Below are 57,671 nucleotides of genomic sequence, written 5' to 3' on the forward strand. Positions count from 1 at the left end.
TCCCTGGTGACGGGAAGTGCGGTCGCCAGGCGGCGCGCGATCGTCATGTCCTTACTCGCCGTAGACGCAGAGATGCCTTCACGGACGCGGAGCCAGGACGTGAACGTACGAGCCATACCACCGGACCGCCAGGAACCTTCATTCTCGATGCGGGGTAGCAGGTGTAGCGGACACCGTCCAGGCGGCCCGTGACCCGCCGGATCCGCGTGTGTGCCTCGACCAACCGGCCGATGCTCGGGGCGTCCCACCCGGTCAGCGTCTCGGGATCGGTCAGAACAGTCAGTTGCGCGGTCGCAGCCTCGAGCAGGGCCACCACGTCCTCGATCGACGTAGCACCGGGCAGTCCGTCGGCGGGTCCGTCGTTCGTCGTCCGCTCCACCATGCCCACCCCCGCCCATCTCGATCGCTCGCCTCTAGTACTCACTCCCTCAGTGCATCTATTATCTCGAACACTCGTACGCTCTGCATGGCGGATTCCAAATCTGTGGATAACCCTACGAAGGCCACGGCAGACCTCGGCCGCCCTGCCGAACATTCATAAGCGCCCACCCCCAGCGCGCCCTCGCGCGCCGCCGTCCTTCCGGCGAGGCTGTGCTCATGGACGAGTTCACCGACTACATCGCGAGCCTCGACGGCTCGGTCCGGGGCGCCGTCGAGCGCGTGCGGGCGAGGGCGCTGGAGCTCGTGCCCGACGCCGAGGAGGGCATGAGCTACGGCATGGCTGCGCTGCGCTATCGGGGCAGTCCGCTCGTGTCGGCCCGGGCCACGGCGAAGCACATCGGGCTGTACCCGTTCAGCCCTCCCGCGATCGAGGCACTCGAAACCGACCTGGCGGGCTTCTCGACGTCGAAGGGGACCATCCGGTTCACGTCCGACCGCCCCTTGCCCGACGACGTTCTGGACCGGCTGATCCTGTTCCGCCGCGACGAGATAGACGCGATGCATTCCCGCTGACGACCGGCCCTGCCGCGGTGGCCGGCGGAACGCCTCGCACCCCACCGGTCAGTGTGTCTGTCACCCAACCGGTCAGCGCGCCCTCCCGCCCGTCTCCAGGACGCTCGGCGTGCCCGCGGTCAGCGCCAGCACCACGCGATGGAGCACCCACACGGCCGCGAGCGCCGCCCCGATGGTCGGTACCCCTGCCTGCCAGAGCAGGTAGCTGATGCCGGCGAAGAGGAGTGCTTCGAGTGTGATGCGGGCCGACGGCGGAATGGTGACCCGGGCCTTGGGCGAGAGGAACGTGCCCCAGATCGCGATGACGGTAGCCGGGGCGAGGATGACGAAGAGGATCCGCCATCCGCCGTCGGACAGGGTCCAGCCCGCATAGGCGGCGCCGGCGAACAGGGCGAACTCGAGGAGGAGGCGAACGAGGAGCGCGGTTGTTCTCACGGGCGCAGAGTATGGGGTTCGATGAGTGCGGCCCAGCGCATAGTGCCTGGCGCGCGATCGGTCCGTGAGGCACAGGCGGTCCGTGCGGCTACGTGAGGTCCCGTGTCACGCTCCGCGGGGTCCGCTTGGGCGGCGCTGTCACGTCTGGCGCTCGTCTCTCGTCGTAGGGGGTATGACGCGAGAGCATGTGCTCATGACGGACCCGGATGCCTCCCAGGACGGCCACACGCAGGACAGCCACGCACGGGAAGCCACACAGCCGCCCGGTACGCGGCTCGACGGCGCCGCCCTGGACCGGCTGCGCCCCCTGGCGTTCAGCGTGGCCTACCGGATGCTCGGCAGCGTGGCCGAGGCAGAGGACGTGGTCCAGGAGGCGTTGCTGCGTCTGTCGCAGGCCGAGGGTGTGCGTAACCCGGACGCGTTCGTGACCACGGTGACGACGCGGATCGCCATCGATGTGCTGCGTTCGGCCCGGGTGCGACGTGAGTCGTACGTGGGTGAGTGGCTGCCGGAGCCTCTGGTGGGTCCTGTGCAGTCGAACCTGCCGGTCGCCATGGCATCCGCGCCGCCGGACGCCGCTGCGCACGCCGAGCTGGCCGACGATCTCTCGACGGCGTTCCTCGTACTGCTGGAGAGGCTCACCCCTACGGAGCGCGCGGCGTTCCTGCTGCATGACGTGCTGGGCTTCTCGCACGGTGAGGCGGCCGGCGTCATCGGCACGAGCGAGGTCGCTGCGCGTCAGCTGGCTTCGCGCGCCCGGCGGCGGATCGCACGGGAGCGCGACGACGCCGCGCGTTCCGCACCCGCCCGTACAGCACCTGCCCGTGCAACACCCGGGCGCACGGCACCCGCACGGTCAGCACCCGGCCGCGCCGACCGGGTGCGCGCGGAGGAGCTCGTCACGCGGTTCCTGGCCGCGTGCGAGGACGGGGCCGTGGACCCGTTCCTCGAGCTGCTCGCCGAGGACGTCGTATTCACCGGCGACGGCAGGGGGAAGGTGCCGCGGGGCTTCTCGATCGCCCGGCCGGTCTCGGGGCGGGACACGGTGGCGCGGCTGCTGGCGGGCTTCGTACGCCGTGGGGCGCCCGTCCACTTCGAGCGTGCTCTGGTGGGTGGGGAGCCTGGCCTGCTCATCATGGCGGACGACGTCATCGGCGGCGGTCTGATCGGCACCTGGTCGCTCGAGGTGGTCGACGGGCAGCTCGCGGGTATCCGGGGCGTGATCAACCCGGAGAAGCTGCGGCACGTGGGGCCGCAGGCGGACCTGGAGCGGCTCCGGGAGTGGCTGCGGAACGACCGGCCGCGCGGGGGTGCTCGCTAGGCCTCCCAGGTACGTCTCCCAGGTGCGTGCGCGTCACCCGCGCACGCACCTGCACTCTCATGCGCCGGTGTGCGTCCCGGGTCGTGCTTCGGACCGGCTCCCGGCCACTGGCGCGTCCTGCACGAACCACATGAGCACCAGGCCGACGAGGACGACGGCGACGATCCCGAGGGTGCCCCAGATGGTCGCGCCGGTCACGGCGATGGTGATGGTCCACAGGGCGCTCGACATCCAGGACGCGGCGCGGCCGGTGGTCGCGTAGAGGCCGAAGATCTCCGACTCCTTGCCCGCCGGCGTGACCCGGGCGAGGTAGGACCGAGACGCGGCCTGCGCGGGCCCGACGCAGGCCGACAGGATCAGGCCGCCGACCCAGTAGACGACGGGGCCGAGGTCGCGCAGGATGACGACGGCGAGGCCGGCCACCACGATGATGCTGAGCGTGCTGAGGATGACGGAACGGGGTCCGAAGCGGTCGTCGGCGCGGCCGAGGATGACGGTGCTGATGCCGGCCACGAGGTTGGCGGCGATCCCGAAGATGATGACCTCGCTGGTGCTGAAGCCGAACGACACCTTGCCGATGATCGCGCCGAACGCGAAGACGCCGCTCAGGCCGTCCCGGAACACTGCGCTGGCCAGGAGGAACCAGAACGTGCGGCGCGAGGTGCGCCACAGGCCCTGCACGTCGCGGAACAGGACCACGTAGCTGGCGAAGAACCCGACCTTGGCGTGGCCCTTGGTGGGCGGCAGCTCCGGCACGAAGGCCAGGACCGGCCAGGCGAAGGCGAGCGTCCAGAGGGCGCAGCCGACGGCGATCACCCGGAACGCGAGACCGTTGTCGGTGGGCATGCCCCACCACTCCGCGCCGTTGGCGATGACCACGAACAGGAGCACGAGGATGCCGCCGACGTAACCGAGGCCCCAGCCGAGACCGGACACCTTGCCGACGGTGCGCGGCGTGGCGACCGAGACCATCATGGCGTTGTAGTTCACGCCCGCGATCTCGTTGAGCACGCTGCCCAGACCGATCAGAGCGGCGCCGAGCACGAAGTACATCGGGTCGGCCTCGACGAACCACAGCGCGAGCATGCACAGGACCATGCCGGCCGTACCTCCGGCCAGCCACACCTTGCGGCGGCCGGTGGCGTCGGCGCGCTGTCCGAGCACGGGGGCGAGCACCAGGATGAGCAGGCCCGCGAGCGTGTTCCACAGGCCCACGCCGCTGGTGAGCTCGGCGAGGCCGCGCTGGTAGGCGGGGTCGTTCTCGCCGAGGGCCGCGACGGCCGGGTCCAGGAAGGAATCCGTGGTCAGATACAGCGCCGTGAACACGAACGTCAGGATCACCGTGTTGAACGGTTGCGTGCCCCAGTCCCACAGCGCCCACGAGAACACCTGACGGCGCGGGACCCGCACGCCCTCCTGCAGCTCCAGGCCCGTTCTCGGGGGCGGAGGGGCATCAGTGGTGGGATCCGGTGTCTCGGGTCCGCGGGTGGCGTCGGTCATGGCGGCAGTCTGCCCGGATCCGGTGAACGGCGGGTGCTGAAGGCGGTCACGATCTGATACCGACGACCGGGCCGGAGCCGCAGGTGGTGGGCGCGTATTGGTTGCTCACGCACCGGGTGCCGTCTAGCATCGAGCGCCTGGGCGTACAGGGGGTCTGGTGCCAGGTCATGACGTGTTTCTGTGCTACGACTCTGCGACGGACGAGCCGTTCGCCCGGAAGTTCGGCGCGCTCCTCGCCACGTTCGGCAGGCGACGGCTGCGGCACCGCAGGTCCGTCCTTCGGCTGGTGCCCCGCCGCACAGACGCCCTGGCCGACAGCACCTGGCTCGTCCTGCTCGCCTCGCCGGAGGCAGCCCGCTCACCGCGGAACTTCTGGGAGCTGCAGGGTGCCGTGGCGGCCGACGCCGCGGCCTTCGCGGACGAGAACCGTGTGGTGACGGCCCAGGGCAGGGTGCTGACGTCGTGGGACACCACGCTGCCGCTTCCCCGTACGACGATCCGGGAGACCGAGCTCGCCGCGCTCGACCGACAGTCTGTCGCACCCGGCGGGCGGTACCTCGTCGCGGCCGGTGACGGGCCCGGGGACGACGCCGTCAACTTCGCCGTCACCTACGACCTCGACGCCGGGCCGGACGCCGACGTCCAGATCCCTGCGCAGATCGGCGCGTTCGTCGAGCGCCACGGGAGGGAGGACACCTGGCTGCCGGTCGTGACCGACGACGGCACGACGCTGGTGGTGGAGACGGCCGACGGCACGGTGCGGGAGGTTCGCGCGACGGCGTCGCCCAGCGAGCTGTCCGCCGCCGCGGACGCGCTCACCGGACCCGAGCTCGAGGATGCCTACACACCCCCTGTTCGCTACGAGACCGGGCTGCGGGACGTGCTCGGCGCGCGGATCACCTCGGGCGGACAGCTGGTGCTCGCCGCCGCGGACGGCTCCGTCCACGTCCTGGACCTGCGCACCGGGCGCGCGAGCGTCGAGACGCGGCTCTCCGGCGGTCCGTGGACGGCGGCGGAGATCGCGCCCGACGGGCGGCACGTGGCCTTCGGTACCGGTGCGACGGTCGCCGTCGTCGACCCGGCCACCGGTCGGTCCGCGGTCCAGCTGCTCGGGCTCGGCGCGGACGGCACCACCGAGGGGGACCCCGTGCTCGGCTTCGGCGAGGACGAGCTCGTGGTAACACGCTCGGACGGGGTGGTCGTGCTTGAGGCGGATGGCAGCGCGGTCCGGGCGACGGCGGACGCCCCGCTACCCCACGGGATGCGTTCGATCGCGGTCCTGCCGGGCACCGGGATCGCCGTCCTGGTCGGCGACTCCTCGCTGGCGTTCCTGGTCTCGGTGGCGACCGGCGAGCACATCGGAGAGCTGAATACCCAGGTCAGCCGCTCGTCGCTCACCGCGGAGGCCAACTGGCTGCTCGCGGTCGGCAGCGACGCGGGCAACCGGCGGGTGGCCCGCCGGGACACCAGCGTGAGCGGCCTGCTCACGACGGCCTGCGCGGTGGCCGGACGAGACCTGTCGGCCGAGGAGTGGTCGCAGACCGTCGCGGCGCGGCCGCCGTCGGACCTGTCCTGCGATCGCGCCCGGCAAGGGCGCGATCCAGCGGGCCAATCGAAGCACCCACCAATAGGCTGACGGAGTTCCCCGTCGCAAGAGAGGTCACCTGCCCATGCCCTCGTCTACAACCGCACCGGACACCTCCGCTTCGACCGCGGCAAAGACCCCCGCGCCGAAGCAGACGAAGGCGCGGATCTCTCACGAGCTCTGGATCGCGATCATCACGGCGGTGGGGACCATCACCGCGGCGGCCATCGGAACCGTCGTCGCGGTCGATGCGGGGACCATCGAGCTTCGCGTCGTCGGCGACGGTCTCAACAGCACGGAACTTCAGACCGCGGTAGACCGGCTGGAGGCAGAGAATGCCGAGCTCAGGTCCGTCAATGACGACATCCAGGCCCAGATCGACGACCTTCAGCTACAGGCGGAGCCCGCCGCTGAGGATCCGGACAGGGCCGCCTCACCGAGCGCAACGCCCGAGGACAGCACCGTCCGGCGCGCGACGAGAGAACCGATCGGGCTAGCCTCCGAGGGTTGTCTCGACCTCGACTCAGACGCCCCGAACTGGGACGTCGCTGGCGAAGGCGACATCTGCATCTGGTACTACCAGAGGGATCTCGTCGGCACCAATCTCACAGTGCTGGACGAGGAGCCGACGTTGGCGGACTGCGAGGCGCAGACGGACGTGCGCGACAGCGTTGGAGCCATCGGGTCGCTCGTCGGAAAGTACATCTGCGGGTGGACCGATAACGGCCGCCTCGCGCGGATCGGAATCGTTGACACAAGTCAAGGCAAGAACGGCCGGACCGAATCGGCGATGTTGCAGATCACAGTCTGGGAGCAACAGCACTGACCGTTCCGGTCAAGCCCGTGACCGGCAGGGTGCGCATGTTCTCCATCCTGACGAGGACCGACCACGGAGGAGCTTTGGCGATGGATAACACGTAGGGGCGAGGCTCGCTGTTCCAGGTCGTGACCTCGTCGGTCACCGACCACAGGGCCGGTGTCGGGTGGGTTGCAGTACGTTTCGGGCATGGTGAGGTGGTTCCGGCGTCGCAGTGGTCGGTCTCGTGCGTCCGGCGTGTTCCTGGGTGTGCTCGTCGCTGTCGGGTCCGCGGCGGGACTCGACGCGCTCAGGGGCGCGATGCTGCCCAGCGAGCACAACCTGTGGGCGGGGATCGTGGCTCTGCTGGTCGGTGCCGGGCTCGGTGTCCTGGTCGACCGGGTGACGGCTGCGTGGATCGAGACCCATCTCGGTGCCGGCCGCGCGGTCGTGGATACCAGGGCAGACGTCGATCGGCACTTTGACCCGCGCGGTCGCGGCGTGATGCTGGCCTCACAGGTGGAACACCTGTTCACCGGGCGCCGAACCGCGTTGCTGGAGATCAACCAGTGGCTCCGGTCCCGGACCGACCCGCCCCTGTTCGTGGTCACCGGCGATCCCGGGTCGGGCAAGTCAGCGGTGCTGGGTCGTGTGGTGACGACCGCTGACCCGCAGCGTCGTCGCCGGTTGCCACGTCGTGACCGGGGTGTGCGGGCTCCGTTGTGGTCGGTCGCCTGCGAGGTGCACGCCAAAGGCAAGAGCGTCGCGGATATCTCCGGTGAGATCGGTTCCGCTCTGGGCGCGTCCGGCATGGCGGGGCCGCTGGAGCTGCATGTGGTCCTGGCGAAGGCCTTGAAGGGGCGACGGCGACGGTTCGTGCTGGTGCTGGACGCGCTGGACGAGGCGGACGCTCCCCGTGCGGTGGTCAAGGAGATCCTGAACCCTCTGCTGCGAGCCAGCCCGTCTCTGGGGGTTCGAGTGCTCGTGGGGACACGCCGCACCGACGAGATCGGAAGCCTGCCTGCGACCTTGGAGGGCAGGCAGGTGACGGTTGACCTAGACAACGATCAGTACTTCTCGCGGGACGACCTTCGGGCCTACGCCAAGGCCTGGTTGCAGATCCGACCCGACGGCCCTTACACCCACGAGCCGCAGGCAGATCTCCTCGCGACCGAGATCGCTCACCGGGCCGGTCATAACTTCCTGGTCGCAGGCCTGGTCGCCGCCCACCACGGCCGCGACGACCAGCAACCCGTCCGCCCACAAGAGCTCACCGGCGGAACAAGCCTGGCCGAGGCCCTCAACGACTTCCTGACCCGCGTGCCCGACGTCAACGGCGTCTCGGCGCGCCTGCTCCTGGTCCCGCTCGCCTACGCACAAGCCCCGGGCCTGCCGGTCGATCTGTGGGCTGAGTTGGTCCAGGCCCTCACCGACGTGAACGTCACCATCGGATCGCTGGAGGCATTCGCGCGCAGCGGCGCGACGAACCTGCTCGTAACGACCGGCGGCACCGGCACGAGCCCGGTGTACCGGCTGTTCCACCAGGCGCTGAACGACACGCTCGTCACCGAACGCGACCAGCGAGCACTTGGCGACCAGGACCGTGCCACGATCGCCGACGCCCTTCGGCAGATGATCCCTGCGGAAGGCTGGTACGCCGCGCCCGCCTACCTGGCGCGCTCGCTCGGCGGCCACCTGGTCGCCGCAGGGCAGCTCGCCGAGATCGAGAGCCTCCTGACCAGCTCTGATTATCTGCTCTATGCAGATCTGTTGCGGCTGAGCACGGCGATCACGGGACTGGGCTCACCGACTCTCCGCGGCTACCGGCGGCTCATCGGCATCACACCGCATGCCGCTCTTGCTGGTCCGGAAGACCGAGCCGGCGCCTTCTCGGTCTCCACGCTCCAGATCGCCAGTCCACAGCTCACCGACGCGGTAACCGGGATGCTCACGCACGCTCGTTCCGCGGTTCGCCCACGTTGGGGGGCCCTGCCACCCACAGATCGACTCCTCCAGATCGTGACCGACAGCACCGACAGCGTGGGCGCGGTCGCGGTGACTCCGGACGGCACCCGCGCCATCACAGGCAGCGGCGGCCACTTCACCGGCTCGGTGCGCGTCTGGGACCTGGCCACAGGGACCGAGCAGGCCGTTCTGACCGGTCACACAGAAAGGGTCACCGCGGTCGCTGTGACCCCGGACGGCACCCGCGCCATCACAGGCAGCAACGACAGAACAGTGCGGGTATGGAACCTCACGACGGGGACCGAGGAGGCGGTCATGACCGGCCACAGCGACAGGGTGACCGCCGTGGCTGTGACGCCGAGCGGCAGCCACGTCGTCACCGGCAGCAACGACGGGACAGTGCAGGAGTGGTGCCTGACCACCAAGACCGAACAGGCCGTCCGGACCAGCCATCTCGGCCTCGGCAAGGTGGTGGCGGTGACGCCGGACGGCACCCACGCCGTCACCAGCGACCACGGGACGGTGCGGGTGTGGGACCTGACCACCGGCACCGAGCAGGCCTTCATGGACGCCGACTTGACAGCCGTGGCAATGACGCCGGACGGCACCCGCGTCGTCACCGGCAGCGGCAGCGGACGCGGCTTCAGTGAAGCCGATGTCACGGCGCGGGTGTGGTACCTGAGATCCGGGAAGCAGCGGACCATCCGGACCGGCCACACCGGGAAGGTGAACGCGATTGCGGTGACCCCGGACGGCACCCGGGCCGTCACCGGCGGCGACGACAGGACAGTGCGGATATGGAACCTGAAGACCGGCACCGAGGAAGCTGTCATGACCGACCATACCGGCGCGGTGAGCGCGGTCGCCGTGACACGGGACGGCACCCGCGCCATCACCGGCAGCACATCCGGATCGGTGCGTGTCTGGGACCTGGACAGCGGAACCAGGCGCGCCTCTCAGCCCGGCCACGCCGGCCATGTGATGGCGGTGGCGGTGACCCCGGACGGCACCCGGGCCGTCACCGGCGGCGACGACAGGACAGTGCGGATATGGAACCTGAAGACCGGCACCGAGGAAGCTGTCATGACCGACCATACCGGCGCGGTGAGCGCGGTCGCCGTGACACGGGACGGCACCCGCGCCATCACCGGCAGCAGCGGCGACCACTTCACCGGCTCGGTGTGCGTCTGGGACCTGGCCACAGGGACCGAGCAGGCCGTCCTGGCCGGTCACACGAGCTGGGTGACCGCGGTGGCCGTTACCTCGGACGGCACCCGCGCCATCAGTCGCGACAGCAACAGGACGGTGCGGGTCTGGGACTTGACGACCGGTTCCGAGGAAGCCGTCCTCACAGACTTCACCGAGGAGGCCGTCCTCACAAGAGTTCCCAGTTACTCGGACATTGATTCCTTCGTCGCCGACATGATCAACCTGGTCGGGGTCGCAGCGATGCCAGACGGCAATCGCGCAGTCACCTGCGATTCGAGCGGCACGCTCCTGGTATGGGACGACGACCTCAAGGTCCAGCAAGCTCTCAGGACGGGCCAACTCGTCAGGACCCCTCCCTTCGACTGGACGTCTACCTTGACAGTGGCGCCGGATGGCATTCACCTCGTCACCGGCGGCAGCTCCGGCTCGGTGCGAGTGTGGGACCTGGTCGCCGGAGTCGAGAGGGCCACCCTGAACGGCCACACCCGAGGAGTGAACACCGTGGTGGTGACTCCCGACGGGGCTCACGTCGTGACCGGCAGCGACGACGAGACGGTGCGGGTGTGGGACTTAGCCAGTGGTACCCATCAGGCTGTCCTGCCCGTGCCCGGGTCGGTCTCGAGTCTCGCGGTCTCCGGGTCCACCCTCGTGATCGCACTGACGACAGGCTTCCTGGCTCTCGACGTAGCCTGGGACCGGCTCATCTCGCGGAAATAGCCCGGTCCCGATGCGGCTGACGCACCAGGGCAGTCCCCGAGCTTGGGGCCCGGGTTCGGAGGCTGCGAGGTGACGCATGCACGTGCATCGCTCTACAGTTCTGGCATGGGGGGATCGGAGACGGCGCATGGGGATGAGGGCTACCCACCGAGCGCCCCAACGTCGGCATCGTCGCAGGTAGTGCTCGACTGGCGGACCGACCACCTGCTCGGCAAACCGTTCCAGGAGGCCCCGCTCGGGCCCGCCACGCTGGTGCGCTACCCGCACCCGGACGACGCTCCCCCGCCCCACGCCGCCGTCATCCACGTGCACGGCTACAACGACTACTTCTTCCAGGAGCACCTGGCCCGCACCTTCGCCGCGGCCGGCTACGCGTTCTACGCCGTCGACCTGCGGGCGGCCGGGCGGTCCCTGCAGCCCGACCAGATCCCGCACTTCGTGATGGACCTGCGCGAACAGGCCACCGACATCTCGGCCGCCGCCCGGACCGTGCGCGCGCTGGAGCCGGGGCTGCCGCTCGTGCTGCACGCCCACTCCACCGGCGGGCTCACCGGGGCGCTGTGGGCCCACGCGCACCGCAACGCCGTGGGCGCCGACGCCGGACCCGACGTCCTGGTGCTCGACTCCCCGTTCCTCGACCTGTGGGCGTCCGAGTTCCAGCGCGGTGTCGGCACGCGGCTGCTGGACACCGTGGGCCGCCTCGCGGCCACCGCGATCGTGAAGGACAGCCCCTCGCGGTACGCGGAGCACCTGCTGGCTGCCAACGGCGGGCGCTGGGAGTTCGACACGACGCTGAAGCGGCCCCACGGGCTGCCCAGCCGGGTCGGGTGGTTCGTCGCGGTCCGGCGCGGCCAGGCGCGCGTCGCCGCGGGACTGGAGATCGCGTGCCCGGTGCTGCTTGCGCGGTCCGACTCCTCCGGCCCGGACGCGCTCGACAACCCGCTCATCGACGCGCAGGACACGGTGCTCGACGTCGAGCAGATGACCGCGCTCGTGCCGTCCCTGGGGCACGACGTCACGGAGCTCGTCGTCCCCGGCGCGGTACACGACCTGACGCTGTCGGCCGACGGGCCGCGCGAGGCATACCTCGACGGCATGTTGAAATGGACGAACAGCCGGGTGGGCGCCGTCGTCGGCGCCCGGGACGCGACCTGAGGCCCAGCACGCGGGACCGCATGCACGACCATCCGCACCACGATCCGCACGACCACCCGCACGACCACTCAGTACCGACACACGAGGGACAGCCAGTGACCTATTTCGAGGGGCCGTTCCAAGCCCTCGCCCATCGCGGATTCGCACACGCCTCGGTCGGTACCGAGGGCCTGGAGAACTCGCTGGCGGCGTTCGGCGCCGCCGTCGACCTCGGCTTCCGGTACGTGGAGACGGACGCGCACGGCACCGCCGACGGCGTAGCGGTAGCGCTGCACGACGAGTCCCTCGACCGCACCACCGACGGCGCCGGCCTCGTGGCCGAGCTGCCGTGGTCCGACGTCAGCGAGGCCCGCATCGGCGGCGTCGAACCCGTCCCGCTGCTCGAGGACGTCCTGGGCGGCTGGCCGGAGCTGCGCGTGAACATCGACGTCAAGCACGCCTCCGGCGTAGGCCCCGTGGCCCGCGCCGTCGAGAAGACGTCGTCCTGGGACCGCGTGTGCGTCACCTCCTTCGACGCCGCCCGGCGCCGGGCCACGCTCGCCAAGCTGTCCCGCCCGGTCGCCACATCCGCCGGACGCAACGAGATCAGGGCCTTCCTCACCGGGGTGCGCCTGCGGACGCGCCCGCTGGCCCGCCGCTCCCTGCGCGACGTCGACGCGCTGCAGGTCCCCGTGCGCGAGAAGTCCGTCACGGTCGTCGACGCCGCGTCGGTCGAGGTCGCGCACGCACTCGGCAAGAAGGTGCACGTCTGGACCATCAACGACCGCGAAGAGATGGAGCAGCTGATCGACCTGGGCGTTGACGGCCTGGTGACGGACCGCGCGGACCTGCTCAAGGACCTCCTGATCGAGCGGGGTCTCTGGGCGTAGGCACGGAGCAGCGCGGCCCCGCCCGTCAGGAACGGCTTCTCACTCGCAGCCGACGCCGTCCCCGTCCCGGTCCAGGTGCGAGCCGTACCCGGGGTCTCCGGTGTGCACCGGAGCGGCGCCGTCCGCGCGGGCGGCGTCGCAGTTCTCGTAGTACACCGCGCCGCCCGTGTCCTCGGGCTCCTCGACCGCGGGTTCCTCCTCCGCGGTGCCTGCGGCTTCCGCTGACTCGACCGCCGCCTCGCGGCCCTCGACGTCGGACTCTCTCGCCTCCAGGTCCGTCTCGGCAGACTTGACCGCCGCCTCTCGTGACTTGACCTTCTCCACCTTCTGCTTGAGACCGGCCGTCTGCGTGGTGAAGCTCTTCTGGTCGGTGGCCAGCTGCGCCTCGTCCGCCGCGAGCAGCTCCTGCGCCCCGGCGAGCGCCTCCGTCTGGGTCTGCACTTCCGCGCGCTCAACGGCTGCGGCGGACGACGCCGCGGAGGCGGACGCCTCGGCGTCCGCCGCCGCGGCCGCACCCGATCCTCCGCCCGTGCCTACACCGAGGAGGAAGACGACTACTGTCGCCGCCACCCCACCGAGAATCAGCAGCGACTTGCGCCCGGACTGCTTGCGCGCCTCCTCGTCCGGTACGTCCACGACGACGGCGCCCTCGCCGATCAGCGCCGTGTCGGGTACGTCGACCCAGAGCTGCCAGCCATCAGGCTTCGACCACTCGGGATTGGGTTCCCACCGCAGATCTGGCGTCCACTCCGAGGTGGGAGCGGGCCAGCCTGGCGGCAAGTTGTAAACCTTACGCACGATGGCGCCTTCCGGTCGGCGTGCGACCGGAGCCGCACGCGGGTTGCCCCTGTGCGTCGGACCGTAGGCCTGTTGACCTGGCATTGCGCAGTGAGGAGACAAGATCACCCGCGGCGTCTCCTCGTCCAGCGTGGTCACCGACCGACCCTCACCCCGGTGGCGGGTGCCGGGTGGGCTGAAGTTCGTTCAGCCCGGTCCAGCCGGGCTCAACCCAGCGTCAGCGTGACCGGCGTGCCAGGACCCGGCGTCGGCGGCTCCTTCGAGACCTCCGCGTACGCGGCGGCCAGCAGCGTCGGGTCGGGGCCCTCCAGGCGGACGGGCTTGGCGACGTCGTCCAGCACCACGAACCGCAGCAGGTCGCCGCGGGTCTTCTTGTCGCGCCGCATGGCAGCCAGCAGCTGGTCCCAGCGGTCACCCCGGTAGTGCACGGGGAGCCCGAGCGAGGAAAGGATGGCGCGGTGCCGGTCGGCGACGTCGTCGGGCAGCTTGCCGGCCATGCGCGCGAGCTCGGCGGCGAAGACCATGCCGACGCTCACCGCGGCGCCGTGACGCCACTGGTACCGCTCCGCCAGCTCGATCGCGTGCCCCAGGGTGTGCCCGTAGTTCAGGATCTCCCGCAGACCCGCCTCCTTGAGGTCTTCGCCGACGACCTGCGCCTTGACCCGGACCGAACGCTCGACGAGCTCGGCGACGACCGCCCAGGTCTCGTCGGTGGCTTCGGTGCCCGCCCAGTTCCGCAGCTCGTCGACGTGCGCCTCGACCAGCTCCAGGATGGCCGGGTCGGCGATGAAGCCGGTCTTGACGACCTCCGCGAGGCCCGCGACCAGGTCCCACTTGTCGAGCGAGCCGAGGGCCGCCAGGTCGCACAGCACGCCCGCCGGCGGGTGGAACGCGCCAACGAGGTTCTTGCCCTCCGACGTGTTGATGCCCGTCTTGCCGCCCACCGCGGCGTCGACCATCGCGAGCAGCGTGGTCGGCACGTGCACCACGCGGATCCCGCGCAGCCAGGTGGCGGCGACGAACCCCGCGAGGTCGGTCGTGGCTCCGCCGCCGACCCCGATGATCGCGTCCGACCGCGTGAAGTCCAGCTGGCCCAGCAGCCCCCACAGGAACGCCGCGACCTGGGGCGTCTTGGCCTCCTCGGCGTCCGGCACCTCCGCCACGAACGCCTCGTACCCGCCGGCCTTCAGATCCTCCGCTATCGCGTCGGCGGTCGCGGACAGCGCGGCCGGGTGGATCACCATCACCTTGCGGGCCGGGCCGACCAGCGAGGGCAGCTCACCCAGCAGGTGGCGGCCGATGACGACGTCGTAGGGGGCGTCTCCCCGCACGGTGACCCGCGTGGGGGCAGTCTCGCCAGGGGCACTCATGGTGGTCACGTGGTGCTCTCCTCGTTCTTCTTGGGGTCCATCAGCTCGCCTGCCGTTGCCTCCAGGCCCAGCGCCTCGATGATCTCGGCAGCCACCTGCTCGCCCGGCCGCTCGCTCGAGACGACCGTCAGGGTCGCGAGCCGCTCGTACGTGGGGCGCCGCTCGGTCATCAGCTTCTGCCACTGCGCGCGCGGGTTGCCCAGCAGCAGCGGCCGGGCCTGGTTCATGCCCACCCGCTGGGCGGCGATCGCCAGCGGCACGTCCAGGAAGACGACCTGCCCGCCGTCTGCCGTGTACTTCTCGAGCGCCTCCTGGGTGGCGGGGTTCATGACCGCTCCACCCCCGAGGGACAGGACGCCGTCGTGCTCCGCGAGGGCGGTGAGCACCGCCGCGCGCTCCAGCTCGCGGAAGCGGGGCTCGCCGTCGTCCACGAAGATCTCGCTGACGGGCTTGCCCGCGCTCTTCTCGATGTCCGCGTCGGTGTCACGGACCGTGGCGCCGAGGCCCGCGGCGAGGATGCGGCCGACCTTGGACTTGCCGGAGCCGGGCGGGCCGATCATCACGACGACGGGGCCGCTCACTGCAGCAGCTCCGGGATGGCCGCGACGTAGGACTCCATGTTGCGGCGCACCTCGGCCACGGAGTCGCCGCCGAACTTCTCGACCGCGGCCTCGGCAAGGGTGAGCGCGACCATCGCCTCGGCGACGACGGCGGCGGGCGGCACCGCGCACACGTCGGACCGCTGGTGGTGCGCCGTGACGGGCTCACCGGTGGCGGTGTCCACGGTCGGCAGCGCGCGCGGCACTGTCGAGATGGGCTTCATCGCCGCACGGACGCGTACGACCTCGCCGTTCGACATGCCGCCCTCGATCCCGCCGGCGCGGTTGGTCGTGCGGCGGATCCGCCCGATCGCGCCGCCGTCCGACCCAGCGGCGGCACCGTCAGGTCCGGCCACGGCCTCGCGCACGATCTCGTCGTGGGCCGCGGTGCCGCGGCGGCGCGCGGTGCGGAAGCCGTCGCCGACCTCGACGCCCTTGATCGCCTGGATCCCCATGAGGGCTGCGGCGAGGCGCGCGTCGAGCCGGCGGTCGCCCTGCACGTAGGTGCCCAGGCCGGACGGCACGCCGTAGGCGAGCACCTCGACGACGCCGCCGAGCGTGTCGCCGTCCTTCTTGGCCAGGTCGATCTCCTCGACCATGAGCTTCGAGGAGGAGGCGTCGAGGCAGCGCACCGGGTCGGCGTCGAGCGCGGCGAGGTCGTCGGGGGTCGGGAGCGCCGAGTCGTCGGGCACCGCGGCACCGCCGATGGCGACCACGTGCGAGACCAGGCGGATGCCGAGGGCCTGCTCCAGGAACTTCGCGGCCGCGACGCCGAGCGCCACGCGGGCCGCCGTCTCGCGGGCGGAAGCGCGCTCCAGGACCGGCCGGGCGTCCTCGAAGCCGTACTTGCGCATGCCGATCAGGTCGGCGTGGCCGGGGCGCGGACGCGTCAGCGGCCGGTTGCGGGCCACCTCGCGCTCGTCGCCGGTGCCTGCATCGACCATGAGCGCCTCCGGTGGCACCGGGTCGGCCGACATGACGTCGGTCCACTTGGGCCACTCGGTGTTGGCGATCTCGATGGCGAGCGGACCGCCCTGCGTGATCCCGTGGCGCAGCCCGCCGAGCACCCGCACCTCGTCCTGCTCGAACTTCATGCGCGCGCCCCGGCCATAACCGAGGCGGCGGCGCGCGAGCGCACCCTGGATGTCCTCCGTGGTCAGCTCCACCCCGGCGGGCAGACCCTCCATCACGCCCACGAGAGCAGGACCGTGCGACTCACCCGATGTCAACCAACGCAGCATGGCGCGATTGTTTCACGCGCGTCACGCAGTCGGCGCCCGCTGTCCACAGGCCGTCAGCCCAGCGCCGCCCGGAGCGCGTCGTCCATCGCGGCGAGCGGCGCGGGGCGGCCGGTCATCAGGCGCACCTGCTCGGCGGCCTGGTGCAGGAGCATGCGCTCGCCGCCCACGGTGTCGGCCCCCAGCGCGGCCCAGGCGGACTGCAGGGCAGTGGGGCGGGGGTCGTAGACGACGTCGAGGAGCACGCCACGGGGCTTCTCCCCCGCGCCGGTCAGCAGCCCGGTCAGCAGCGGAGCCCAGTGGTCGGCGGCGTACTTGGGCGTCGTCGAGACGACGGCGTCCGCGACCGCAAGGGCCGACGTCGTCGCCCGCTCGTCGAACACCTCGAACGACGGGTTCACGCCCATCCGCGCGACGGCCGCGCGCAGCGGGCCGATCCGCTCCAGGGAGCGCACGAAGACCCGCGGCGAGACGCAGCCGAGCTCCGCCACGGCCGCGAGGGCCGACGCCGCCGTCGCACCGCCGCCGAGGATCACCGCGTCGGCGACGCCGCGGGCACCCAGGCCCTCGCGCAGCGCAGCGACGATGCCGTGCACGTCGGTGTTCGTGCCGGTGGTGGTGACGGCGCCGCCAGCCGCGGAGCCCCCCGCCGCGGAGAACAACACCGTGTTGACGGCGCCCACCGCCTCGGCGAGCGGGTCCACGTGGTCCAGGAGCGGGATCACCACCTGTTTGAGCGGCATGGTCAGGCTCAGGCCCGCCCAGCCGGCGTCGACGTCCCGCAGGAAGCCCTCCAGGGCGCCCTCCGTGACGTCGTGCACGCCGTACTGCCAGCCGTCCAGGCCCAGGGCCCGGTAGGCCGCGCCGTGCAGCACCGGGGACAGGGAGTGCGCCACGGGATGACCGAGCACGGCGGCCCGGCGGGTGGTCGTGGTGCTCATGCTCAGTACCCGTTCTCCGCGGCCCAGACCTGGTACTCGTCCTTGAAGGCCAGGAACTCGTCGTAGTTGTCCGTGAACTTCGTCTCCTGCGTGTCCAGGTTCACCGTGACGTACCACCGCCACGGCCCCTCGGGCGCCTTGAGGACCGCTTCGATCGACGCCTTGCTCGGTGCACCGATGGCGGTCGGGGGCAGCCCCTTGACCACGCGCGAGGCGTACGGGAACGACTTGTCCTGGAACTCCGCCGACGTGATCTCGTGCGACGGCTTCTTGCGGCCGTAGGAGTCGATGGCGTCCAGGCCGAGCGCCTCGTTCGCCGCAAGCCGGTTCTCGATCACCCGGGCGACCTGGCCCCGGTAGTCGTCCGGCGCTTCCCGCTCGACCAGCGACGCCTTGATGACCAGGTCGTTGCGCTGGGCGGCCGGCACGGCGAGCTCGTTCAGCTCCTGCACGGTCAGGGCCACCATCTGCTTGAGCACGTCCGCCGCGCTGGTGCTGTCCGGCTTGACCTCGTAGGTGTTGGCCGCCAGCCAGCCCTCCAGGTGTCCGCCTGCCTCGGCGGGCAGACCAAGGGCCGCCGGGTCAGCCAGGGCCGCCTTGACGTCCGCCTCGGGCCAGCCCGTCTGGATCATCATCTGCTCGATCTGCGCGACCGTGCTGCCCTCGACGACGGTCAGGCCGGCCCGGTCCACGTTGTTCTGCGCCAGCAGCGCCACTGCCGACGCCGCGCTCATCCGCAGCTTCATCTCACGGGTACCGGGCTGGATCGACCCGGCGTCCGGGTTGGCGTTGAACGCCCGCACGAACGCCTCGGCGCTGGCGACCACGTCCTGCGCCACGAGCTCCGCGCCGATCGTGTAGCCGTTGCCCTGGGGCACCTCGACCACTACCGCCTCGCCGCCCGCGCCCTCGTAGTCCGGGGCGGCCAGCGGGGTGCGGATACCGAAGAGGTAGCCGTCGTTCATCACCGTCCACGCGCCCAGGGCGCCGACCACCAGCAGGACGGCGACCACGGCGACGATCAGCGGTCGCCTGGACCGCTTCTGCCGCCTGTCCCGCCTGCCGCCGCGCCGGTCACCCCCGGCGGCCCTGTCGCGCCTGCCTCCGGACATGTCCCGATCCCCTCGTCGGCCGCGAGAGCCGCTGGCGTGCCGCGGTGGCCCCTGATAACTCACTCCGGGAAGGGCCTCGGTCACGCTCGCTCCATCCTCTGCGCTGCCTGGATCTGTGTCGATCCATGGTTGATCCATGCCTTGGTCACACCCGGGCGCGCGACATCGCGATCGCATGTCACGATCGCATCACAGCCCGGGTGCCGCGAACGCTACCCCGATCGGCACGTCCGCGGCCAACTCCCGAATTCCCTGCACCGGACCCTCAAGAACGCCCGCGACCTGGGAATTCACCCGTTCGCGGCCTCCCAGTCACGCAGCTCCTGGACGTTCCGCTGGTGCTCCTCGAAGTCCTCGGCGAACTTCGTCTCGCCGGTGTCGAGGTTGACCGTCACCCAGAACTTCCAGTCCCCGGGCGTCGGGTCGAGGACCGCATCGACGGACACCTCGCCGGGGCTGGCGATCGGGCCCGGCGGCAGGCCTGAGTGCCGATAGGTGTTGTACCGGTTCTTCGTGTTGTCGCGGTCGGCCTTCGTCAGCTCGGTGCCCGGCTTCCCCGCGCCGTACGCGAGCGACGCGTCGATCTCGAGCCGCATGTCGTCGTCCAGCCGGTTCTCGATGGCACGCGCGATCTTGGGCTTGTCGTCGCTGTGCAGGCCCTCGCGCTCGACGAGGGACGCCTTGGTCAGCACCGTCTGCCACTGCTTCGAGGGGACGCCCTTCTCCTGCAGCTCGCCCTTGGTGCGCTCGACCATCTGCGAGAGCAGCCCCGCGGCCGTGTCGTCCGGCGCCAGCACGTAGGTGTCCGGGTACAGCCAGCCCTCGACCTTGCCGCGGGCCTCCTTGGGCAGCCCGATCTCCGCCGGGTCCTCCAGCGCTGCCTGGAAGTCCTTGGTGGGCAGCCCGCTGACCTGCACCGCACGCTCCACCACCTGGTCCGCCGTGTAGCCCTCCGGGATCGTGAGCTGCAGGTCGACCGTGTCGTTCTTGACGAGCAGCGCCACCGCGTCGCTCGCGGGCATCTCCTCGAGCATGGTGTGGGTGCCCGGGCGGATCATCACGGAGTCCGGGTTCGCCTCGAACGCGGCGGTGAACGCGGCGACGCTCGCCACGACACCGGCGTCGTAGAGCGCCTCGCCCATGGCGGTGCCGCTGGCACCCTCGGGGATCACGACGTCGATCTGGTCGCCGCCGGGTCCGGGGAAGTCCTTGGACTCGAGCGGGTTCGACAGGCCGATCAGGGACTCGAAGTTCAGCCAGACGGCGTAGCCTGCCCCGCCGACCAGGACGAGGGCGATCAGGAGCACGACGAGGGAACGGCCGTGCCGGTTCCGCCGTCGGCGGCGCTGCGCCCTTCTGCTCGATCGCGGTTCAGAGAACGAGGGGTCGTCGTGGTTACGCGGGGGCGCCGTGAAGAGATCCGTCACCGGAGACTCACTGTCCTTCGTTGGGGGGCGACTAGGTCATACGTGCGTGGTCATTCATGCGTGTCAGACATAGTCCGCGCCTCGACGAGCTCGCCGGCGCGCTCCCCCTTCGCCCGCTCCGCGTCGAGTGCAGATTGCAGAATGATAACGGCTGCGGCCTGATCGATCACAGACCTGTGCCGCTTGGTCTTTCGACCGGCCGCGTGGAGCGCCTGGTGCGCCGAGACCGTGGTCATCCGTTCGTCCACGAGACGGACCTCCGCGGCCTCCCCGGCCGCGGCGAGCGCGACGACCAGGCGGGCCGCGAAGGCCCGCGCGTCGGCCGTCGCGGCGCCCTCCTTGCCGGAGAGGTGCCTGGGCAGTCCGACATAGACGACGGCGGCGAAGCGTTCCTCCGCCTCGGCGACGATCCGGACGACGTCGGCGGTGGTGCCGCGGGCGCTCTTGCCGCTGCCGCCCTTGCCACCCTTACCGCTGCTGCCGCCCTTGCCTCCGGTCGCCAGCACCCGCTGCACCGTCTCCACCGGGGTGGCGACGAGGCCGTCGGGGTCGCTCGCGGCGAGCCCGATCCGCGCCATGCCGACGTCGACCCCGAGCCGGGCCCCGCGCGGGAGGCCGGGCTCGGGGGTCTCGACAGGCTCGGCCACCGGAGGCACGGGCTCGACCGACGAAGACACGGGCGTCAGGCGCCGACGGCGGCCAGGCGGACGCTCTCGGCGATACCCGCCAGCGCCTCGCCCAGCTTGGCCGGGTCGGTGCCGCCGCCCTGGGCCATGTCCGGCTTGCCGCCGCCACCGCCACCGAGCGTCTGGGCCGCCGTGCGGACCAGGTCGCCGGCCTTGAAACCAGCGGCGCGAGCCGCGGCGTTGGTCACGACCACCACGACGGGCCGGCCACCGGAGACGCCGCCCGCGGCGGCCACGACGGGCTCGGCCTCGCCGAGGCGTCCGCGCACGTCGAGCACGAGGGCGCGCAGGTCGTCGGCCTGGGCCTCACCGGCATCGTGCGCGATGACGCGGACGTCGCCCACCCGAGGTGCCTCGGCGGCGAGCTTGCCCGCCGTGGCCAGGAGCTGGCCCTGCCGCAGCCCGGCGAGCTCCTTCTCTGCCTCCTTGAGGCGGGACATGAGCGAGCCCACGCGGTCGGGGAGCTCCTCGGCGCGGATGTTGAGCAGCCCGGTGAGCTGGCCCACCAGGGCGTGCTCCTTGGCCTGGAATCCGTACGCGCCGTCGCCCACGAGGGCGTCGACCCGGCGCACACCGGAGCCGATGGACGACTCACCCAGCAGGGTCACGCGGCCCAGCTGGCCCGTCTGCTTGACGTGCGTACCGGCGCACAGCTCGCGCGACCAGTCGTCGCCGATGGAGACGACGCGCACGACGTCGCCGTACTTCTCGCCGAACAGCGCCATGGCGCCGGCCTCGCGGGCCTGGGCGATCGGCATGAGCTGGTCGGTGATCTCGAGGTTGTCGGCGAGGCGCACGTTGACGCGCTCCTCGATCTCCGACAGCGCCGAGGACGGCACGGCCGACGGCGAGCGGAAGTCGAACCGGATGCGGCTCGGGGCGTTCTCGGAGCCGGCCTGTGTACGGTCCTGACCCACGAGCTCGTGCAGCGCCTTGTGGATCATGTGCGTGGCCGAGTGGGCACGGCTGATGGCCTTGCGGCGCTCCGTGTCGATCTGCGCGGTGCCGGGGTCGCCCAGCGCCACGGTGCCCTCGATGAGGCGCCCGCGGTGCACGCTCAGGCCCTTGATGGGGCGCTGCACGTCGTCGACCTCGATGGTGGCGCCGGCGTCGAGCACGATGGTGCCGTGGTCGGCGAGCTGGCCACCGGCCTCGGCGTAGAACGGGGTGCGGTCCAGGATGACCTCTACCTCGGCCGGGGCGGTGACGGCCGGGGCGGGCACGCCGCCCGACAGCAGGCCCGTCACGCGTACGGAGGCGTCCGTCTGCGTGTAGCCGAGGAACTCGACGGGGGCCGACAGCTCCTTCTCCAGGGCCTCGTACGCGGCGACGTCGGCCCCGCCAGTGCGCTTGGCGAGGGCGTCGGCGCGGGCGCGGGTGCGCTGCTCCTGCATGAGGGAGCGGAATGCCTGCTCGTCGACCTGGACGCCCTGCTCGGCGGCCATCTCGAGGGTCAGGTCGATCGGGAAGCCGTAGGTGTCGTGCAGCTGGAAGGCGGCCTCGCCCGGCAGCACGCCGCCCTCGCCGCCCGAGCTCTTCTTCAGGTTGGCCACTGCCGTGTCCAGGATCGTGGTGCCGGAGGCCAGCGTGCGCCGGAAGGCCTCCTCCTCGGCGTAGGCCACGGCGGAGATCTGGTCGAAGTTGGTGGCGAGCTCCGGGTAGGAGGCGGCCATCGCGTCCTTGGAGACGGGCAGCAGCGACGGCAGGGCGAGGCCGTCGACGCCGAGCAGGCGCATGGCGCGCACCGAGCGGCGCAGCAGCCGGCGCAGCACGTAGCCGCGGCCCTCGTTGGAGGGGCGCACACCGTCGCCGATGATCATCAGGGCCGAGCGGACGTGGTCGGCCACGACGCGCATGCGGACGTCGTCGTCGCGGTTGTCGCCGTACGTCTTGCCGCTGAGCTTCTCGGCGGCCTCGATGACGGGGAAGACCTCGTCGATCTCGTACATGTTGTCCTTGCCCTGCAGCAGGAAGGCAACACGCTCGAGACCCATGCCGGTGTCGATGTTCTTGTTGGCGAGCTCCCCGAGGATGCGGAACTCCTCCTTGGACTTCACCTCGTCGATCTCGTACTGCATGAACACGAGGTTCCAGATCTCGACGAAGCGGTCACCGCCCTCGTCGATCAGCGGACCACCGTCGGGCCCGTACTGGGCGCCGCGGTCGTAGAAGATCTCCGAGCACGGGCCGGCCGGGCCGGGCTGGCCGGTGGACCAGTAGTTGTCCTTCTTGCCGAGTCCCTGGATGCGCTCGTCGGGCAGGCCGACGATGTCCTTCCAGAGCTGGCGGGCCTCGTCGTCCTCGTAGTAGACGGTGACCCAGAGCTTGTCGGGGTCGATGCCCAGCTTGCCGTCGTCCAGGGAGCCGGTCAGGAATTCCCAGGCCATGCGGATGGCGTCGGCCTTGAAGTAGTCGCCGAACGAGAAGTTGCCGTTCATCTGGAAGAACGTGCCGTGGCGCGTCGTCTTGCCGACGTCCTCGATGTCGAGGGTGCGCACGCACTTCTGCACGCTCGTGGCGCGCTTCCACGGCGGCGTCTGCTGCGCCGTCATGTACGGGATGAACGGCACCATGCCCGCGATCGTGAACAGCGTCGACGGGTCCGGCGAGATCAGCGACGCAGACGGCACCACCGCGTGACCCTGAGCTTCGAAGTAGTCGAGCCAACGCTTGCGGATCTCGGCGGTGCGCATGAGGTCAGTGATCTTTCTTCTCGGTCGTGCGGAAATTGGTCGTGCGAGATGTCTGGTGCTTGCGACAGCTGGTGCATCGCGGCTGGGACGCGCGAGTCGCGTCCGGATCCGGACGCGACTCCATTCTGCCGCCGGTAGTGCCGCGGACGGAAACTGAATGCTGCTGTACGGCTGACGGACCGGGGACGGGCTAGCGCTGGTGGCTCGGCAGCTCGCCCCGGAGGGAAGCCATGAGCTCGGCCTCGCGCTCGGCGCGCGCCGTGGCGAAGTCCGACCGGAAGCTGTGCGCCATCCGGTTCAGCCGGACGCCTGCCTCGTCCACGGCGGCCGCGGCGCGCTCGCTCACCGCTTCGGGCGTGTAGCGCGCGACGACCTGGCGGCCCTTGCGGATGACGACGACCGTGACGGCCACCCCGACACCCACCCAGAACAGCCGGCGGATCATGCTTCGGTCCCGGTGTGCTTGCCGGACCGGCCCTTGGCCTGGCCGAAGGCCTGGCGCACGCCGTAGGAGAACGCGGCGACCTTGACGAGCGGCTTGCCGAGCGTCGCCGCGTACAGCCCCGTCAGCGCGGACACGTTCTCGCTGACCGACGCCGCCGACGTCGTGATCGTGTCGACCTTGACGAGCTGGGTGTTCGCGGACGCGACGGTGGCCGCGGCTTCGTCGAGGATCGGCACCGAGTGCTCCGTGACGTCACGGACGCTGGAGCGCGCCTCGTCGAGGAGCTTGCCCAGCTTCCACAGGGGAACGGCGAGAAAGCCCACGAGGAGCACGAACGCGATGGCCGCGATCAGTCCCGCCACGTCTCCGAGGTCGCCGAAGGTCATGCGCAAACTCCTACCTGAAGGTCCGCTGGTGGTCAGCTGGTGCCCGGCCTGTTCTGCCTGCCTGAACGGTCAGCCTGAACTGTCCACCGGAACCGTTCGTCACCCTATCCCGGACGCCGCCGCTCGCGCCCCGCGACGGCAGCGCGCCGCGAGAACGACCGTGAGAACGGCTGCGAGAACGGCTGCGAGAACGACAGAACGCCCCGCCTGCGCCGAAGCGCGGACGGGGCGTCCTGGACTGCTACTTCTTGAACTACGACCGAGCAGGCCGGATCAGCGAGCGTAGAACTCGACGACCATCTGCACGTCGCAGGTCACGGGGACCTCGGCGCGCTTCGGCTTGCGGGTCATCGTGGCCGAGAGCTTCTCGAGCGCGACGTCCAGGTAGCCCGGCAGGGCCGGCAGCACGTCGCGGTGCGCGCCCGCGGCGGCGACCTGGAACGGCACGGTGGCCTGGCTCTTCGGCTTGACCTGGATGGTCTGGCCCGGCTTCACGCGGAACGAGGGGCGGTCGACGATCTTGCCGTCCACGAGGATGTGGCGGTGCGTCACGTGCTGACGCGCCTGCAGGATCGTGCGGCCGAAACCGGCACGCAGCACGACGGCGTCCAGGCGGGTCTCGAGGTCCTCGACCATGACCTCACCGGTCAGGCCGGCCTGCTTGCGGGCGTTCTCGTACACCTTGAGCAGCTGCTTCTCGCGGAGCATGTACTGCGCACGCAGACGCTGCTTCTCGCGCAGACGCACCGCGTAGTCCGACTCGGTGCGGCGACGGGCGCGGCCGTGCTCACCGGGCGGGTAGGGACGCTTCTCGAAGTGCTTGACGGCCTTGGGCGTGAGCGCGAGGCCCAGCTTGCGGCTCAGGCGCACCTGACGGCGCGCACGGGTCACAGAAGTCACTGTGAATTCCTGTCCTGTAGTGAATGAAGGTCACACCCGCGCACAGCTCTCCCGCGAAGGGGAACCACACCGGGTGCGGGACCAGCCGATGGAACGGGCGGCGGATCAGTGATCCGACCATCTCGTTCGCGGGGCCGAGGTCCCAGGGAGTCGCCATAGGCAACCTGGATATCTTACCGCACGTCAGGCGATCGGCCCGCCGTGGGGCCGGTCACTCGTGCTGGTCACTCCTGTGCCCACTCCCAGCGGTCACTTCTTGGTGCCCTCGCTGCCGAGGATCCCCCTGACACGTTCCAGCCGCTCCGACACCTGCCGCTCGTAGCCCCGGTCGCTCGGGTCGTAGTAGCGCGAGCCGGCCAGGACGTCGGGCAGGTACTGCTGCGGCGCGACGCCGTGCGGCCAGTCGTGCGCGTAGCGGTAGCCGTCGCCGTGCCCCATCTGCTTCGCGCCCGAGTAGTGCGCGTCGCGCAGGTGCGCGGGCACCGTGCCGATCCGCCCGGCGCGTACGTCCGCGAGCGCCGCGTTGATGCCCAGGTAGGCGGCGTTCGACTTCGGTGCGGTGGCCAGGTGCACGACGGCCTCCGCCAGCACGAGCTGTCCCTCGGGCATCCCGATGAGCTGTACCGCCTGTGCGGCGGCGACGGCGGTCTGCAGGGCGGAGGGGTCGGCCATGCCGACGTCCTCGGCGGCGGAGATGACCAGGCGCCGGGCGATGAAGCGCGGGTCCTCCCCTGCGGCGACCATGCGGGCGAGGTAGTGCAGGGCGGCGTCGACGTCGGACCCGCGGATGGACTTGATGAAGGCGGAGATGACGTCGTAGTGCTGGTCGCCGTCGCGGTCGTAGCGGACGGCGGCGACGTCGACGGCGCGCTCGACGTCGGGCAGGCCGATGCGGGGCACGGTGTCGCCGCCGTCCGCGGTTGCCTGGACCTCGTCCGACAGCACGGCGCCCGCCGCGGCCTCCAGGATGGTGAGCGCCTTGCGGGCGTCGCCGCCGGCCAGGCGCAGGAGGTGGTCGGTCGCTTCGTCGTCGAGCTCTACCGACCCGCCGAGGCCGCGTTCGTCGGTGACCGCCCGCAGGACCAGCTCGCGGATGTGCTCGGTCTCCAGGGGGCGGAGCGTGAGCAGGAGCGAGCGGGACAGCAGTGGCGAGTTCACGGAGAAGCTGGGGTTCTCGGTCGTCGCGGCGACGAGCGTGACCCACCGGTTCTCGACGCTGGGCAGCAGGGCGTCCTGCTGGGACTTGGAGAAGCGGTGCACCTCGTCGACGAACAGCACGGTCTCGTCGCCGCCCGTGGCGAGGCGGCGCCGGGCGTCCTCCACCACCTGGCGCACGTCCTTGACGCCCGCGGTGACGGCGCTCAGCTCGACGAAGCGGCGCCCGGACACGGTGGCGACGAGGTAGGCGAGCGTGGTCTTGCCGGTACCGGGCGGACCCCACAGGATGACCGACGACGGCGCCGCACGACCGCCCGCCCCTGGCTCGATGAGCCGGCGCAGCGGGGACCCGGGCTCCAGCAGGTGCTGCTGCCCGGCGATCTCGTCGACGGTGGCCGGGCGCATGCGCACGGCGAGGGGTGACGACGTCCGGGTGGCCGGGGTGCCGGCCGTGTCGGTTGTCGCGGCATCGAAGAGATCGACCATGCCCCCAGCCTACGGACGCTCACCGACATGCCCGGCCATGCCCGGCACAGCCGGCACAGTCCTACGTCGCCGGCGACTCGTGGGGCGGGTCGACGTCGCCGGGCGGGTCGGCCTCGTCGTCGTGCAGGCCTCCGTCCGGGTCCTTGCGGAGCGTGCTGTACACGGACCAGGCGACCGCGATGAGCGGGACGGCGATGATCGCGCCGAGGATGCCGCCCACCACGGTGCCGCAGGTGACGCCCAGCGCGACCACCACCGGGTGCAGCGAGACCTGCTTGCCCATGATCAGCGGCTGCAGCACGTGCCCCTCGAGCTGGCCGATGCCCGCGATGCCGAGGGTGACGATGAGCGCTGTCAGGAGCCCGTCGGCCGCGAGCGCCACGACCGCCGCGATGATCATGGCCACCGGCGCGCCGATCAGCGGGATGAACGTACCGATGAAGACCAGCACGGCCAGGGGCGCCGCGAGCGGCACCCCGAGGATCGACAGGAAGATCCCGGCCAGGATGCCGTTGCTGATCGCGACGAGCACTATGCCGCGGGTGTAGCCGGAGAACGTGTACCAGCCGGCGCCGGCGACGGCGTGCCATCTGCTCCGGGTGCGGGCGGGCACCTGGGTCATGAACCAGCGCCACATCGCGGCGCCGGACGCGAGGAAGAAGATCGTGCAGAAGATCGCCAGCACGAGGACGGCGACGCCCTCGACGATCGATCCGGCGCTCTCGGCCGCCCGGCTCACGAGCGTCTGGGAGTTCTCCTGGATCCAGTCGGCGGCGTCGTCGATCCACTGGTCGCGCGTGTCCACCTCGACGTTGACCGGGAACGGGTTGTTCTCGATCAGGTCGACTATCTGGTCGATGCCGGTGTTGAACTCTCCCGCGAGGCGTTCCCACTGGCCGGCGACCGAGACGACGACGTACGTCAGCAGCCCGCCGATGACGAGCACGCCGGACAGGATGGCGGCGGCGGTGGCCAGGGCGCGGGGCATCACCCGGTGGTAGAGGTCGGTCAGCGGGTTGAGCACCGCGGTGATGACGAGTGCCAGGAACACGGCGACGAAGACGATCAGGACCTGCGTGACGGCCCAGAAGACCAGGGCGATGCCCGCGACGAGCACGATGAGGCGCCACGACCAGCCGGCGGAGGTGCGCAACCAGGGTGGTGGTGCGTTCTCGGCCGGCGCCGGGTCGCTGGGCTCGCTGCGTGGTGGGACGGGGTCAGGCACCGAGTCAGTCTGCCCCATCGCCGGGCACTGTGCCCGGCGCCGTCCCCGGGGCTCCCACCAGCGCCGGAGTCTTGCGCAGCGTGCTGATCACTGCCCACGTCACCGCGGTGAGCGGCACCGCGACGACGGCGCCGAGCAGGCCGCCCACCACCGAGCCACCGGCGACGACGAGCGCCATCACCACGGGGTGCAGCGAGACCTGCTTGCCGGTGATCAGCGGCTGGAGCACGTTGGCGTCGATCTGGGCGATCACGACCATGCCGATCAGCACCACGAGCGCCAGCACCGGACCCTTGGCGGCCAGTGCGACGAGCGCGGCGACGACGATGGCGGCGACCGGGCCGATCATGGGCACGAACGCCCCGAGGAACACCACAACAGACAGCGGGAGCGCGAGCGGCACGCCCACGACGGAGAGGAAGACGCCGGCCAGCACGCCGTCGGCCAGGGCGACGAAGAACATGCCGCGCGTGAACCCGGAGAACGCGTTCCAGCCCGCGCCCGCGGCGCTCTCCCAGCGGTCGTGCCGGTCGGCGGGGACCAGGGACAGCACCCAGCGCCACATGCGGCCGCCCTGGGTCAGGAAGAACACCGTGCAGAAGATCGCGAGCACGACGGCGGTCGCGCCCTCGCCGATGATCCCGGCGCTCTGGGCGGCGGTACCCGCGTACGAGCCGGCGTTGTCCTGGAGCCAGGCGCCGCCCTCCTTCAGCCAGTCGCCGGGCGCGCCAAGGCTCGCCACGAGCGGGATGTCGGTGACCAGCGCCGCGAGGTCCTTGAGGCCTGTGCCGAACTCCACGGCCAGTTCCTCCCACCGGCTCACCACGGAGGAGACCACGTAGGTCACGAGCCCGCCGACGGCGAGCACCGCGGTCAGCAGGGACGCGGCCATCGCCAGCCCGCGGGGCATCACGCGGTCGTACAGGTCCCCGAGCGGGAGCAGCACCGAGGTGAAGACCAGGGCGAGGAACAGCGCGACGAACACGAGCTGGACCAGGCTCACCACGTAGAACACCAGAGCCACCGCGAGCCCTATGCCGATCAGCTTCCATGCCAGGTCGCCGGTGGAGCGGATCCAGGGTGCCCCGAACCCTGCCCCTGCCGGAGGCTGCACTGTCAGAGGCTGCCCTGTCACAGGCTGCGGGGTGGTCGGCGACTCCGCCGCTGTCGTCGGCGCTACCGTCGGCGCGTCAACCGTCATCGCCATGCTCCCACTATTGTTTTTGGGCGAAATGTCCAAGCGGACGTTAGCGGCAGGTCGCGTCCCCCGACAACTGGCTCGGGAGTTGGCACGGCACCTGCACGCGAGCGGAGCATACGGGCACGAACCGGGCTACGGGTCCCGGCGCGGCACGGCCGTACCGGATGTGTGCTCGCGCGCGAGCATCGCGTAGTTCAGCTCGGTGGCCCACGCGCCGTCGTCGGGCCGGATGTCGCTCTCCACCAGGCGGGCCTCCAGCCGCATGCCGAGGCGCTCGCACACCCGTGCCGACGGCGTGTTCTCCTCGTCGATGCGTGCGAAGACCCGGTGGAAGCCGTACACCTCGAACGCGAGCCCGAGCGCCGCGCGGACGGACTCGGTGGCATAACCGGACCCCGCCACGTCCGGGCGGAACCCGTAGCCCACCTCCACCTGCCCACTGCCGGGCGCCCATTTCAGGAGCACCTCGCCGATGACGTCCCGGCTCGCGCGGTGGGTCACCGCCATCACCAGCACGTCACCCGGCATGGTGAACGGGGCTCCGGACCAGTCGACGAGCTTGCGCGCGGCGAGCTCGGGAGTCCACGGAGGCTGGAACATGTAACGCGCCACCTCCGGCAGCGAGCGCCACGCGTAGAACGCGTCCGCGTCCGCGGGGGTGACAGGGCGCAGCTCGAGCCGTTCGGTGGTCAGAGGCCAGTGCGGGGTAGTCACGTCTCGCGAGTCTGCCAGCCGCTGGCGGGTGCTCGCACGTACGGCGACTCGCACGCGACCCAGGTCACACGCTTTTCGATTCGGAACCCACCCGACCTGCGTGCTATGTTTTTCCACGCACCGAGAAGGCGGAAACGCCGGGAACGGTCCACCTGTCCGGGTGGCGGAATGGCAGACGCGCTAGCTTGAGGTGCTAGTGCCCTTTATCGGGCGTGGGGGTTCAAGTCCCCCTCCGGACACTCGTTGAGACAGCGACTCAGAAGGCCCCCGACCTCCACGTCGGGGGCCTTCTGTGTTGTCCGGCCGCTAGCCCCTGGACCCGGCCGACCGGCCCCGGGCGGCCCGACGCCGGCCGGTCAGGGATTCGCGTACATCTGCACGACGACCCGGTCGAAGCGCAGTGCCTCGAGGTCCAGGCGGTTGATGGTCCAGTACAGGATTCCCATCGGTACCCCCACCCACTGCGCGAGCACCACCCAGTCCTCCGGGCGGGAGTAGTTCTCGCCGGGTTCCTGGTCCGCCGACTCACGGGCCGGGTCGCCCATGCCGTCGAAGTCGTAGGCGTGGCCGCCGAGCTGCCACTCGCCGCCCTCGTCGGACTGCTCGGACTGCTCGGACCACACGTGCTGCAGCGTCTCCGCGTGGGGGTGTGCGGTACGGGTCTCGGCGTCGAGCGGGCACGACGGCAGTGACACGCCGGGGACCAGGCGGAGATCAGGGCTGTGCCGCAGGGACCCGTCCAGCTGCTCGGGAGAGTCGTAACCGTAGGGTTCGTAGTCGAGCGTGACCTCCCGCTCCTCGACGGGCGCTCCCGCGGGGACGTGCACGGCACCGCCCGACAGGGGCTCGTCCTCCAGCTCGACGTTCGCGAACAGGAGCACCTGGCCGTCGCGCGGCAGCGGCAGATCGGTGGCACCAGGCGGGACCGCCGCCAGGTCGAGCGTCACGATGAGCTGGTGCTCGGCGCGGTAGTCGGGCTCGAACACCGTGGCCGGGGTGGGCACGTCCGCCGGCAGCAGCAGCGGGCTGCCGAGCCGGCCCACGACGGGGCCGCCGCCGTCGGGCGCGGTGCGCAGTGCCGGGCGGGCGAGCCCGAGCCACCGGTCGACGTCGTCCGCCGGGACGCCCTGCTCGCGCGCCTGCTCCCGGAACCGGTCCAGCCACGACAGCGTCGTCGCGGGCAGGTTGCGAACCGACGCGGGCAGCACCCCCTCCCCGAACTCCCAGCCGGGCTCCGGTGCGACCGCGCCCGGCTCCCCCAGCTCCGCGAGCCACTCCGCGGCGGACGCGCGCGTGCGCGCGTCGCCGTCAGTGAGCGCGGTCCGCGCGGCGGCCCGGGCACCCGGGTGGTCACCGAGCACCCGCCGGGCCCGCAGGCGATGGCGGTCCGCACCCAGGGCGAACGAGGCGAGCCGCGGGACCAGCGCCTCGGGGGCCGCGGGAAACCGTTCGAGGATCGTCAGGATCATCGTCCTCGTGTCGACGGCGTACTGGTCCGGGTTCCGCTTCCCGTCGCCGCCGTCGAGGTGCTCGTCCGCGAGGTCGAGGCGTTCGGCGAACAGCGGCCACCAGCGCTCGGCGTCCTCGGGTGAGAGGGTGGCGCCGATCTTCCGGCCCCAGCCGTCCACGCGGGTGATGAGCAGCTCGGTGGTCCAGCGGTCCGCATCGGCCGCTCCGGCGGCGCGCCGTGCGTCCCGCAGGGCGCGCACGTCGGGCAGCAGCGCGAGCCTGCTCTCGACGACCTGCCAGGCTCGGTCCGCGTCCTGCCCGCTCCCTGGCTGCCGGGTGCGCAGGGCGCGCAGCTCCTCCGCGACGCCCTTGCCCTCGGGCGCGACAACGGGGGGCACGGAGACCGCCGCCTCCGCCGAACGCAGCACTCGCACGCGGAAGACGGCACGGCGCAGCAACCGGTCGCGATCCGGGTCCAGCAGCCCGGCACCTGCATCGGCATCAGCGGCCGTCAGTGCCTCCTCGAGCGCCACCACACCGTCGTCGAGGTCGCCCAGGCGGGCGAGGACGTCCGGCAGAAGCTCCGGCGGCGCGGTCCGCAGATGCGGCCGCAGCACGTCGACCTGCCTGGCTCCGTCAAGCCCGGACAGCGCGGAGAGCGCCTGCGCGCGGACGCCGCCGTCCGCGTCGACAGCCAGCTCGGCGGCCAGGTTCGCGTGCGCTTCCGGGCTGCGCACGCACTGCGCGGCCACATAGCTCCGGACGTGGAACTCCGATTCGGCGGCGACCGCCGCGAGCGCCTCGGTGTGCCGGGCGAGGTACGTGACGCCCGCTTCGCTCTCCAGCATGTGGTGCCGGCTGCGCGCCCAGTGGTGGTGGTCCACGTACAGCAGCGCCGACAGGGTGGCGTGCACTGCCGACCGGCCGGGTGCCTCGCCGGCCCGCGCGATCTCCTCGACGAGGTCCGGGTTCCACCGCAGCCGTACGTCCGGCGCGTCGGCAGCGTCCGTTGCGGTGCTCACCCGCCCTGCATCGTGGGCCAGCGTGGGCAGCCACGTCGGCTCGCCGGACTCCGCTGCCCGGCCGGAGGCCGCGTGCAGCACCTGCCCGAACCGGGCGAGCACGTCGACCGACGCGGTCCGGTAGATGGTGAGCCGTGCGGCCTCGGCGTTCTGCCGTGTCCATCCGGGATGCAGGTCGACGACGGCGGCCTGCAGCTCCGCCGGGCGGTAGCCGTCCGGTTCGGCGACCATCTTCGTGCCGTTCGGCCGCTCGCGCAGCAGCTCCAGGACGCCCGGTCCGGTGCCACGCAGCACGTAGTCGGCCGCCGGGTCGAAGACCTGCGCCACCTTGAGCGGCGCGAGGGCCTCCCGCACCGCGGACGCCATTTCCTCGTCAAATGTGTACATACCGGCAGTTTATGGGCAGGGTCTGACATGCCCGCTCGGCTCGGCCGGCCGGCCCGCCGGCCGTTCAGCCTGTGTCAGCGGTCCCTGGCACACTGGCGGCCATGACCCTTCCGGACGTCGCCCCCAACCCGACCGCCACCGCGCTCGACGTGCTGCGTGACGTCTTCGGGTACGACGCCTTCCGCGGCGAGCAGCAGGACATCATCGACACCGTCGCCGGCGGCGGCGACGCCCTCGTGCTCATGCCGACGGGCGGCGGCAAGTCGCTGTGCTACCAGATCCCGGCGCTCGTCCGGCGCGGCACCGGCGTCGTGATCTCGCCGCTGATCGCGCTCATGCAGGACCAGGTCGACGCACTGGACGCGCTCGGCGTCCGGGCGGGCTTCCTCAACTCCACGCAGGACCCGGGCCAGCGCCGCGCGGTGGAGCAGGCCTACCGCACGGGCGAGCTCGACCTGCTGTACCTGGCCCCGGAACGGCTCGGCGTCGAGTCCACCGCACGGTTGCTCGACCAGGGCACCATCGCCCTGTTCGCGATCGACGAGGCGCACTGCGTGTCCCAGTGGGGTCACGACTTCCGGCCCGACTACCTGCGCCTGAGCGAGCTGGCCGAACGCTGGCCGGGCGTCCCCCGCATCGCGCTCACCGCCACCGCCACCCACCAGACCCGCGAGGAGATCGCCACCCGCCTCGGGCTGACCGAGGCCAGGCACTTCGTCGCGAGCTTCGACCGCCCCAACATCACCTACCGCGTCGCGCCGAAGGACAACCCGGGCAAGCAGCTGCTGGACCTGCTGCGCACCGAGCACCCCGGCGACGCCGGGATCGTCTACTGCCTGTCCCGCGCCTCGGTGGAGAAGACCGCCCAGCAGCTGACCGACCAGGGCATCCGCGCCCTTCCGTACCACGCCGGCCTGCCCGCGCACGTGCGGTCGGCCAACCAGTCGACGTTCCTGCGCGAGGACGGCGTCATCATGGTCGCGACCATCGCGTTCGGCATGGGCATCGACAAGCCCGACGTGCGGTTCGTCGTCCACCTCGACCTGCCCAAGTCCGTGGAGGGCTACTACCAGGAGACCGGCCGTGCCGGACGTGACGGCCTGCCGTCCACGGCCTGGCTCGCGTACGGCCTGGCCGACGTCGTCCAGCAGCGCAAGATGATCGCCGAGTCCGACGGCGACCTCGCGCACCGCCGCAAGCTCTCGGCGCACCTCGACGCGATGCTTGCCCTGTGCGAGACCGTCGAGTGCCGCCGCGCCCAGCTGCTGCGCTACTTCGGCCAGAGCCACCCGGGCAGCTGCGGCGCCTGCGACACGTGCCAGAACCCGCCCGAGGCCTGGGACGGCACGGTCCCGGCGCAGAAGCTGCTGTCCGCGGTGTTCCGCCTGGACCGCGAGCGCAACCAGCGCTTCGGTGTGGGGCACGTGGTCGACATCCTGCGCGGGAAGGCGACGCCGAAGATCACTCAGTGGGGGCACGACAGCCTCACGGTGTTCGGTGTCGGCGAGGACCTGTCTGACGGCGAGTGGCGGTCCGTGGCGCGCCAGCTCCTGGCGCAGGGGCTGCTGGAGGTGGACTCGAACCACGGCACGCTAGTGCTCACGGACGCCAGCGCGGAGGTCCTGGGCCGCCAGCGTGAGGTGCGGATGCGGCGTGACCCGGCCCCGACGGCACGTAGCGCACGCAAAGCCGCGCGCTCCGGCGGCGCACGCCCGGAGGCAGCCCCGCTGTCGGACGTCGACCAGCCGGTCTTCGAGCGTCTGCGGGCCTGGCGGGCCGCGGCGGCCAAGGAGCAGGGTGTGCCCGCCTACGTCGTGTTCCACGACGCGACACTGCGCGCGGTGGTCGCCGAGCGGCCGGCGGACCTGGATGCGCTGAGCGGGATCAGCGGCGTAGGCCAGGCGAAGCTGGAGCGCTACGGCGAGGGGATCCTGGCGGCGCTGCACGCGTCCGGCTGACGCTCTGGGGGCAATCCCATGGCCATAGCCGCCGCGCGGATCTACGCTGGTCGTGTCCCCAGCCCTACGACGACGTAGCGGTGACACATCATGACCTGGAACTTCCTACCGCGTCCGGCGCGCGCGCCCGACCCGCTGGTGACGCTGCGCCTGCAGATCCGGCTCGGGGAGCTCGCGGCCGAGCTGCGGCGCGTCGAGCAGGACCCCGACGTCTACGCGCGGGCCCACCACTGGTTCGCCGTCCAGGGCGCCTACGACGCGCTGCTGCGCGAGGCGTGCCACCTCGCGGGGCTGCCCACCGAGACGGCACCGCTGCGCGCGGACGAGCGCGCCGGGGCCGACGAGCGCCTGCGCGAGGAGCTGGAGCTCAGCTCGCGCGGCTGGTCCTGGTAGGAGCGCTTATGGTCAGGGAATGTTTCCCTGGCTCGAGATCGCCGGGTGGGCCGGTTCCATCCTCGTCGTGCTCTCCCTCACGCAGGCGCGTGTGCTCCGCTTCCGCTGGCTCAACCTCATCGGCTCGCTCGTCGCGACCGCGTACAACGCGATAGTGGGCATCTGGCCGTTCGCCGCCATGAACGCCGCGATCAGCCTCATCAACATCTACTGGCTGTGGCGCCTGAACCGCGAGCGCCACGACGCCGCGGTGTACGAGGTCATCGAGGTGGCGCCCGACGACGCGTACCTGCTGCACGTGCTCCGTACCCACGCCGCGGACATCGCGAGCGTCGCGCCCGGCTTCGTGGCGCTGCCCGGACCTGGCGAGGAGCGTTCGGCGTTCCTGGTGCAGCGCGGTGACGAGACGGTGGGCGTGGTGGAGGTGCGCGACGCCGGAGACGGGACGGGCGTCGTCGAGCTCGACTGGGTGACCAAGCGGTTCCGCGACTTCACGCCTGGCGAGTTCGTGTACCGGCGCAGCGGGATCTTCGCGGCAAAGGGTTTCCGGCGCGTCATGGTGCCGCAGGTAGGACCCGGGGAGCTCGCGTATCTGCGGAGCGTGGGCTTCCGCCCCGAGGGCCCCGAGGGCGGGGCGTGGGTGCGGGACGTCGTGCTGGAGGGCGGGCGCTGATCTCAGTGCTCGTCGCTCGTCATCCCGGACGGCGTCGGAACCGGAGGGAACGTGACTCGCAGGGGATGCGACACCGCGATCGAACGGTCAGGCTTCCCGGCACCAGCAGGCCTCGCACCGCCGGGCATCCACACCAGCGCCGGGTGCGCGGACACGCCGCCGGTGCGATCCCGAAGCCAGGCAGCGCCCTCCTGCGCCCAGGTGAACCCGGGTCGCTCCAGGGCCGCGCGGTAGATCTCGCCCGCACGAACGGGGTGTCGTTCCGCGAGGTCCCGGAGTGCGAAGTCGGGGACGTTCCCCGCGTCCAGGAGCTCGGACACCTGGCGCACGGTCGCCGGGCTGATCGGCGACGCCGAGCCGTGCAGGTCCGCGAGCATCCCGTAGCGGGTTCCGAGCACACGTAGCCCGTGGACCGGGTCGTGCACGGGGTACCACGTCCCGCCGTCGGGCCGCCCCTGGTCCAGGGCCTCGCGCAGGTCGCAGAGGTCGCCCTCCAGCGGCAGGCTCGGCCACCAGGTCTCCCAGAGGCCCGACGACGCCCAGAGCCGGTCGAGGTCCTCGACAAGCCGGGTGCCCGCCCTGGCCACGCCCTGCCCGCCGAACAGGCGCAGGAACTCCCGGTGCTGCGCCGTGAGGGCCACCCGTGCCCGCTCGACGATCGCGGGATTGCGGAACGGCAGTGCCGGCGCGCCCCGGACCAGCTCGGCCATCAGGCCGAGCATCGCCTTCCGCTCCCCCGGCGCGTACAGCTCGACGGCGCCCACCAGCATCCAGAGGTCGCCGACCGGCAGGGCCTGCCCGGCCAGGAACCGCCCGGTCCGCAGGTCCGCACGGGGCAGCGGTGCCCTCGGGTCGACGTGCAGCGTGTACTCCAGGTCGTCGCCGAGGCAGCGCGCCCGCACCCCGTTGCCGGCGCGGCGCGTGATCTCGAAGACGGCGTGGACGTCGCCGGTACGCCACGCGTCGAGCAGTCCCCGGTCCCGGTCGGTCAGGTCCGCGGACCAGTCGGCGTACCGGTCGATCAGGCGCATCCCCCGCGGTGGTGCGTCGAAGACGATCTGTGCCGTCGCGAGGGCCAGCGTGCGACCCACGTCGTGGTGCGCGCACAACGTGCCGCCGTGGTGGTGCTCGGTCATGGCCGTCAGGCGGCGGACGTTGGCGGCAGTGCGCTCGCCGAACGGCGGGCTCGTCGCGTACTCCAGCAGCCTCCCGTACAGCTCGGACGCGTGCCTCAGTGCGGATTCGGGCGTCGCAGATTCGGTTGTCTCATCGGATTCCATATGAACATCATCCGACACCACCAGCGCCAAAGAGCATCTTTGTCCACAGTTCTACAGGATGCCGCCTCTGTCGGACGTCGCCGCGCCGGCGGCCGCCTCAGGTGGCCTCCGGATCGGCGCCCTGCGCGGCCCGCCCGCCGTCGACCGGCAGGACCGCGCCGTTGACGAACGCCGCCTGGTCGGAGAGCAGGAACGCCACGGCCTCGGCGACCTCGCTGCCGGTGCCGACCCGGCCGAGCGGGTGCAGCGCCGCCATCTGGCGGTCCACCTCGGGGTGCTCGCGCCGGTACTCCGCGTAGCGCGCGGTCTCGATCGACCCGAGGGCGACGGCGTTGGTGCGGATCGCATCGGGCCCGTGGTCGACGGCGACGGCGCGGGTCAGCGCCTCGACCGCACCCTTCGCGGTGGCGTACGGCAGCGCGCCGCGCACCGGGCGCTGCGCCTGGTGGGACGAGACGTTGACGATCGCCCCGGCCCGCCCGTGCCGCAGATAGTGCCCGACGGCGGTGTGGCAGCCCGTGATCGCGAGCGCCAGGTTCGCCGTGATCGCCGCGAGCACGTCGGACGGCGGGGCCGTGATCGGCACGTCCCGGAAGACGGCGGCGTTGTTGACCCAGCCGGCGAGCGGGGCTGCTCGCTCCGCGGTCTCGGCGGCCCGGCGCGCGACGTCGGGGTCGCTCGCGTCACCGCTCAGGAACGTCACGCCCTCCCCCGCAGGGCCGTCGACGGGTGCGGGAGCCAGGTCCAGGACCACTACGTGGCCGTCCGCGGCCAGCCGTTGGACGACGGCGCGCCCGACCCCCTGGCCCCCGCCGGTCACGACGTAAGAACGCGTCGTCATGTGTCTCCCGTCATGGTCTCTCCCGGTCAGCGAGGTCGGACAGGGCGGTCAGGCAGCGGGCTAGCCCGCCGACTGGGACGCCGCGAGCTCCCGCAGCGCCTCGACGACGAGGGCGTGGTCGTCCTGCTGTGCCAGACCGGACACGGTGACGACGCCGACGATGCCCACTCCCGCGATCCGCACCGGGAAGGCTCCGCCGTGCGCGGCGTACTCCTGGAACAGCAGGCCCTGGTCGGCGTTGAAGTCGGTCCCCTTCGCCCTGGCCCGCAGGCCCACCAGGTACGAGGACGCCCCGAACCGGTAGACCACCCGCACCTTGCGCTTGATCCAGGAGTCGTTGTCGGGCGTCGTGTCCGGCCGCGCCGCGTGGAATACCTGCTGCGTGCCCTTGCGGATGTCGACGACGACGGGCAGGTCCCGCTCGGTCGCCAGCTCGACGAGCCGGGAACCCAGGCGCCAGGCCTCCTCGTGCGTGAACGTGGTCAGGACAAGCTCGGTCTCCTGCGCCTCGACCTCGGCGACTGTCGCTTTGACATCTGATTGGGTCATGCCCCCATACTGCCGAATACCCGCGAGCAACGCGGGCCTGTCCGAATCGTCCGAAGTGCTCTATACTCGGGGGGTCGGAGTCATGAAGTGGCTCCAGGTCCGCAGCGGATCTGGGAGGTTCACATGCGATTGACCAACGAGACTCGAACCGCCTTCGCCGACGATGCCGCTGGCGGCCTCGACTTCGACAGCAGCTCCCCGAGCCGCCTGGACGACGTCGTATCACCGGCCCTCGTGGGCGAGGCGATGATCGAGCGAGCCAAGAGTTTCGTGGTCGTGGCGAAGCGCGTCGACGACGACGAGGCGGCCCAGATCTTGCTCGACGCCGCAGAACAGGCCAACGTCCCGATGCGTGTGGCGGCCGATCAGGTCATGACCGCCCTGGAGCGCGACGACGTGCGCGACGGCATCACCCCGGACATGCTGGTGCACGCACTGGACTCTGTCCGGCCGGTAGAGGGCTGGCCGGTAGAGGGCCCGCCGGTAGAGGCCGCGCCGGCGGAACCCGAGCGGAGCAGCGATCCCGCTCCGACCGAGCTGATCGAGCCGACCGAACCCACGGGACCGGGCCACCCGGCGCCCCAGGCCGCCTGACCGCCTCCTGGCCCGCCGGGCCGGCCGACCCGGCGGGCCCGGTCAGGACGTGCCGAACTCCGCCGCGACGTGGTAGACCCCGCCGCCCCAGCCGTCCTCGGGGAAGGCGTCGGTCATCCGGATGTAGACGGCCTTGTCCGGGCCGAGATAGGGCGTCAGGTCGAGGGTGTGGTCGGCCTTGTTCGAGCTGTCCCTGATCGGCTCGTCCTCGGTCAGCACGGTGGTCCAGCTCTCGCCGTCGGACCCGACCTGGACGACGTACTGGTTGTCGATGGTGAGGGTCGCCTCGGCCGACGTGGCCTCGGCGGGGAACGGGAACCGGTAGACGAAGTTGCTGGTGCCGTCGGCGAACCGGCTACCGACGTGGCTCAGCCCGGAGCCGCCCGCGTCCCAGAGCCAGGCGAGCTCCTGCGTCGACCCGGCGTCGAAGTCGATGGTGCTCGCCACCTGGATCGTGACCCGGGTGGTGTAGCTGAGCCCAGGCTTCGCGGTGACCGTCACGGCCAGCGGGTAGCTGCCGTCCGGGGTGTTCGCGGGCACCGTCACGTCCAGCGGGACGTTCGCCCGCGCGGGCGTGCCGTCACCCGGCGGAACCAGCCGGACCCGGCTCCGGGCCGGATCCACCGTCCAGCCGTCCGGACCACTCACCCGCACGTCGACCCGCACGGGCCGCCGCCCCTCCGACGTCGCGGCCACCTCCACCTCGGTCCGCGCCGACGACGTCGCGCCAGGGCTCGGCATCACCACGAGCTGCGTCGGTGACATAGTCGCCGACAGCGACCGCCCAGGCGCTTCCTGGGGGACGTCGGCGATCAGCGCGCTGAGCGCACTGGCCTGGGTACGCCAGTCGAAGACGTTCGGCGAGGCCGCAGTGCTCGCACCCGACCAGCGCAGGCCGAGCCGCTCGGCGGAGTCGCGGTCGTTCGCCCAGACCGTTTCCGCCTGCCGGTCCACGAACTCCGCGTAGCGCGCGTCGCCGGTGGTGTCGGCCAGCTCCGTGAAGTAGCGCATGAAGATGCCCTTGAACTGCTTCTGGTTGTCGTCGCAGGTCAGGCCGAGCGGATCGCACGACTCGGTGAGCAGCCCGTCGATGACCAGCGCCTCGGACCCGAGCGCCGCGTCGGCCAGCCGCCGCGCAGCGGCGAGCAGCTCGGGATCACCCGTCGCGCGGTGGAGCTCCAGTGCCGCACCGATGCCGAGACCCTGGTTGTAGCTCCACACCGTGTCGCGATTGTTGGCGCAGCCGTCGGTCAGCCCGTCGTTGACCAGGCCTTCGGAGTTGATCAGGCCGCTGGCGGTGTACCAGTCCCAGGCCTCCTGGGACCGCCCGAGCCAGGCGGTGTCACCGGGGATGCGGTTGTGCAGCTCGGCCGTCAGGCGGATCCACTGGCCGTTGGTGACGGCGTTCTTGTAGGTGCGCTCCTCGTTCCACCAGATCCCGCCGCCGCACGTGCTCGGGTCCCAGAACCCGTGCATGAAGTCGGCGATGGTGCCCGCCATGTCGAGGTACTTCTGGTCACCGGTGAGGTCGTAGGCGGTCACCCAGTTCAGCGCCCACCAGCCGGCGTCGTCGATGGCGCGGCTCGTGAAGTTGCCGTAGATCTCGTCGGTGGAGCGTTCCCCGGCCGGGAACGGTCCCTTGTTGGTCTCGAAGCTGTGGTCCAGCTCGTCGAGATAGCTCCGGTCCCCGGTGCGGGCCATGTAGTCGCCGATGGTCTGCAGGGCGACCGCGGAGTTCCACCAGCTCGAGGGGAACCACGCCTTCTCCTCGTCGTAGGAGTCCAGCAGCACCTCGGTGGCGACACGGGCACGGGCGACCTCGGTCGAGCCGGAGGTCGCCGGATCTCCGGGAGGCGGGGCGGCGTGCACCGCGACCACCGGCTGCAGGCCGACGACCACGGCGAGGCTGATCAGGGCTAGGCGCATCACGGAAAGGCGGATACGACGCGACATCGACATCGATGAGCTCCTCCCCCGGGCGCAACGTTGTGCCCGGATTCATACCAAAACCTATAGGAGGAAAGGGTTAAATGCACCCATCTATCGAGGGGGCGATCGAGCAGCGCGGTAGAGCAACGGCCTCAGCGCGTCGAGCTGCCCGGCACCAGCTCGGTGGGCAGCGTGACCTTGGTGACCTGTCCTACCTCGCGGAGCTGGGCGAGGACGAGGTCCAATGCCTCGTGCCCCATGCGCGACTCGTCCTGCCGGATATGGGTGAACCGGTAGCGCGCCTTGTCGTAGAACGCGTCCGGGTGGTCGAAGCAGACGATCCCGAGGTCGCCGGGGACGGTCCGGCCGGCCCTCTGCGCGGCCTCCCGCAGCAGGACGGCGATGTTGTACTCGGTCGCGACCAGGCCCGTCAGGCCGGGGTTCGTGGCGAGGAACTTCTCGAGCTCGGCGATGTCGTCGTCGGGCGCGACGCCGCTCCCGGGGACCGTGGAACGGACCTGGCGGAACTGGTGCGCCGGGTCGAACGGGACGTGCCGGGTGGCGTGCGCGGCGACGACGCCGTCGAGCCGGTCCTGCACCGTCGAGACGGTGCTCGACGCCGAGACCAACCCGACGTGGTCGTATCCCGAGGCGAAGAGGGTGTCGGCGGCCTGGCGGCCCGCCGAGACGTTGTCGGAGCACACCGACGACACCGGGACACCGTCGAACACGCGGTCCAGGATGGCTACCGGGAACGACTGGGTGATCAGCTCGAGCACTGCCGGGGGCACGTACTGCGACGAGCTCGGCTCGAGAATCAGCCCCTGGACGCCGTCGGCCACCAGCGCCCGAACCATGTCGTCCTCCGCCTCGCGGTTGCCGAGGCTGCGCTTGATCACGAGGTTCGCGACGGTGCTCGACGCGTCGAGCAGCCCGGCCAGCACCCGCGTGCCGAAGGTGTCGTCGAAGTCGGTCAGCACGCATCCGATCAGCGGGGTGGGTCCGCTCCCGGTGCTGACGGCGTTCGTGGCGGCCTCGCTGACGACGACGGTGCCCAGCCGGGGCCGGCGGGTGATGTAGCCGTCGGCGCGCAGCAGGTCCATCGCCCGCTTGAGCGTGATGGCACTGACCCCGAGCTGCCTCGTCAGCTCCGCCTCTGCGGGCATCCGGTCGCCGACACCATAGGTGCCCGCATGGATCGCGTCGCGGAGCTTCTCGTACACCTCGAGGTAGAGCGGCTGGCTCACTGATGCCCCTTCACCGATCGGACGTGGCCAATCAGTATGACCAATGAATCCGCCATGACTGACTCCACCTGGGCCCACCGTATGCGTCGGGTCATCACCGCGCCTCGAGCGACGCGCGCAGCTCGAGCGCCATGACCGCGCTCAGCTGGGTCGAGCAGAACACCGGCAGCTCGGCCGGACGGCGCCAGTCGCCGCCCGCCAGCAGGTACCCGTCCCGCTGGCTCGCCTCCCACAGCCGGTCGGTGCTCGTGCGGACGAACTCGACCAGCGGGGCGGCGTCGGGCGACGTCGTGCCGATCCGGTCCAGGAGCGTGCCCAGGTACCGGTAGAGCACACCCTTGAACAGGCCCTCGTCTCCCCCGCCGCCCTCACTGCCAACGACGCCGTCGTCAGCATCTCCGGGTCGTTGAGGGCGATCAGCGGCCACAGGAAGCTGTTCCAGCCGGCCTGGAACGTGAGCACACCCAGCACGGAAGATCCACGCGCTGACGGTCTGCTGACGCCGGGTGCCGCTCACGGCGGCGCTCATCGCGCGGCCGGTGCCGGGCGCCGGTACGTGCGCAGCCCGGCGGTCTCCAGCGCGAGCTCGCAGAACATCGCGTTCGCCCAGGAGAACCACTCGCGCGTGTAGATCGCGGGGTCGTCCACGTGGAAGGACTCGTGGACCGCGCCCGTCCCCGCGTCGGTCGCCAGGATCAGGTCCAGCAGCTCCCGGCGCTCGTCCGGGTCGGTGCTGGTCAGCCCCTGGATCGCGAGCGCGATGGGCCAGACGTGCCCCTCCGGCGTGTGCGGGCTGCCGATCCCGGACGCCGCCGAACCGCTGTAGTAGTACGGGTTCGCGTCGCTGAGGATCATCGCGCGGGTCGCGGTGTAGAGCGGGTCGTCGGCGGCGCACCAGCCCAGCAGCGGCAGGGACAGCAGGCTCGGCGAGTTGCCGTCGTCGGCCAGGAGCACTTCCCCGCGCCCGTCGACCTCGTACGCGTACACCGGCTGGCCCGCCGGCCCGGGGACGACGCCGTGCACGCGGATGCCGCGCTCGATATCCGCCCGCAGCGCCGCGGCGTCGTCGGCCAGGACGTCGTCGTGCAGCACCTCGGACGCGAGCGTCCCGAGGTAGCCGAGCGCCACGACCGCGAACGCATTGCCCGGCACGTTGTAGCCGTACCGGCACGCGTCGTCGCTGGGCCGGAAACCCGCCCACGTCATCCCCGTGAACGCGGCCTCGGGGCCGCGCCCGTCACGCACCAGGGTGTCGGACGGCGGGCAGTCGGTCCGCTCGAACGTGTACGGGGACGTCTCGTGCCGCTGCTCGGTGCGCCACAGGTCGACGACGGCGCGGGCCACCTCCCCGAACCGCGCGAGGTGGTCGGTGCGGCCGGTGATCCGCCACAGGTCATGGGCGAGCTGCACCGGGTAGGCGAGGGAGTCGATCTCGTACTTACGCTCCCACACCCACGGCGACTGGCCGGAGCCGGGCTGATCGGGGTCGGGCTGCCCCGGCTGCCCTGTGCGGTCCCGGTGCCCGGCCCCGGTCGGTCCGTCGTTGAACGCGTTGGCGTACGGGTCGTGCAGGATCGAGGCCTGCTGCCGCCGCGAGACGGCCGCGATCGTGTCGGCCAGCCGGGGGTCAGCGCCCGCGAGGTGCAGGAACGGCGCGAGCTGCGTCGTGGAGTCCCGCAGCCACATCGCCGGGATGTCGCCGGTGATCACGAAGGCCGAGCCGTCCGGATGCGGGGTGATCGTCCGGGAGAGCGTGTCCGACATGCAGCGGCCGACGGCGTCGGCCACCGGGTCGCCGAGCCGGTCGCGCACTGCCGCGACCAGGCCGGCGAGGACGTCCGGGTCGTGGAAAGCGTGCGCGTCGGTCATGATCCAGCTCCTGTCGAGTCGCCCGTGTAGCGCAGCGTCGCGTGGTCGAGGTCGAGGTGGGTGGCGCCGCCCCGCCCCGCGGTGAGGGCCACGGAGACGGTGTTGCGGCCGGCCCGCAGCTCGACGTCGGGCACGGTGACCGTGCTCCACACGCCCCGCGATCCCGTGCCGGGGAAGGACTGGTTCGCCACGCGTGACCCGTTGACCACCACGTGCCGCGCCGCGTCACCGGCGCCCGCCGCGTACCGCAGCGTGAGGTCGTAGGTGCCTGGCCTGCTCACGCTGACGGGCAGGTCGATCCGCTGGGTGCGGGCGTCGCGGCCCGCGACGTATCCCGTGCCGGTGAAGCCCGGCTGGGCAGTCTCGACGCGGACGCCGGTCAGGCGCCCGGATTCGGCCTCCACCTGCCGGGAGACGACCATCCGGTCGAGGTTCAGGTAGTTCGCGCTCCCCGCGGCCGACGAGTACTCGACGGTCACGGCGTTGTGGCCCGCGCCGAGGCGGACGCCGTCGAGCACCACCTCGGACCAGCTGGACCAGGCGCCCGTGCCGGCGAAGGTCAGCGCGCCCGCCACCGGTACGCCGTCGACCAGCACGCGGCGTACGGCGTCGCCGGCCGCCGCGGCGTAGCGGAACCTGAGCTCGTGCGGCCCGGCGGAGGCCGCGACGACGTCGAACGTCACGGCCTGCCCGTCGGCGTTCCAGCCCGCGAGGTAGCCGCGGCCCAGGAAGCCCGGCTGGCTACTCTCCGCGCCGAAGCCGACGGCGCGGCCGTTCTCGGCGTCGTGGATGCCGTTGCCCGGCTGGGGACCGGACCACCGGTTGGGCGTGACGACCTGGAGCCCGGACACGGCGGCGGCCGCCGTCAGGCTCTGCAGCGGTTCGGCGCCGGTCGGGGCGGACCAGTTCGGGCCCATCAGGTCGTCGGACGGACGGCGGTGCGACCACGCCTGGGTCACGTTCGCCTGCAGCATCTGCAGGTACTGGTCCTGGCCGTGCTCGTTCACCAGGGTCATGAGGCTGCGCACCAGGACCGGCTTGAACCCGCCGCCGTCGTTGATCCCCTCCGAGACGAAGGTGCCGCCGTTCGTCAGGTGCTCGGTCGACCAGTCGGCGGCGGCCGTCGCCTTGTCGAGGAACGCAGAGTCACCGGTCACCGACGCCAGCTGCGCGGCGGCCCCGATGTAGGTGCCGAAGTTGTAGGTGAAGTCCCACTTCACGAGCCGGGCAGGGTCGCCCTCGAAGTGGTCGTAGACGTGGCCGTCCTCGTGCAGGTTGGTGTCCACCCAGTCGAAGAGGGTCTTCGCGGCGGCGAGGTAGGCGGGGTCGTCCGTGGCCTCGTAGAGCCACGCCGCCGTCCACGCAGCGGTCGCGTTGGTCGCCACGTTCTTCTGGTCGCGCACCGACTTGCGCCACCAGATGCCGCCGCCGTAGGTGTCGTCCTGGTCGGCCCAGATCGTGGCGAACAGGTCCTCGGCGCAGTCGAGGTAGCGGTCCTCGCGTGTGATCTCGTATGCGCGGACGCACCCCTTGGCCCACCAGCCCTGGTCGTCGTTGAAGTCGTTCTCGAACGTCGGGTAGTACGCGACGAAACCGTCGTAGACGTCGTCGAGCATCCGCCGGTACTTCTCGTCGCCGGTGCGCTCGTAGGCGTCCATCACCAGGTCCCAGAGCTGCGCCTCCCACCAGAAGTCGGTGTACAGGCCCTCCTCGGGTCCGTGCGCGTGCTCCTCGTGGACCTGGCGGTCGCTGTAGGTGAAGAAGTAGTTCCGGGACGGGTCCCAGAACGTCTCGACGAACGCGTCCATCGCGGCGTCCGCGTCGCGGTGCGTCGAGGCGCCCGCCGGGGCCGCCGCGCCGACCGCACCGCCGAAGGTGCCGCCGAGTGCAAGGGCGGCCACCGTCAGCGCCGCCGTGAACCTGCTCTTCCAGCTCATGGTCCGAACCCCATCGTCCGTCGTCCTCTTGGTCCGGCCGTCGTTGGCCTGACCCCGTAGCGGAGCGTAGGAGCGCGATTACCTCCATGTCAATGTATTCCAATAGGTGCAATAGCGGGAAGGCAGCACGGGTAGCCTGCCGGTGAACCGCCGCCCGACGAGAGGACCAGCCATGACGCGCGACCTGGAGGGCCGCACGGCCGTCGTCACCGGCGCGGCCCGGGGCATCGGCGCCGCGACCGCGCGACGGTTCGCGGAGGAGGGCGCCCGGCTCTTCCTCCTGGACGTCTCCCCCACGGTGCTCGACCTGCGTGACGAGCTGCGCGACGCCGGGCACCGCGCGGCGGCGTCGGTCATGGACGTCGCCGTCGAGGCCGCCTGGACCACCGCCGCCCTCACGTGCCGGGCCGAGCTGGGCAGGCCGCAGATCCTGGTGCACAACGCGTACGCCACCACTGTCGCGTCGCTCGAGGACACCCCGCTGGACAGCTGGGAGCACCAGCTCCGGGTCTCGCTCACCGGCGCCTACCTCGGCACCCGTGCGCTGCTGCCCGATCTGACGGCGTCCGGGCGGGGCGCGATAGTCATGGTCTCGTCGGTGCACGCGCGGTTCGGGCTGCCGGGCCGGGCCGCCTACGCCTCGGCGAAGGCGGGGATGACCGGGCTCGCCCGGCAGCTCGCGGCCGAGTACGCCCCCTCGGTGCGGGTCAACAGCGTGCTGCCCGGACCGGTCCTCACGCCCCACTGGGACGGTACGAGCGAGGAGGACCGGGCGAGCGCGGCGAGCGCGACCGCCCTCGGACGCCTGGGCCAGGCGTCCGAGGTGGCCGACGCCATCACGTATCTCTGCTCCGACCGGGCGTCGTACGTCACCGGGGTCGAGCTGCCGGTCGACGGCGGCTGGAGCATCACCAAGGAATCGGTGTGATCGTCGGCCCGCCGCCGTCCTAGGGTGTGCCCATGACGACCGTGCAACCCATCCAGATCACCTTCGACTGTGCCAGCCCAGAGCGCGTGGGGCAGTTCTGGTGCGAGGCCCTGGGCTACGTCCCCCCGGACCTGACGGAGGACGGGTTCGCCACGTGGGAGGAGTACAGCCGCTCGCTGCCCGAGCCGGAGCGGGACTCGTGGTTCGCCGCGAGCGACCCCACCGGCGCCGGCCCCCGGCTGTTCTTCCAGCGCGTGCCCGAGGGCAAGGTCGTCAAGAACCGGGTGCACCTCGACGTCAAGGTCGGCAGGGGCTTCGTGGGCGAGGAACGCCTGGCCGTCCTGGAGTCCCACGCCGCGCGCCTGGAGGCGATCGGCGCGACCCGCGGGGTGCTGCTGCTGGCCGACGAGGAGAACGAGTCCTGCCAGAACATGCAGGACGTCGAGTGCAACGAGTTCTGCCTGGACTGAACCGGGCGGTCGGCTACCCCACCGCCGGCACCACCCGCCGCGCGTTGAGCCCGTCGAGCGGCCATCTCCCCGTGCGTCGACCCGGCCTGGCTCGAACGGATCGTCGAAAGCACGCCCGTCGTGATGATCGGACGCCACGGTGCTGAGCGCGATCGCGGAGGCCGGGCTCGACGAGCGCGACGTGTCGGTGGTCGGCTACGACAACATCCCGATCGCCCGCCACCCGCTGGTCTCGCTGAGCAGCGTCGACCAGGCCGGTGTGCTGATGGGGCGCGAGGCCGCGAGGTACCCCAGGAATGCGACTGGCCGGGCACCCGTTGGAGATGGACGTGAACCTCACGTACGGAACCCTCGGATGAGCGTCATCGACACGGCACTCGACGACGCGGTGCTCGACAACCCGGCGTGGTCCGCCCTCGTCGGCGCGCACGCGCACCTGGCGGAGGGCAACGACCTCGCCCGGCGGTATCCCGCCGACGTCTCGCCCTTCGCCGCCGTCCGGAGCTGGGACGACCCAGGCGTCTGGGACGCGGTGATCGAGCTGGTCGGGTACGACGCCGAGTTCCCCGGGCCGCCCGAGTCGGTCGCGTTGCCGCCCGGCTGGGTACGCGGCGAGCCCTTCCAGGGCGTGCAGCTGGTCGAGACCGAACGCCTGCGCGGCCGGCCCGACGACGAGGCGGTACTCCTCGGCGCCGCCGACGTGCCCGAGATGCTCGACCTCGTGGCGCGCGCCCAGCCCGGGCCGTTCCTGCCCCGCACCCACCAGCTGGGCCGGTACGTCGGGATCCGGCGCGACGGACGCCTCGCGGCCATGGCCGGCGAGCGCCTGCAGCCCGCCGGCTGGACCGAGATCAGCGCGGTCGCAACCGACGAGCGGTACCGCGGGCAGGGCCTGGCCACGCGCCTCGTGCTGGACGTCGTGCACCACATCCACGAGCGCGGCGCCCGCGCCATGATGCACGCCGCGGCGAGCAACACGCACGCGATCGGGCTCTACGAGCACCTGGGCTTCGCGCTGCGCCAGCGCGTGGCGTTCGGCTCGGTGCGCACCCCGGCCGAGCCCGCGAGCACCCCGGTCAGTGGCTGACCGGGTCCTCCTTCTCCTGATCCTTCTTCCGTGAGGGCAGGAGGTGGAGCACCGCGACCACGGCAGCGCCGACGATCAGGCCGACGATCGCCGAGCACAGCGTGTTGAAGAGCCAGCCGAGGGTGCCGCCGAACGCGCCGGTGCCGTCGTGGATCGCCACCTCGAGGTGGTGCACCCACTCGTATGGCGCCGGGATCCAGCCGGTGCCATCCGCGCCGAGGTTGACGAGCAGGATGTGCCCGCCGACCCAGAGCATGGCGATGGTGCCGACCACCGAGATCACGGCGAGCACCCTCGGCATGGCCAGGACGAGCCCGCGGCCGAACGCCTTGGCGAACCCGGAGTCGTACTGGGCCATCCGCAGGCCGACGTCGTCCATCTTCACGATCGCCGCGACGATGCCGTAGACGATGATCGTGATGACGAATGCCACCACCACGAGGATCAGGAGCCGGGACCAGAAGGCCTCGTCGGCCACCTCGGCGAGCGCGATCACCATGATCTCGGCCGACAGGATGAGGTCGGTGCGTACGGCGCCCGCGATCATCTTCTTCTCGGCCTCTGGGCTCACCTCGGTGGCCGGGACCTCGGCGTCGTGGTGGCCGGAGACCTTGTGCCAGATCTTCTCCGCACCCTCGTAGGCCAGGTAGGTGCCGCCGATCATGAGGATGATCGGCAGCAGCCACGGCAGGAACTGGCTCAGCAGCAGCGCTGCCGGGAGGATGAAGATCAGCTTGTTGCGGATCGAGCCCTTGGCGATCTTCCAGACGATCGGCAGCTCGCGCTGCGCCGCGACACTGCGCAGGTACTGCGGTGTCACGGCGGTGTCGTCCACGACGACGCCTGCCGCCTTGGCTGTCGCGCGGCCGGCCGCGGCCCCGACGTCGTCGATCGACGCTGCCGCCAGCTTCGCGAGCGCAGCAATGTCGTCCAGCAGTCCCATCAGGCCACCCACGGCGCCGCCCCCATCTCCGAGCGATAAGTCGTCATGACCCGCAGCCTATGCAACTTAGGCCGATGAGCGGGCATGCGGTCCGGCGGGTCAGCCCTCCCCGCACGTCACACGGGCGTCCGCCCAGTCGGCGTGGTCGAAGTTCTTGCCGTCGGTGCCCTCGTCGGCCACCAGACGCAGGCGGCGCACGCCCGTGACGTCGACGTCGAGCGGGATGCCGCCGTCGTCGTTGGACAGCACCGGCGTCTCGGTCAGCAGGACGCCGTCGCCGTAGACGCGGAACCGCACCGAGCCGACGCCGGTGTCGCCCGGCTTGTTCAGGACCTCGTCGTCGATGCCGACCACCGCACTGAACGCAGTACACGTGCCGCCGAGCCACGCGGTCAGCGAGCCGGTCGCGTGCATGCCGACGCCCTTGGCGTAGGTGACACCCGCGATCGTGATCGGCCGCCCGTCGTCGCCCGCGGCCTCGCCGTTGGAGCGGTCGCGCTCGACCGGGCCGTAGCCGTTGGACTCCTCCAGCCAGTCGAGGTCGGAGACGTGGTGGGTGCCCGTCAGCGCGGGCGGCGTGACCCAGAGGGTGGCCTGGCTCGCCGCGACGTAGCGGTCCCGTCCGCCGTGGCCGGCCGCGCGGTAGCTGACCGCGATCGGCACCTCGAACGTACCGGTGGCCCCGCCGGCAGGCACCTGTACCTGCCAGGCCACCTCAGCGCCCTCGCCCGCGGCGAGCCGCGCGACCGTCTGGGTGCCCTGGTCGGCGGTCCAGCCGGCGGGCAGCTCCGGCGTCAGCCCCACGCTCGTGACGTCCCGGTCGGCGACCGTGAAGGTGACCCGGACCACTACCGTGCTGCCGGGCTCGACGTCGGCCTCGGCCGGGTCCACGGCGAGCGTCGCGTCCGGCCGGTCCACGACGGGCTCCAGGCAGGACTCACGGTTCCGGGTCGCCTCGCACACGACCGCCACGAAACCGCCGTTGTTCGCGGTCGGGACCTCGAGGGTCTCCCCTGACGTGGCCCGCACGGTGGTGTGCACGGTCGCCGAGCCGTTCGCGCCGTCGTCGGTCAGCAGGTCGACCAGCACACGCTTGCCACGGGTCAGGCCCTCCAGCGGGAGCGCCAGCGGGTCGCCGGACCCGGCGCGCAGGCCGCCAACGAACCACCGGTCCCCCGACCGGCGCGCCAGCACGGCGTCCCGGCCGGGCGTGCCGCTCAGCAGCCGCACCTCGTCCCAGGTGGTGGGGAGGTTCTGCAGGAACGGCATGGCGTTCGGCTCGGCAGCGTAGCCCTCGGGCTTGTCCGAGATGTGCTGCCAGCCCGACTCGTACGCGACGCTCATCGCTACCTGCTGCGCCTTGGACGTCTTGTCGTTGTCGCGGGAGAAGACCACCGGCGTGAAGTCCATCGACCCGACCACGTTGCGCGTGAACGGCACGATGAGGCTGCGCTCCGGGCTGATCCCGTTCTCCATGCCGCGCACCGACTCGTAGCTCATGATGTGCGGCCACGTGCGCTGCATCCCCGTGGGCAGCGCGGAGCCGTGGAAGTTGATCATCAGCTCGTACCGGGCGGTGTCGCGGGCGACGTCGTCGTACCAGCGGTGGATCTCCTGCGAGTCGGAGTCCATGAAGTCGACCTTGATACCGCTGATGCCCCAGGACTTCAGGCGCGGCAGCCACTCGTCGCGCTGCTCCTGCGTGCGCAGGTCACGGCTGTGGAACCAGGCGATGACGTCGACGCCCTGCGTGTGGGCGTAGCGGACGGTGCGGGGCACCCAGCTCGCGTTCCAGCCCTCGTCCAGCAGCACGTACTCCCAGCCGTTGCGCGCTGCCAGGTCGACGAAGTCGCGCTGCCGGGCCTCGTCCCGCGGGCTGTCCCAGTCGGTCAGCCAGCTCCAGCTGGACCGGCCGGGCTTGATCCAGTCCGTGCCCGGGTCCAGGGCGCTGGGCGTGGCCAGGTCGTCGACCAGGTTCGAGCCGACGACGGCGGGCAGGTCGCCCACGATCGCCACCCGCCACGGCGTCGACAGTGCGCCCGTCGAGGTGACGGGCCGCCCCTCGAACAGGTCGACGTCGTAGCGCAGCGATCCGGGCGCGTGCGTCAGGTGTGCGCCCGAGTAGTCGCCGTGCAGGTCGGCCTCGGTGACCAGCGCGTACCGGTCACCCTGCTGGAACAGCACCGGGAAGCCGACGCTGCCGCCGCCGTTGCCCGCCGCGGCCGTCGTGGTGGTCCACTCGGCCTCGTAGTTGACCGCGTACGAGCGCTGCATCCAGGCCGGCCCGTCCGACGCCGGCTCCCAGGCGCCCGACTCGTCGTCCACCCGGTGCTCGCCCGCGCCGTCGAGGAGGTAGCGGTAGGCGACGCCGTCGCGGGACACCCGCACGGCGATCCCGAGGCGCGCGCCCGCGGCGTCCGCGAACGTGAACACCGACTCCGTGTGGACGTAGGACCGGCGCACGCTCTTGCCGGTGGTCATGGTGTACGAGTCGGCGACCCTGCGGTCGCGCCGCTCCACGAACGTCAGGCCGGTGGTGAGGTCCCCGTCGCTGCCGCGCAGCCCCAGGCGGGTCGCCGAGAGCACCGTGTCGCCGTCGGCGATGACGTCCAGCGCCACCTCGCCGCCGTCGTCGAGCCGCACGACGCCGTCCAGGTCCGAGCCGCGCGGGCCGCTCACCCGCCACCTCGACGCCGTGGCGGCGGCCGGGTCGGTGATGTCGGCGGCGCCGGGGCCGCGGGCCGGGGCCGCGCTCGCCGAGCCGCCGAGCACCAGCCCGCTCGCCACCATCGCGACCGCCGACACCCCTGTCACCAGTAGAAGAGCAGGACGGGACGCAGCGAACAGCTTCACGAGGTCTCCCTTGACTTCGACGGCGCCCGGTGCGCCGTCCGCCAGGTTAGGGAACACCACAGACCAGGTCAATACTCTTATAGGGAATATAGGCAATATCAGAGTAGATACAGGCCTACTTGCCCTGGCGGAGGTCCAGACGGCGCAGGAGCTGCGCGTTGAGCGCCACCACTATCGTCGAGAGCGACATCAGGACCGCCCCCACCGACATCGGCAGCACGAACCCGACCGGCGCCAGGACACCGGCGGCGAGCGGCACCGAGATCAGGTTGTACCCGGCCGCCCACCAGAGGTTCTGCTTCATCTTGCGGTAGCTGGCCCGGGACAGCTCGATCACCGACAGGACCGACCGGGGGTCGTCGCTCGCGAGGATGACGCCCGCGGACGCGATGGCCACGTCGGTGCCCGCGCCGATGGCGATGCCGACGTCGGCCTGCGCCAGCGCCGGGGCGTCGTTGACGCCGTCGCCCACCATCGCGACCTTGCGGCCCTCACCCTGGAGCTGCTGGACCTTGGCCGACTTGTCCTCGGGACGCACACCCGCGAAGTACCGGTCGACGCCGATCTCCTCGGCCACGGACCGCGCGACCGCCTCGGCGTCGCCGGTGATCATGACCACCTGGACCCCCAGGTCGTGCAGCCGGCGGACGGCGTCAGCGGACTCGGGGCGCACCTCGTCCGCGAGCTTGATGCCGCCGACGACGGCGCCGTCGCGCAGGACGTGCAGGATGATCGCGCCGTCACCACGCCAGGCGTCCGCGGCCGGGAGCTCGTCCTGGCCGCTCTCCTCGAGCAGGCGCGGACCGCCGACCCGGATCTCGTGGCCGCCGACCGTCGCGGTCACGCCCACGGCGGGCGACGAGGTGAAGCCGGAGGCGCGCGGCACCGCGAGGCCCCGCTCGCGCGCCGCGCGGACCACTGCCCTGGCCAGCGGGTGCTCGCTGTCCGACTCGGCGGCTGCGGCGAGCGCCAGCAGGGTGTCGCCGTCGATGTCCCCGGCGGGCTGGACGCCGGTGACCGTCGGCTCGCCCTTGGTGAGGGTGCCGGTCTTGTCGAACAGCACGGTGTCCACGGTGCGCATGCTCTCCAGCGCGAGGCGGTCCTTGACGAGCACGCCGCCGCGGGCGGCCCGTTCGGTGGCGATGGACACGACGAGCGGGATGGCGAGGCCGAGCGCGTGGGGGCACGCGATCACGAGGACGGTGACGGTGCGGACGACGGCGTCGTCGGGCATCCCGGCGAGCGACCAGACGACGGCGGTGATCGCCGCGGCGGCCAGCGCGAACCAGAACAGCCAGCCCGCTGCGACGTCGGCCAGGCGCTGGGCGCGCGACGACGAGCTCTGCGCTTCGGTGACGAGCCGCTGGATACCCGCGAGCGCCGTGTCGTCGCCGGTGGCGGTGACCTCGACGCGCAGGCCGGAGTCGGTGGCGACGGTTCCGGCGGTCACGGGCTCGCCCGGACCGCGCGGGACGGTGCGCGACTCCCCCGTCACCATCGACTCGTCCATCTCGGCGCGCCCGTCGACGACGCGGCCGTCGGCGGGCACGCTGCCGCCCGGCCGGACCACCACGACGTCGCCCACCACGAGCTCGGCCGGCGAGACCTTGACGATCTGGTCGCCGTCCACGCGCTCCGCCTCGTCGGGCAGCAGCGCGGCCAGGGAGTCCAGGGCGGACGTCGTCTGCGCGAGCGAGCGCATCTCGATCCAGTGGCCGAGCAGCATGATGACGATCAGGAGCGCGAGCTCCCACCAGAAGTCGAGCTGGTGGTCGAGCAGGCCGAGGCTCGCGCCGAGGGAGGCGACGAACGCGACGGTGATCGCGAGCCCGATCAGCAGCATCATGCCGGGCTTGCGGGAGCGCAGCTCGCCGACCGCCCCCGTGAGGAACGGCCAGCCGCCCCACGCGTACATGACGGTGCCGAGCAGCGGGGAGATCGCGTTCACCAGCGTCGTGTCGGGCAGCGTGTAGCCGAGGAGCATCGCGAACATGTCCGAGAACGCGACCACCGGCACGGCCAGGACGAGCATGATCCAGAACAGCCGCCGGAACTGGCCCACGTGGTCGCCGTGGCCGGTGTGCCCGCTGTGCATCTCGTGGCCGGAGTGCTCGTCGTGCATCTTGGGGGCGGCCGAGCCGTGCTCGTGCGGTGCGTCCGCATCCGTCGCGACGTGGGGCTCGGTGGGGTGCTGGTGCGACTCGTTCATGGAATCAGATATACCCCTAGGGGGTACTACCGTCAAGTGTACGGAGCACCCGGAACGGTCTGTGACACGGGTCACCTGGAAAGGGTGACAGGGCGTTGTCGCGGACGGCTGCCACCGTGGTCGGCATGACGATCACCGATGAGGACTGCCTCGCCGAAACCCTCGCCTTCAACGAGCACTACGCCGCCACCGCTGGCCGCTCGGCGCGCGCGGAGACGCCGGACGCCGCCCGGATGGCCGCCCTGCGACACAACCGGCTCGGTGGCGACACCCCTCCGGTCCGACTGCCGCAGGGCCGGGACCGCGTCACGGCGGACGGGGTGCGGGCACGGGTCCTCGTACCCGACCAGGTCGACGGCGTGTACCTGCACCTCCACGGCGGAGGGTGGGCGTTCGGCTCCGCGGACGGCCAGGACGAGAGGCTGTGGCGGCTCGCCGAACAGGCACGGGTCGCGGTCGTCAGCGTCGATTACCGCCTCGCGCCGGAGAACCCGTTCCCCGCCGGACCGGACGACTGCGAGTCGGCCGCCCGGTGGCTGGTGGAGCACGCCGCCGCCGAGTTCGGCACCGAACGGCTGCTGATCGGCGGCGAGTCGGCGGGCGCCCACCTGAGCGTCGTCACCCTGCTGCGCCTCCGCGACCGGCACGGCATCACCGGCGCGTTCCGGGCGGCCAACCTGCTCTTCGGCCCCTACGACCTGTCGATGACGCCGAGCCAGCGATCGTTCGGGTCGCGCGGGCTGCTGAGCAACACCGACACGCTGCGGCGGACCATCAACCAGTTCACGCCGGAGATGGGAGCCGAACGACGCCGGGATCCCGAGGTGTCACCGCTGTTCGCCGACCTGTCCGGGCTACCGCCCGCCCGGATCGTCGTCGGCACCGAGGATCCGCTGCTGGACGACTCGCTGTTCCTGGCCGCACGCTGGCGGGCGGCGGGCGCGCCGGTGCAGCTCGACGTCGTCGCAGGCGCCATGCACGGCTTCACCCTGTTCCCGCTGACCGTCACCGAGCGGGAGCTGCGGCGTGAACAGGACTTCCTGGCCGCGGCGTGACGGTAGCGTCGACAGCGTGAACCGCACCTCTCGGCTCTACGCCCTCGTGGAAGAGCTGCGCGCGGCAGCACCGCGGGCGCTGACGGTCGCGCGGCTCGCCATGCGGTTCGAGGTGAGCTCGCGCACGGTGCAGCGCGACCTTCAGGCGCTCATGGAGTCCGGTGTCCCCGTGCGCAGCGCACCCGGGCGGGGTGGGGGCTGGTCGATCGACCCGGCGATGACCCTGCCCCCGATCCGCTTCACCGCGGACGAGGCCTCGGCGCTGGCCGTGGCCCTCGCCGCCGCCGACGCCTCAGCGCCGTACGCCGGGGCGGCCCGCACGGCGGCCCAGAAGATCGTCGCCTCGATGAGCGGTCCTGCCTCCACCGCGGCACAGGAGCTCGCCGCACGGATCGTCACGCTGCCCGCGCCCGGCGGCTCCGGGGCACGCGCCGCGGTGGAACAGGCCCTCGCCACGAACGCGGTCCTTCGGCTGTCCTACGTCGACGCGGCGGGACACGAGAGCGAACGGCTCGTGGAACCTGCCGGTCTGCTCACCGCCGACGGCCGGTGGTACCTCATCGCCTGGTGCCGCACCCGGCAGGCCGGCCGGGGCTTCCGGCTGGACCGGATCACCGCGGCGACCCCGACCGGCGAGCAGGCCCGGCCCCACGACCTGGCCACCCTGCTGCTCGGCTCGGCCGCTGCCGGGGCGGTGCAGCCCCCAGCGCTGGAGGAACTCACACGTCCACGTGCGACCCCAGCAGCACCGTCCGGTCGCGCGGCAGGGCGAAGTGCTCCGCGGCGTCGGCGGTGATGTACGACGTCGCGATGAAGAGCCGACGTCGCCAGGCGGGCATACCCGGCTCGTCGCCGAGGCGCAGCTCGATCCGGGACAGGAAGTAGGTGGCGTTCTCGAGGTCGAGGTCTCCCTCGGTGTCCTCCGGTCCGAGCTGGGCGAGTGCGGCGGGGACGTCCGGCTGCTCGCCGTACCCGAACCGCACGGTCAGGTGGGTGATGCCGTCCTCGCCCTCGCCGAGGTGCTCGACGGTCACGCGCTCGTCGTCGGGCACGCGCGGGACGATCGCTATCTCCACGGCCACCACCGCCACGTGCTCGTGGCGCACATGGTTGTGCTCGACGTTGGAGCGCAGCGCCAGCGGCGCGGTCTCGCTCCCGCGGTTCAGGAAGATCGCGGTGCCGCTGACGACCTGCACGGGGTCGGGGCGGTCCTGGAGGCCGTCCACGAACGTACGCAGCGAGCCCTCCATGGCCTCCCGCTTCGCCGTGACGACCGACCGCCCCCGCTGCCACGTCGTCATCACCGTGAACGCGGTCAGGGCGATGAACAGCGGGAGCCAGGCACCGTGGACGAGCTTGGTCAGGTTGGCGGCGAGGAACAGGAGGTCGACCGCCAGCAGCACCACTGCCAGTGTCGCCAGGAACCACTTGGGCGTCTGCCAGGTCCGCCAGGCGACGTAGAAGAACAGGATCGTCGCGATCGTGATGGTGCCCGTGACCGCCATGCCGAAGGCGTAGGCCAGCGAGGCGGAGTCGCGGAACGCGAAGACGAGGGTGAGCACCGAGACCATCAGCAGCCAGTTGATCCACGGGACGTAGATCTGGCCGTGCGCCGACTGCGACGTGTGCAGGATCCGCAGCCGGGGCAGGTAGCCGAGCTGCGCGGCCTGGGCCGTCACCGAAAAGGCGCCGGTGATGACGGCCTGGGAGGCGATCACGGTGGCAGCGGTCGCGAGGACGACCATCGGGATCAGTCCCCAGTCGGGCACGAGTAGGAAGAACGGCGCCGAGATGTTCGCCTGGTCCTGCAGGATCAGCGCGCCCTGGCCCATATAGCTGAGCGTGCAGGCGGGGAACACCAGGAAGATCCACCCGACGGAGATCGGCCGGCGGCCGAAGTGACCCATGTCGGCGTACAGGGCCTCTGCACCGGTCACGGACAGCACTATCGCGGCCAGCGCGAAGAAGGCCAGGTCGAAGTGCCCGGCCAGGAACCCGAGCGCATACGTCGGCGAGAGCGCCCGCAGGATCCCGGGCTCGCTCGTGATGCCCCACACGCCGCAGGCTCCGATGACGACGAACCACGTGATCATGACGGGCCCGAACAGCCGCC

At 71.5% G+C, this 57,671-nt stretch carries 47 protein-coding genes, 1 tRNA gene and 1 pseudogene (1 of these 49 running past the window's edge); 18 read left to right on the forward strand and 31 right to left on the reverse strand.

Going from position 1 to position 57,671, the window contains the following annotated elements:
- Positions 1-597: 597 nt before the first annotated feature.
- Positions 598-954 (forward strand): DUF1801 domain-containing protein, encoded by a 357-nt coding sequence (locus tag AB0F70_RS23735; protein WP_357454337.1) that lies wholly within the window; start codon positions 598-600, stop codon positions 952-954.
- A gap of 72 nt (positions 955-1,026) precedes the next feature.
- Here AB0F70_RS23735 and AB0F70_RS23740 read toward each other — a convergent pair whose 3' ends face one another.
- The gene (locus AB0F70_RS23740) at positions 1,027-1,389 is read right to left on the reverse strand and encodes a YrdB family protein (RefSeq protein WP_357454340.1); all 363 of its coding nucleotides are present in this window, start codon (positions 1,387-1,389) and stop codon (positions 1,027-1,029) included.
- A gap of 193 nt (positions 1,390-1,582) precedes the next feature.
- Here AB0F70_RS23740 and AB0F70_RS23745 point away from each other — a divergent pair, with 193 nt between their 5' ends.
- Positions 1,583-2,710 carry a sigma-70 family RNA polymerase sigma factor gene (locus AB0F70_RS23745; RefSeq protein WP_357454343.1) on the forward strand — a complete coding sequence of 376 codons (1,128 nt, stop codon included), beginning with the start codon at positions 1,583-1,585 and terminating at the stop codon, positions 2,708-2,710.
- Positions 2,711-2,767: 57 nt separating this feature from the next.
- Here AB0F70_RS23745 and AB0F70_RS23750 read toward each other — a convergent pair whose 3' ends face one another.
- The gene (locus AB0F70_RS23750; protein ID WP_357454346.1) at positions 2,768-4,210 is read right to left on the reverse strand and encodes an MFS transporter; all 1,443 of its coding nucleotides are present in this window, start codon (positions 4,208-4,210) and stop codon (positions 2,768-2,770) included.
- A gap of 172 nt (positions 4,211-4,382) precedes the next feature.
- Between AB0F70_RS23750 and AB0F70_RS23755 the strand changes: the two genes are divergently transcribed.
- The 5 genes from AB0F70_RS23755 to AB0F70_RS23775 all read left to right on the forward strand — a co-directional run bounded on the left by AB0F70_RS23755 (position 4,383) and on the right by AB0F70_RS23775 (position 12,506).
- On the forward strand, positions 4,383-5,846 hold the full coding sequence (locus AB0F70_RS23755; protein WP_357454350.1) for a hypothetical protein: 1,464 nt from the start codon (positions 4,383-4,385) through the stop codon (positions 5,844-5,846).
- 151 nt (positions 5,847-5,997) lie between these two features.
- Entirely contained in the window at positions 5,998-6,621 is a 624-nt protein-coding gene (locus AB0F70_RS23760; protein ID WP_357454353.1) for a hypothetical protein, read from the forward strand.
- Positions 6,622-7,095: 474 nt separating this feature from the next.
- Positions 7,096-10,482 (forward strand): AAA family ATPase, encoded by a 3,387-nt coding sequence (locus AB0F70_RS23765; RefSeq protein ID WP_357454493.1) that lies wholly within the window; start codon positions 7,096-7,098, stop codon positions 10,480-10,482.
- Positions 10,483-10,587: 105 nt separating this feature from the next.
- On the forward strand, positions 10,588-11,637 hold the full coding sequence (locus AB0F70_RS23770) for an alpha/beta hydrolase (protein ID WP_357454356.1): 1,050 nt from the start codon (positions 10,588-10,590) through the stop codon (positions 11,635-11,637).
- Between the two features lie 95 nt (positions 11,638-11,732).
- A complete protein-coding gene (locus AB0F70_RS23775; protein WP_357454359.1) occupies positions 11,733-12,506 on the forward strand; it encodes a glycerophosphodiester phosphodiesterase in 774 nt (257 codons plus the stop codon).
- Between the two features lie 39 nt (positions 12,507-12,545).
- Here AB0F70_RS23775 and AB0F70_RS23780 read toward each other — a convergent pair whose 3' ends face one another.
- From AB0F70_RS23780 to AB0F70_RS23855, 16 genes are all read right to left on the reverse strand, one after another.
- Positions 12,546-13,304, reverse strand: coding sequence for an excalibur calcium-binding domain-containing protein (locus tag AB0F70_RS23780; protein ID WP_357454362.1), 759 nt, complete (start codon positions 13,302-13,304; stop codon positions 12,546-12,548).
- Between the two features lie 206 nt (positions 13,305-13,510).
- Positions 13,511-14,674: a 3-dehydroquinate synthase gene (gene aroB / locus AB0F70_RS23785; RefSeq protein WP_357454496.1), complete on the reverse strand. Its 1,164-nt coding sequence runs from the start codon at positions 14,672-14,674 to the stop codon at positions 13,511-13,513.
- 5 nt (positions 14,675-14,679) lie between these two features.
- Positions 14,680-15,234 carry a shikimate kinase gene (locus AB0F70_RS23790; RefSeq protein ID WP_357454499.1) on the reverse strand — a complete coding sequence of 185 codons (555 nt, stop codon included), beginning with the start codon at positions 15,232-15,234 and terminating at the stop codon, positions 14,680-14,682.
- Between the two features lie 17 nt (positions 15,235-15,251).
- Positions 15,252-16,514, reverse strand: a complete 1,263-nt coding sequence (gene aroC, locus AB0F70_RS23795) for a chorismate synthase (protein WP_357454365.1) — start codon at positions 16,512-16,514, stop codon at positions 15,252-15,254.
- Positions 16,515-16,567: 53 nt separating this feature from the next.
- Positions 16,568-17,452: a shikimate dehydrogenase gene (locus AB0F70_RS23800; RefSeq protein ID WP_357454368.1), complete on the reverse strand. Its 885-nt coding sequence runs from the start codon at positions 17,450-17,452 to the stop codon at positions 16,568-16,570.
- 2 nt (positions 17,453-17,454) lie between these two features.
- Complete coding sequence (locus AB0F70_RS23805; RefSeq protein ID WP_357454371.1) at positions 17,455-18,564, reverse strand: endolytic transglycosylase MltG; 1,110 nt, start codon at positions 18,562-18,564, stop codon at positions 17,455-17,457.
- A gap of 290 nt (positions 18,565-18,854) precedes the next feature.
- The gene (gene mltG / locus AB0F70_RS23810; RefSeq protein ID WP_357454374.1) at positions 18,855-19,991 is read right to left on the reverse strand and encodes an endolytic transglycosylase MltG; all 1,137 of its coding nucleotides are present in this window, start codon (positions 19,989-19,991) and stop codon (positions 18,855-18,857) included.
- Between the two features lie 50 nt (positions 19,992-20,041).
- Positions 20,042-20,569, reverse strand: a complete 528-nt coding sequence (gene ruvX, locus AB0F70_RS23815) for a Holliday junction resolvase RuvX (RefSeq protein ID WP_357454502.1) — start codon at positions 20,567-20,569, stop codon at positions 20,042-20,044.
- Positions 20,570-20,673: 104 nt separating this feature from the next.
- Positions 20,674-23,370: an alanine--tRNA ligase gene (gene alaS, locus AB0F70_RS23820; RefSeq protein WP_357454377.1), complete on the reverse strand. Its 2,697-nt coding sequence runs from the start codon at positions 23,368-23,370 to the stop codon at positions 20,674-20,676.
- A gap of 190 nt (positions 23,371-23,560) precedes the next feature.
- The gene (locus AB0F70_RS23825) at positions 23,561-23,815 is read right to left on the reverse strand and encodes a hypothetical protein (RefSeq protein ID WP_357454380.1); all 255 of its coding nucleotides are present in this window, start codon (positions 23,813-23,815) and stop codon (positions 23,561-23,563) included.
- Positions 23,812-24,201, reverse strand: a complete 390-nt coding sequence (locus AB0F70_RS23830) for a DUF948 domain-containing protein (RefSeq protein ID WP_116675090.1) — start codon at positions 24,199-24,201, stop codon at positions 23,812-23,814. The genes AB0F70_RS23825 and AB0F70_RS23830 overlap by 4 nt, the downstream gene beginning before the upstream one ends.
- 273 nt (positions 24,202-24,474) lie before the next feature.
- The gene (gene rpsD, locus AB0F70_RS23835; RefSeq protein WP_357454384.1) at positions 24,475-25,101 is read right to left on the reverse strand and encodes a 30S ribosomal protein S4; all 627 of its coding nucleotides are present in this window, start codon (positions 25,099-25,101) and stop codon (positions 24,475-24,477) included.
- A 249-nt stretch (positions 25,102-25,350) separates the two neighbouring features.
- Complete coding sequence (locus AB0F70_RS23840; RefSeq protein WP_357454387.1) at positions 25,351-26,745, reverse strand: replication-associated recombination protein A; 1,395 nt, start codon at positions 26,743-26,745, stop codon at positions 25,351-25,353.
- Between the two features lie 61 nt (positions 26,746-26,806).
- Positions 26,807-27,970, reverse strand: a complete 1,164-nt coding sequence (locus AB0F70_RS23845; RefSeq protein ID WP_357454390.1) for an AI-2E family transporter — start codon at positions 27,968-27,970, stop codon at positions 26,807-26,809.
- Between the two features lie 4 nt (positions 27,971-27,974).
- Positions 27,975-29,177: an AI-2E family transporter gene (locus AB0F70_RS23850; RefSeq protein ID WP_357454393.1), complete on the reverse strand. Its 1,203-nt coding sequence runs from the start codon at positions 29,175-29,177 to the stop codon at positions 27,975-27,977.
- A gap of 126 nt (positions 29,178-29,303) precedes the next feature.
- Positions 29,304-29,885: a GNAT family N-acetyltransferase gene (locus tag AB0F70_RS23855; protein ID WP_357454396.1), complete on the reverse strand. Its 582-nt coding sequence runs from the start codon at positions 29,883-29,885 to the stop codon at positions 29,304-29,306.
- A 154-nt stretch (positions 29,886-30,039) separates the two neighbouring features.
- On the opposite strand from AB0F70_RS23855, the gene AB0F70_RS23860 reads away from it, so the two are divergent.
- Positions 30,040-30,124 (forward strand) — tRNA-Leu (locus tag AB0F70_RS23860).
- Positions 30,125-30,241: 117 nt separating this feature from the next.
- Here AB0F70_RS23860 and AB0F70_RS23865 read toward each other — a convergent pair.
- On the reverse strand, positions 30,242-32,743 hold the full coding sequence (locus AB0F70_RS23865; RefSeq protein ID WP_357454399.1) for a hypothetical protein: 2,502 nt from the start codon (positions 32,741-32,743) through the stop codon (positions 30,242-30,244).
- 101 nt (positions 32,744-32,844) lie between these two features.
- Between AB0F70_RS23865 and recQ the strand changes: the two genes are divergently transcribed.
- The 3 genes from recQ (at position 32,845) to AB0F70_RS23880 (ending at position 35,767) form a co-directional block, all read left to right on the forward strand.
- Complete coding sequence (gene recQ, locus AB0F70_RS23870; RefSeq protein WP_357454402.1) at positions 32,845-34,701, forward strand: DNA helicase RecQ; 1,857 nt, start codon at positions 32,845-32,847, stop codon at positions 34,699-34,701.
- 90 nt (positions 34,702-34,791) lie between these two features.
- Positions 34,792-35,094 (forward strand): hypothetical protein, encoded by a 303-nt coding sequence (locus AB0F70_RS23875; RefSeq protein WP_357454405.1) that lies wholly within the window; start codon positions 34,792-34,794, stop codon positions 35,092-35,094.
- 19 nt (positions 35,095-35,113) lie between these two features.
- The gene (locus AB0F70_RS23880) at positions 35,114-35,767 is read left to right on the forward strand and encodes a hypothetical protein (protein WP_357454408.1); all 654 of its coding nucleotides are present in this window, start codon (positions 35,114-35,116) and stop codon (positions 35,765-35,767) included.
- Between the two features lie 2 nt (positions 35,768-35,769).
- Here the strand turns inward: AB0F70_RS23880 and AB0F70_RS23885 are convergent, their stop codons facing one another.
- The 3 genes from AB0F70_RS23885 to AB0F70_RS23895 all read right to left on the reverse strand — a co-directional run bounded on the left by AB0F70_RS23885 (position 35,770) and on the right by AB0F70_RS23895 (position 38,437).
- Positions 35,770-37,047: a hypothetical protein gene (locus AB0F70_RS23885; RefSeq protein WP_357454411.1), complete on the reverse strand. Its 1,278-nt coding sequence runs from the start codon at positions 37,045-37,047 to the stop codon at positions 35,770-35,772.
- 97 nt (positions 37,048-37,144) lie between these two features.
- Positions 37,145-37,888, reverse strand: coding sequence for an SDR family oxidoreductase (locus AB0F70_RS23890; RefSeq protein WP_357454414.1), 744 nt, complete (start codon positions 37,886-37,888; stop codon positions 37,145-37,147).
- A gap of 60 nt (positions 37,889-37,948) precedes the next feature.
- Positions 37,949-38,437, reverse strand: a complete 489-nt coding sequence (locus AB0F70_RS23895; RefSeq protein WP_357454418.1) for a heme-degrading domain-containing protein — start codon at positions 38,435-38,437, stop codon at positions 37,949-37,951.
- Positions 38,438-38,560: 123 nt separating this feature from the next.
- Here AB0F70_RS23895 and AB0F70_RS23900 point away from each other — a divergent pair, with 123 nt between their 5' ends.
- Positions 38,561-39,031, forward strand: coding sequence for an ANTAR domain-containing protein (locus AB0F70_RS23900; protein ID WP_357454421.1), 471 nt, complete (start codon positions 38,561-38,563; stop codon positions 39,029-39,031).
- Positions 39,032-39,073: 42 nt separating this feature from the next.
- On the opposite strand, the gene AB0F70_RS23905 is transcribed toward AB0F70_RS23900, so the two are convergent.
- The 5 genes from AB0F70_RS23905 to AB0F70_RS23925 all read right to left on the reverse strand — a co-directional run bounded on the left by AB0F70_RS23905 (position 39,074) and on the right by AB0F70_RS23925 (position 46,013).
- Positions 39,074-40,990, reverse strand: a complete 1,917-nt coding sequence (locus AB0F70_RS23905; protein WP_357454424.1) for a glycoside hydrolase family 76 protein — start codon at positions 40,988-40,990, stop codon at positions 39,074-39,076.
- 122 nt (positions 40,991-41,112) lie between these two features.
- Positions 41,113-42,207, reverse strand: coding sequence for a GntR family transcriptional regulator (locus tag AB0F70_RS23910; protein WP_357454427.1), 1,095 nt, complete (start codon positions 42,205-42,207; stop codon positions 41,113-41,115).
- A 94-nt stretch (positions 42,208-42,301) separates the two neighbouring features.
- A complete protein-coding gene (locus tag AB0F70_RS23915) occupies positions 42,302-42,634 on the reverse strand; it encodes a hypothetical protein (RefSeq protein WP_357454429.1) in 333 nt (110 codons plus the stop codon).
- A gap of 98 nt (positions 42,635-42,732) precedes the next feature.
- The gene (locus tag AB0F70_RS23920) at positions 42,733-44,076 is read right to left on the reverse strand and encodes a glycoside hydrolase family 125 protein (protein ID WP_357454432.1); all 1,344 of its coding nucleotides are present in this window, start codon (positions 44,074-44,076) and stop codon (positions 42,733-42,735) included.
- A complete protein-coding gene (locus tag AB0F70_RS23925; protein ID WP_357454436.1) occupies positions 44,073-46,013 on the reverse strand; it encodes a glycoside hydrolase family 76 protein in 1,941 nt (646 codons plus the stop codon). The genes AB0F70_RS23920 and AB0F70_RS23925 overlap by 4 nt, the downstream gene beginning before the upstream one ends.
- 172 nt (positions 46,014-46,185) lie before the next feature.
- Here AB0F70_RS23925 and AB0F70_RS23930 point away from each other — a divergent pair, with 172 nt between their 5' ends.
- From AB0F70_RS23930 to AB0F70_RS23945, 4 genes and pseudogenes are all read left to right on the forward strand, one after another.
- Positions 46,186-46,941 (forward strand): SDR family NAD(P)-dependent oxidoreductase, encoded by a 756-nt coding sequence (locus AB0F70_RS23930; RefSeq protein WP_357454439.1) that lies wholly within the window; start codon positions 46,186-46,188, stop codon positions 46,939-46,941.
- Positions 46,942-46,973: 32 nt separating this feature from the next.
- Entirely contained in the window at positions 46,974-47,411 is a 438-nt protein-coding gene (locus AB0F70_RS23935) for a VOC family protein (RefSeq protein ID WP_357454442.1), read from the forward strand.
- 139 nt (positions 47,412-47,550) lie between these two features.
- Positions 47,551-47,685: pseudogene (locus AB0F70_RS23940) on the forward strand (LacI family transcriptional regulator); the annotation flags it as partial.
- Between the two features lie 81 nt (positions 47,686-47,766).
- Complete coding sequence (locus AB0F70_RS23945) at positions 47,767-48,498, forward strand: GNAT family N-acetyltransferase (protein ID WP_357454505.1); 732 nt, start codon at positions 47,767-47,769, stop codon at positions 48,496-48,498.
- Here AB0F70_RS23945 and AB0F70_RS23950 read toward each other — a convergent pair.
- The 3 genes from AB0F70_RS23950 to AB0F70_RS23960 form a co-directional block, all read right to left on the reverse strand.
- Positions 48,488-49,441, reverse strand: coding sequence for a DUF808 domain-containing protein (locus AB0F70_RS23950; protein WP_357454445.1), 954 nt, complete (start codon positions 49,439-49,441; stop codon positions 48,488-48,490). The two genes, AB0F70_RS23945 and AB0F70_RS23950, sit on opposite strands and share 11 nt — an antisense overlap.
- Before the next feature lie 99 nt (positions 49,442-49,540).
- The gene (locus tag AB0F70_RS23955; RefSeq protein WP_357454448.1) at positions 49,541-52,294 is read right to left on the reverse strand and encodes a glycoside hydrolase family 97 catalytic domain-containing protein; all 2,754 of its coding nucleotides are present in this window, start codon (positions 52,292-52,294) and stop codon (positions 49,541-49,543) included.
- 115 nt (positions 52,295-52,409) lie between these two features.
- Entirely contained in the window at positions 52,410-54,503 is a 2,094-nt protein-coding gene (locus AB0F70_RS23960) for a heavy metal translocating P-type ATPase (protein WP_357454451.1), read from the reverse strand.
- Between the two features lie 125 nt (positions 54,504-54,628).
- Here AB0F70_RS23960 and AB0F70_RS23965 point away from each other — a divergent pair, with 125 nt between their 5' ends.
- Positions 54,629-55,558 (forward strand): alpha/beta hydrolase, encoded by a 930-nt coding sequence (locus tag AB0F70_RS23965; protein ID WP_357454454.1) that lies wholly within the window; start codon positions 54,629-54,631, stop codon positions 55,556-55,558.
- Between the two features lie 16 nt (positions 55,559-55,574).
- Positions 55,575-56,354: a WYL domain-containing protein gene (locus AB0F70_RS23970; protein ID WP_357454457.1), complete on the forward strand. Its 780-nt coding sequence runs from the start codon at positions 55,575-55,577 to the stop codon at positions 56,352-56,354.
- Here the strand turns inward: AB0F70_RS23970 and AB0F70_RS23975 are convergent.
- On the reverse strand, positions 56,278-57,671 hold the 3' portion of the coding sequence (locus AB0F70_RS23975; RefSeq protein ID WP_357454460.1) for a potassium transporter Kup. The gene runs 541 nt beyond the window's last position; the window shows 1,394 of its 1,935 coding nt (coding positions 542-1,935); the start codon falls outside the window, past its right edge; it ends in the stop codon at positions 56,278-56,280. The two genes, AB0F70_RS23970 and AB0F70_RS23975, sit on opposite strands and share 77 nt — an antisense overlap.

The organism is Promicromonospora sp. NPDC023805, assembly GCF_040639635.1.
Lineage (GTDB): Bacteria > Actinomycetota > Actinomycetes > Actinomycetales > Cellulomonadaceae > Promicromonospora.

What these genes read in the sequence shown, in the direction of transcription:
- recQ (WP_357454402.1), top strand. Translation starts at nt 32,845, where the DNA reads ATGACCCTTCCGGACGTCGCCCCCAACCCGACCGCCACCGCGCTCGAC.
- AB0F70_RS23930 (WP_357454439.1), top strand. Translation starts at nt 46,186, where the DNA reads ATGACGCGCGACCTGGAGGGCCGCACGGCCGTCGTCACCGGCGCGGCC.
- ruvX (WP_357454502.1), bottom strand. Translation starts at nt 20,569, where the DNA reads ATGGCGCGGATCGGGCTCGCCGCGAGCGACCCCGACGGCCTCGTCGCC.
- AB0F70_RS23965 (WP_357454454.1), top strand. Translation starts at nt 54,629, where the DNA reads ATGACGATCACCGATGAGGACTGCCTCGCCGAAACCCTCGCCTTCAAC.
- AB0F70_RS23945 (WP_357454505.1), top strand. Translation starts at nt 47,767, where the DNA reads ATGAGCGTCATCGACACGGCACTCGACGACGCGGTGCTCGACAACCCG.
- AB0F70_RS23865 (WP_357454399.1), bottom strand. Translation starts at nt 32,743, where the DNA reads ATGTACACATTTGACGAGGAAATGGCGTCCGCGGTGCGGGAGGCCCTC.
- AB0F70_RS23850 (WP_357454393.1), bottom strand. Translation starts at nt 29,177, where the DNA reads ATGGCGATGACGGTTGACGCGCCGACGGTAGCGCCGACGACAGCGGCG.
- AB0F70_RS23905 (WP_357454424.1), bottom strand. Translation starts at nt 40,990, where the DNA reads ATGTCGATGTCGCGTCGTATCCGCCTTTCCGTGATGCGCCTAGCCCTG.
- AB0F70_RS23825 (WP_357454380.1), bottom strand. Translation starts at nt 23,815, where the DNA reads ATGATCCGCCGGCTGTTCTGGGTGGGTGTCGGGGTGGCCGTCACGGTC.
- AB0F70_RS23745 (WP_357454343.1), top strand. Translation starts at nt 1,583, where the DNA reads ATGACGGACCCGGATGCCTCCCAGGACGGCCACACGCAGGACAGCCAC.
- AB0F70_RS23920 (WP_357454432.1), bottom strand. Translation starts at nt 44,076, where the DNA reads ATGACCGACGCGCACGCTTTCCACGACCCGGACGTCCTCGCCGGCCTG.
- aroB (WP_357454496.1), bottom strand. Translation starts at nt 14,674, where the DNA reads ATGAGTGCCCCTGGCGAGACTGCCCCCACGCGGGTCACCGTGCGGGGA.
- alaS (WP_357454377.1), bottom strand. Translation starts at nt 23,370, where the DNA reads ATGCGCACCGCCGAGATCCGCAAGCGTTGGCTCGACTACTTCGAAGCT.
- AB0F70_RS23805 (WP_357454371.1), bottom strand. Translation starts at nt 18,564, where the DNA reads ATGTCCGGAGGCAGGCGCGACAGGGCCGCCGGGGGTGACCGGCGCGGC.
- AB0F70_RS23880 (WP_357454408.1), top strand. Translation starts at nt 35,114, where the DNA reads ATGTTTCCCTGGCTCGAGATCGCCGGGTGGGCCGGTTCCATCCTCGTC.
- AB0F70_RS23925 (WP_357454436.1), bottom strand. Translation starts at nt 46,013, where the DNA reads ATGAGCTGGAAGAGCAGGTTCACGGCGGCGCTGACGGTGGCCGCCCTT.
- AB0F70_RS23830 (WP_116675090.1), bottom strand. Translation starts at nt 24,201, where the DNA reads ATGACCTTCGGCGACCTCGGAGACGTGGCGGGACTGATCGCGGCCATC.
- AB0F70_RS23935 (WP_357454442.1), top strand. Translation starts at nt 46,974, where the DNA reads ATGACGACCGTGCAACCCATCCAGATCACCTTCGACTGTGCCAGCCCA.
- AB0F70_RS23750 (WP_357454346.1), bottom strand. Translation starts at nt 4,210, where the DNA reads ATGACCGACGCCACCCGCGGACCCGAGACACCGGATCCCACCACTGAT.
- AB0F70_RS23765 (WP_357454493.1), top strand. Translation starts at nt 7,096, where the DNA reads ATGCTGGCCTCACAGGTGGAACACCTGTTCACCGGGCGCCGAACCGCG.
- AB0F70_RS23735 (WP_357454337.1), top strand. Translation starts at nt 598, where the DNA reads ATGGACGAGTTCACCGACTACATCGCGAGCCTCGACGGCTCGGTCCGG.
- AB0F70_RS23790 (WP_357454499.1), bottom strand. Translation starts at nt 15,234, where the DNA reads ATGATCGGCCCGCCCGGCTCCGGCAAGTCCAAGGTCGGCCGCATCCTC.
- aroC (WP_357454365.1), bottom strand. Translation starts at nt 16,514, where the DNA reads ATGCTGCGTTGGTTGACATCGGGTGAGTCGCACGGTCCTGCTCTCGTG.
- AB0F70_RS23875 (WP_357454405.1), top strand. Translation starts at nt 34,792, where the DNA reads ATGACCTGGAACTTCCTACCGCGTCCGGCGCGCGCGCCCGACCCGCTG.
- AB0F70_RS23895 (WP_357454418.1), bottom strand. Translation starts at nt 38,437, where the DNA reads ATGACCCAATCAGATGTCAAAGCGACAGTCGCCGAGGTCGAGGCGCAG.
- AB0F70_RS23960 (WP_357454451.1), bottom strand. Translation starts at nt 54,503, where the DNA reads ATGAACGAGTCGCACCAGCACCCCACCGAGCCCCACGTCGCGACGGAT.
- AB0F70_RS23770 (WP_357454356.1), top strand. Translation starts at nt 10,588, where the DNA reads ATGGGGGGATCGGAGACGGCGCATGGGGATGAGGGCTACCCACCGAGC.
- AB0F70_RS23840 (WP_357454387.1), bottom strand. Translation starts at nt 26,745, where the DNA reads ATGGTCGATCTCTTCGATGCCGCGACAACCGACACGGCCGGCACCCCG.
- AB0F70_RS23950 (WP_357454445.1), bottom strand. Translation starts at nt 49,441, where the DNA reads ATGGGACTGCTGGACGACATTGCTGCGCTCGCGAAGCTGGCGGCAGCG.
- AB0F70_RS23900 (WP_357454421.1), top strand. Translation starts at nt 38,561, where the DNA reads ATGCGATTGACCAACGAGACTCGAACCGCCTTCGCCGACGATGCCGCT.
- AB0F70_RS23890 (WP_357454414.1), bottom strand. Translation starts at nt 37,888, where the DNA reads ATGACGACGCGTTCTTACGTCGTGACCGGCGGGGGCCAGGGGGTCGGG.
- AB0F70_RS23800 (WP_357454368.1), bottom strand. Translation starts at nt 17,452, where the DNA reads ATGAGCACCACGACCACCCGCCGGGCCGCCGTGCTCGGTCATCCCGTG.
- AB0F70_RS23885 (WP_357454411.1), bottom strand. Translation starts at nt 37,047, where the DNA reads ATGGAATCCGATGAGACAACCGAATCTGCGACGCCCGAATCCGCACTG.